The sequence below is a fragment of the Yersinia sp. 2541 StPb PI genome (assembly GCF_052217145.1).
In the GTDB taxonomy this organism is placed as follows: Bacteria; Pseudomonadota; Gammaproteobacteria; order Enterobacterales; family Enterobacteriaceae; genus Yersinia; species Yersinia enterocolitica_E.
The window spans coordinates 3459174-3516844 of the sequence record NZ_JAZGQB010000001.1; the positions used below are offsets into that span (position 1 = coordinate 3459174).

A 57671-nucleotide genomic window follows, 5' to 3' on the forward strand; every position below is an offset into this window, starting at 1 on the left:
CGCTGCCACACAGGCCTGCCAACACCAGCACCGACAGCCACTGACCGATAATCAACCGCCGCAGTGCACGGTGTCCTGCACCTAATGTTTTCAGTACCGCAACTAAATCATAGCGGCTACGGCAATAGTGGCCCATCGCCACCGCAACGGCAGCAATCGAAAGTAGTAACGTCAATAGCGCCGATAACAGCAAGAACTGCTGCGCCCGTTGCAGCGATTTCCCCAGCGCGCCACCTGATTCTTGTAAACCATACAACCGCTGCTCTGGTTTCAATTGTGGCGTAAGCCAGTCACTAAATTGGGTGACGCCATCAGGCTGGCCGGCGAACATATAACGATAGGTCAGACGGCTACCCGGCTGAATCGCGCCGGTCTTTTCCACGTCAGCCAGATTGATCAAAATACGCGGCGCGGTTTGGAATGGATTAAAGCCAGAATCAGGCTCCTGAATCACTTCACCGACAATTTTCAGTGAAGTATCACCGACATCCAGCATATCGCCGACCTTAACCCCAAGCAGCGACAACAGCCTTGGTGCCACCAACACCGTACCCGGTTCCAGCACCGCGCCAACAGGCAACGTATCTAATTTGCCATACAACGGATAGGCTAAATCTGTGGCTTTTACATCAGCCAGTTGTGGGCGATCGCCCGCGAAAGTCATGGTCATAAACGATAACTGGCGACTGACGGTCAACCCTTGCCGTTTAGCTTCCAGCAACCACGTTTCAGGAACCGGATGCGCCGCGCTCAGCACCCGATCGCCGGCTAAAAAATCGCGGCTTTGCTGACTCAGCCCTTTTTCCATCCGGTCACTGATGGTACCCAGCGCCAGCACACAAGCCACCGCCAGTGTTAATGCCAGCCAGACAATTAACAGTGAGGGTGAGCGCCACTCACGCCAAAACCAGCGCCAAATCATGCTTCCTCCCACAATTTGCCGTCCCGCAGCCGCAAGCGGCGCTGACAACGCCCCGCCAGTTGTACATCATGGGTAACCAGAATCAGTGTGGTGTCATAATCCCGATTCAATGAAAACAGCAGATCAGCAATTCTGTCACCGGTATGGCGGTCAAGATTACCGGTCGGTTCATCGGCAAATAACACTTTAGGCCGCCCACTGAAGGCTCGGGCCAGTGCTACCCGCTGCTGCTCACCGCCAGAAAGCTGAGCGGGCAGATGATGTAGCCGTTTGCCCAATCCGAGTTGCTCTAATAACTCCACCGCATGGGCCTTACTATTGCGTTCGCTCTCTCCACGCAACAATGCAGGAAGCTGAACGTTCTCTAACGTATTGAGTGTGGGTACCAACATAAATGACTGAAACACGAAGCCGACGTTTTTTGCACGTAATTGCGCGCGCCCTTCTTCATCCATGGCGGTCAAAGACTGGCCGAGTAAACTCACCTCACCACTGCTGCCATCATCAAGCCCTGCCAGTATCCCCAGCAAAGTTGACTTACCGGAACCCGACTCACCAATCAGCGCAATTGTCTGGGCGGGTTTGACAACCAGCTCAACTCCGGTAAGGATGGAGAGCTGTTGCTCACCCTGGCCGACGTATTTATTAAGATGATGAACTTCAAGAACGTTTTCCGCTGGCATCTTCCCTTCCTTTTACTGTTGGGATTATTCAGTTTGCGTGCCGCCGCAACCGATACACTGTTAATTCTTGGCGATAGCTTAAGCGCCGGTTACCGCCTGCCGATTGCCGAAGCATGGCCTTCACGGCTGGATAAAACATGGCAGGGAACACCGTCACTGCCGAAGGTAGTCAATGCCAGTATCAGTGGTGACACCGCCGCTCAAGGTTTGGCCCGCCTACCGTCCCTACTCAAACAACACCAGCCGCGCTGGGTGCTGATAGAACTGGGAGCAAATGACGGTCTGCGTGGTTTTCCAACACAAGATACTCAACGGGATCTGACACAAATTATCAATCAGATATTGGAAGCAAAAGCACAACCTTTATTGATGCAAATCCGCATTCCGCCTAACTATGGTCGCCGTTATACTGATGCTTTCACCGCGATGTATCCACAACTGGCACAGCAATTTAACATTCCATTGGTCCCTTTCTTTATGGAAGCTGTTGCTGTGAAACCGCAGTGGATGCAGGATGATGGCTTACACCCTAACGCCGCGGCCCAACCCTTCATCGCGGATTGGATGGCGCAACAACTTAAACCATTAGTGACCAATAAGCAGTAATAACACTTGTTCAAACAAATAGAATCACTCACCAGGTAAAGTTATGCAAAAAACTGTATTAATTACCGGTTGTTCCAGCGGTATCGGGCTGGTTGCGGCACAGGATTTGAAAAACAGGGGCTATCGCGTACTGGCCGCCTGCCGTAAACCTGATGATGTGGCAAAGATGACGCAATTGGGTCTGGAAGGTATTGAACTGGATTTGGATGACAGTGCCAGTGTGGAACGTGCTGCTGCGCAGGTTATCGAACTGACTGGCGGGCGCCTATACGGCCTGTTTAACAATGGTGGTTTCGGCCTGTATGGCCCATTGCACACCATTTCACGCCAGCAGTTGGAAAAGCAGTTTTCCACCAATCTATTCGGCACCCACCAGCTCACGCAATTGCTGTTGCCAGCAATGTTGCCTCACGGCGAAGGGCGTATAATTCAAACCAGTTCGGTGATGGGGTTGGTTTCTACCGCGGGTCGCGGCGCTTATGCGGCCAGCAAATATGCGTTGGAAGCGTGGTCTGATGCACTACGTATGGAACTGCACGACAGTGGTGTACATGTTTGTCTGATTGAACCCGGCCCTATCAGTACCCATTTTACACAAAACGTCAATCAGGCCGAGGCCGATAAACCGGTCAATAATCCCGGTATCGCAAAGCGATTTACCCTGCCCCCGCAGGCTATATTACCGAAATTACGCCATGCACTGGAAAGCCCGCGCCCACAATTGCGCTATCCTGTCACATTAGTGGCCCATGCATTGACCCTATTGCGCCGCATCCTACCGGGGCGAATGTTAGATAAAGTCCTGCGCGGTAATGCCTAACTGACTATCCAAAAATAGTTGGGGTTGAAGCAACATAATCTGCCCCCATCTAGTGTTAAAACGGATGAGAGAAATAATTCATGCTAGCACCTACTACGATTGATATTACTGAAGCAAACCTACACCAGGCCTTAGAACAATCCATGGCCGTGCCGGTACTGTTCTACTTTTGGTCCGAACGCAGCCAGCATTGTCTGCAACTGACGCCAGTGCTGGATAAACTGGCCGCAGAGTATGCCGGTCAATTCATTCTGGCTCGTGTCGACTGCGATGCAGAGCAGATGGTGGCGTCACAGTTTGGTTTACGCTCAATTCCGGCGGTTTATCTGTTTAAAGACGGTCAACCGGTGGATGGCTTCCAAGGACCACAGCCGGAAGAGGTTATCCGCGAGCTATTACAACGGGTATTGCCGAAACCTGAAGAATTGAAAGTTGCCGAAGCCGCACAATTGTTAAGCGAAGGCAAAGTGCAAGAAGCACTGCCACTGCTGAAAGATGCCTGGGCGCTGAGTGGGCAAAACAGTGAAATTGGCCTGCAACTGGCTGAAGTGCAAATTCAGTTGAACCGCAGTGAAGATGCTGAAACGGTGCTGGCAACCATTCCACTGCAAGACCGTGATACCCGTTATCAAGGGCTGATTGCTCAGATTGAGTTGCTCAAACAAGCTGCCGACACGCCAGAGATCCAACAGTTACAACAGCAATTGACTGAGCAGCCTGATAACGTCGAACTCGCGGTGCAATTGGCGCTACAACTGCATCAGGTTGGCCGCAATGACGAGGCTTTAGAGCTGTTGCTGAGCCATTTGAAGAAAGATCTGGCTGCCGCGAACGGTACTGCACGTAAGACATTAATGGATATTTTAGCTGCACTAGGCACCGGCGATGCACTGGCCGCCAAATATCGTCGTCAACTTTACTCATTACTGTACTGACAGCGAAAGTTAATCGCCATAACCTTTTTGGCGATCCCTTATTTGCTACTGCGCGGGGGCATCCCGCGCGGTTTTATTCTGCCCCAGCCAAGTTTTTTCTCATTTACACGCTTTTACCTGCCTTTAGTTAGGCATTTAACCACCGGTCACGTAATATTAAGAAACAAATATCATTGCTGACAGGAAGTTAAATATGTTTACGGTCATCCCTGTTCTTATCGTTGTAGCACTGATTGTGGTGTTTTCCTCAATCAAAATTGTTCCACAAGGTTTTCAGTGGACTGTCGAGCGTTTTGGTCGTTATACCAAAACCCTGATGCCAGGCTTGAACATCGTTGTGCCATTTATGGATCGTGTTGGTCGCAAAATCAATATGATGGAACAAGTCTTGGATATCCCATCCCAGGAGATCATTTCCCGCGATAACGCCAACGTAGCAATTGATGCAGTCTGCTTTATCCAGGTTATTGACCCAGTAAAAGCAGCTTATGAAGTCAGCAATTTGGAATCGGCCATCATCAATTTGACCATGACCAACTTCCGTACTGTTTTAGGTTCTATGGAGCTGGATGAAATGTTGTCCCAACGTGACAACATCAACGGCCGCCTGTTGCATATTGTTGATGAAGCCACCAACCCGTGGGGCATTAAAGTGACTCGTATTGAAGTCCGTGATGTGCGCCCACCGGCTGAATTGATTTCTGCGATGAATGCTCAGATGAAAGCGGAACGTACTAAACGTGCTGATATTCTGGAAGCCGAAGGGGTTCGTCAGGCCGCAATTTTGCGTGCTGAAGGTGAGAAGCAATCACAGATTCTGAAAGCTGAAGGTGAACGTCAATCCGCATTCTTGCAAGCAGAAGCCCGTGAGCGTGGTGCTGAAGCTGAAGCTCAAGCTACCAGAATGGTTTCTGAGGCTATTGCTGCCGGTGACATTCAAGCCATTAACTACTTTGTGGCACAGAAATATACCGACGCACTGCAACACATCGGCTCCGCCAATAACAGCAAAGTCATTATGATGCCGCTAGAAGCCAGCAGCCTGATGGGTGCTATCGGTGGGATTGCAGAACTGATTGGCGAGAGTAAAAACAGCCGAGGTAAATAACCATGCTGGAGGAAATTGCCGCGAATCCAAGTTGGTTTTGGCTATCCCTCGGCGGGCTGCTTCTGGCCGCCGAGATGCTAGGTGCCAGTGGTTATATGCTGTGGAGCGGCGTTGCCGCCGTAGTCGTGGGCGCGTTAGTCTGGCTATTTCCCTTTAGCTGGGAGATGCAAGGCGTGCTATTTTCCGTCCTGACGGTGGTTGCTGCATTCCTGTGGTGGTATTGGCTGAGTAAACGCATCAAACCACAACCTGCCATGCTGAATCAACGTACCCATCAGCTATTGGGTACGCGGGCCACATTGACCGAACCGACTATTGATGGTTTTGGTCGCATGCGGGTTGGTGACAGTAGCTGGCGTATTTATTGCGCGACCGAACTGGGTGTTGGTACCGAAGTTGAAGTGATATTCGTGGAAGGCAATACCTTGCATGTCCGCGCCATCCCTCAGTAATACCTATATTATCGTCAGTAGCATATTGACCGGCAGGCCGTCAGTTGAGCGGCCTGTCAGTTAACTAACAACTGCCCCCCCACAACCATCTGTTTGTTAACAACTTTCTCCTTATCATCGCCAGCCTGCTTAGCTGCCGAATGACAACATCCCGACAAATTATTGATAATCGGGCAATCTGCGCCATCATCCCCTGGGCACTCATCTGCCAACGCTAACAAGCGCAAGCGCATCTGGTTAAGATCATCAATATGTTGCTCGATTTCCGCAACCTTTAGTAGCGTCGCCGCTTTCACATCCGCGCTGTGGCGGGCCGGGTTATGAAATAATGCCAGTAACTCGCGACATTCATCCAGTGTAAAGCCAACCTGCCGTGCCTGACGTAGCAGTGTTAACTCTTCAATGTGTTTGGCACTGTAGCTGCGATAGCCGTTATCAGTGCGGATAGGCGGTGTCAGCAGTTTTTTTTCTTCGTAGAAACGTATGGCTTTGCTAGTTAAACCGGTTTTTTTTGCCACATCGCTTATGTTCATACTTCCCCCTTGACCTTCCCCTTGCTGGAAGGTTTAACCTCCATAATTAGTGAAAATAACGATGTCAGTCAAGCGGAATAAAACCTGTACAGCTTAAGGTTATGGATAAATCCATTATCAGCGACAATAAGCGATGTGACTGGGATTACCGACTAAACTTATCCCGACGAAATGAACGGATAAGTGGTTACTCGATAAGGAGTTAATTATGTTGCAAACCACAGTGCTGGCCTTGCATGGTCTTTCCTGTATGAATTGTGCCAAGCGAGTGAAAACCGCCTTAGAAAGTCGTGAAGATATTCATCATGCTGAAGTCGACGTTAACTATGCCAAAGTGACCGGTGAAGCCGATATCAACACGCTGATTGATACTGTCAAGCAAGCCGGTTATCAGGCAGAAGCAGCCCAAACACCCGATACACAATTACAGCTCTCAGGCTTAAGTTGCGGTCATTGTACTGAAGCTACACGCAAAGCGCTGGAAGCCGTTCCCGGTGTGATTGCGGCCGTGGTAAGTGTGGATAGCGCGAAAGTGTATGGCAAAGCTGATCCGCAGGTGCTGATTAATGCCGTGGAACAGGCGGGTTATCACGCCGCACTGCCAGGTGCCCTATCCCCAAAAACTGAGCCGCTGACTCACTCAGCCCCATCTCAGCCGGAATATCAGGCAGCGGCCTCTTCAACTATTCCGGCAGTAACACCTGAGATTAATAAAACAGAGACCGCTAACCCAACCACAGCGGTAGATATCGATAGCGTCCAGTTATTACTAACCGGAATGAGCTGTGCCAGTTGCGTATCCAAAGTACAACATGCTCTGGAAGGGGTTGATGGGGTTGAGGTTGCGCGCGTCAATTTGGCGGAGCGTAGCGCGTTAGTCACCGGTAACCCAAGCAATGAAGCCTTAATCGCAGCCGTCAAAAATGCCGGTTATGGTGCAGAAATTATTGAAGACGAAGGCGAGCGCCGCGCACGTCAGCAACAGATGTCCCAAGCCAGTATGAAGCGCTTCCAATGGCAAGCAGCGCTGGGCCTGCTGTTGGGTATCCCACTGATGGGATGGGGGTTATTCGGCGGCAGTATGACGCTAACGCCAGAAACCCAGACGCCGTGGCTTATTGTCGGGGTGATTACTCTGCTGGTGATGATATTTGCGGGTGGCCATTTCTATCGCAACGCCTGGGTCAGCCTGAAAAATGGCAGTGCCACTATGGATACCTTAGTGGCACTAGGTACCGGAGCGGCGTGGCTCTATTCCATTACGGTGAATATCTGGCCGGATGTTTTCCCGATGGAGGCGCGCCACCTCTATTATGAAGCCAGCGCCATGATAATCGGTTTGATTAACCTTGGTCATGCGATGGAACAACGCGCCAGACAGCGCTCATCTAATGCGTTGGAGCGACTGCTGGACCTGGCACCACCGACAGCACGGCGGGTATCTGACGACGGCGAGCAAGTGATCCCTCTGGCTGAGGTCCAATTGGGCATGACCTTGCGTCTGACTACCGGTGACCGAGTACCGGTTGATGGTGAAATTGTGCAGGGCGAAGTGTGGATGGACGAAGCCATGCTGACCGGCGAACCTATCCCACAACAAAAATCAGCAGGTGATGTGGTACATGCAGGTACCCAAGTACAGGATGGGTCGGTACTGTTCCGCGCCAATGCCATTGGTAGCCAAACTACACTGGCTCGCATCATCAAACTGGTTCGTCAGGCGCAAAGCAGTAAACCAGAAATCGGCAAATTGGCGGACCGAATCTCGGCGGTATTTGTGCCAACCGTGGTGGCAATTGCTGTTATCGCCGGGCTGATTTGGTATTTCCTCGGTCCACAGCCTCAGTTGGTGTACACCCTGGTGGTTGCTACCACAGTGCTCATTATCGCTTGTCCCTGCGCGCTTGGACTGGCGACGCCGATGTCTATCATCTCTGGCGTCGGGCGGGCGGCCGAGTTTGGTGTTTTGGTACGTGATGCCGATGCATTGCAGCAAGCCAGTAATCTCGATACGTTGGTGTTCGACAAAACCGGCACACTAACGGAAGGTCACCCGCAAGTGGTGGCAATTCATACCTTTAACGGTGTCAGCGAACAACAAGCGCTGGGATGGGCCGCAGCACTAGAAACCGGTTCTAATCACCCATTGGCTCGCGCTATTTTGCAACGTGCCGAAGGGCTGACGCTGGCTACCGTCAGTCAGTTCCGCACCTTACGTGGCTTGGGTGTCAGTGGTGAAGTTGACGGCATTCCTTTGTTGCTAGGGAACAACCGCCTGCTGGAGGAACAGAGCATTGATACCCGTGAGTTGCAATCACTCATGCAGCAGCAAGCTGAAAGTGGTGCTACCCCGGTTATCCTCAGCGCGATGGGTAAACCCGCGGCACTGCTGTCGATCCGCGACCCACTGCGCAGCGACAGTGTCAGCGCTCTGCAACGGTTGCATCAACTGGGATACAGTCTGGTGATGTTAACCGGTGATAACCCAATTACCGCCAATGCCATTGCCAAAGAAGCCGGTATTGATCAGGTGATCGCGGGTGTATTGCCGGAGGGTAAAGCTGAGGCTATCAAGCAACTGCAAGCCGCCGGACATAAAGTGGCGATGATTGGTGATGGTATCAATGATGCCCCTGCACTGGCACAAGCGGATGTTGGGATTGCCATGGGTGGTGGTAGTGATATCGCGATTGAAACTGCGGCTATCACGCTAATGCGCCACAGTCTGCATGGGGTTGCGGATGCCGTGGAGCTTGCCAAAGCAACATTGCGTAATATGAAGCAAAACCTATTGGGTGCGTTTTTCTACAACGCACTGGGTATTCCGATTGCTGCGGGAATTCTGTTCCCGTTCACCGGAACATTACTTAGCCCGGTGGTGGCAGGGGCGGCCATGGCGCTGTCATCCATTACCGTAGTCAGCAACGCTAACCGTTTACTGCGTTTTAAACCTAAGCAGTAAGCGCTCCTGATATCCCCAAAGTCATTGGCGTTGCAGGTAGGCTCAGGGATGGGCCGAGTAACAAGAGCAGCTAACCCCCTGCGGCTTCAAGTACAAAGGGTATAGCCTAATGGCGCACAACACTTTCATGTGCGCCATTTAGCGTTTAGCATGTTAAGAAATGCTAAAAAGGGAACCACATGGATATGGGCCAATTATTACGCCACATCGTACGATTTCTCGGTATCCTAACACCGGCGACCTACCCCTATCCGGCGTTGGATATCACCTTACCCCGTGAACGCCACTTCCATATGGTCGGCAGTATTCATATGGGAACCGAGAACATGTTCCCCCTCCCCCACGAATTACTGAATAAATTGAATCAGGCTGATGCACTTATTGTCGAAGCTGATATCACCGACACCTCCTCACCTTTTGGTACCGATACCCTCAGCGAAGCATTAATCGATAGATTACCTGAGGAGCAATATCAGCAACTGTTACAGCGCTGCGAAGAGCTGAGCACTGATCCGCACTCGATGGCCTTTCTACCGGCATGGCAGGTCGCCTTAATGCTTCAGGCTCGCCAGGCTCAACGTCTGGGATTGCGTGGGGAATACGGCATCGATTATCAATTATTGAAAGCGGCAGCAGCACAAGAAAAAAGTGTTATAGAGTTGGAAGGAACACAAATGCAACTCGATTTACTGGAGACATTACCTGATAACGGCATGTCTTTACTGCTTGATACTCTGACCCATTGGCACACCAACGCACGCCTGCTGCAAACCATGATTGGCTGGTGGCTGGAACATCCCCCCACCAATGACCTAACCACACTGGCGCCAACTTTTAGCCAAAATCTATACGATGTGCTGATGATTCAACGGAATAAACGCTGGCAGCAGCAACTAGAACATCTGCCAGCCGGGCGTTATGTGGTCGCGGTCGGTGCACTGCATCTGTATGGCGAGGGTAATCTTCCTGATTTGTTGCAACTCAGCGAGCAGTAATCACCAATAAAAGTAAAAAAATGGCCGATATCGCTATCGGCCAGTCAAAGAGGAATTTTCATTATTTTAGTTATTAAGCGCCCACACCCCTTGCGGATAATATGAGCTGCAGGTACAGGGTAGCAACCTGACGATTAGATTAGCAACTTACATTCATCATAACTCCGGCAATCCATCATGATGCCATTGATTTTATTAGGTTAATTTTTAACTCTATCGCAATGATTGGGTGTAGGATAATCCACTGGAATAAATTTTCATTTTTAATTGGACGTTTATTATGACACCTGCAGTCGTTTTGCTGGAAAAACAAAAAGTTCCGTTCACATTACATCCTTATCACCATGACGCAGCAGAAACCAACTTTGGCGATGAAGCCGTTAAAAAGTTGGGGCTTAATGCTGATCAGGTTTATAAAACCTTGCTGGTCGCCTTGAATGGTGATGCCAAAAATTTGGCGGTTGCCGTTACCCCTGTCGCCACCCAGCTTGATCTGAAAAAAGTTGCGCGTGCTTTGGGTGCCAAAAAGGCGGAGATGGCTGACCCACAATTGGCGCAGCGCACCACCGGTTATTTAGTCGGTGGTATCAGTCCATTAGGGCAGAAAAAGCGCTTACCGACGGTTATCGATAGCTTGGCACAGGCGTATGCCACTATATTCGTTTCTGGCGGAAAGCGGGGGTTAGATATTGAATTGGCTGCAACAGATTTATGCCAGTTGCTACAAGGCAGCTTTGCCGATATTGCTAAGCGCGATTAATTAATTTATTGCATTACAAACCCGCACCGCGCTGCCTATATCTCATGCAATTCACCAGAAGCCTCCACTGCCAAATGGAGGCTTCTGGCTTCACGCCTTACTTATAAACAATCTCGCCTTTCGGCTGATACTGACTGGCATCCAGCGGAGAGTGCTTTTCAATATACTGTTTTAACACTTCAGCATCGATAAAACCGGTGTTCACATAGCCCGGTAAGGTATCGATTTTCGGGTAGCCATCGCCGCCTAATGCATTAAAATTCAGGGTGGCCAGACGATACATTTTATTCGGGTCTAATGGCTTACCCTGTATTTTTACGTTACTGACGCCATTACCATCAGCGACCAAGCTGACATTGGCAAATTGTGCATAAGCACCTGAATCGACTTTTTTATTCGCCACCACAGCCAGATACTTCTCGACCTCGCTGCCTTTCATATCGGCGTAAACCAATGTATTACCAAATGGCTGGACCTTAAGCACATCTTTATACGTGATATCACCGGCATCGATAGAATCACGCACCCCACCACCACTCATCACCGCGAAGTCTGCACCCGCTCGTTCCATTTGCGCAGCCAATAACATCCGCGCCAGGTTGGTTTGTTCGAAACGAACCTTGCTACGATCACCTTCTAGCTTGCCATTGACACTGCCAACTTTAATATCCAACTGCGCCTTACCTTGCTCTTCAAAAGGCGTAAGTAGCTTCAGCATCGATGGATCTTGCGCAATCTCCTGGGTATAAAAGACCCGCTCACTGGTACCATCAGCCTTCTCAACTTTTTTCTTTAAATTGATTGGAATTAACTGATAACTCACCAGTTTCAACTCACCATTGCGGAATTTAAAATCAGCACGACCAACATATTTACCCCACTCATGAGCTTGAACAATCCAGGTTCCGTTCTGACGATCAGGCGCACAAGGTGTACCGGGAACATAATCAGCCTGCTTATGGTTCTCACTGGCCATACAAACCGGATCTTGCGAGTGACCACCCACTATCATATCTAAATAGCCTGCGGGGAGGCTGCGAGCCATCTCTACATCACCTGGAGCATTCGAACCATGCTTGCCATCATCGTAATGCCCCATATGGGTAGCGGCGATGATAATGTCAGGCTTATCGGTCTTTCGCAGTTGATCGACGACTTGTTTTGCTTCAACGGCCGGGACATGGAATTCAATATCGGTGAAATACTCGGGATTCCCGATCTTGGCAGTATCATCAGTCGTTAAACCAATTACCGCAATTTTCACCCCTTGCTTATCAAACAAGGCATAAGGCTTAAATAAGCGTTGTTGCGTACTTTTCTGGTAGATATTGGCCGATAACAACGGGAAAGTTGCCCACTTCTCTTGTTGTCGCAGCACACTCAATGGATTATCAAATTCGTGATTGCCGATGGCCATCGCGTCGTAACCGACCAGGTTCATACCACGAAAATCAGGCTCCGCATCTTGCAAATCAGACTCAGGCACGCCGGTGTTGATGTCCCCACCTGACAGCAGTAGTAGACTTCCGCCCTCGGCTGCAACTTGTTTGCGAATACTATCAACGACAGTTTTCTGTGCCGCTAAACCATATTCGCCGTGATCGTTTTGCCAGAAATGCCCATGGTGATCATTAGTGTGCAATATAGTGATATCGTAAGTTTTATCTTTTTCCCAGGCAGCAGCCCATCCCGGTGCAAACGCCAGCGACACAGCCAAGGCACATGCTGTGGTCGGTAATGAAAAACGCATGGCAAATCTCCATGTAGTCGTTAAAAACCGGCCTGATAAATCCCGGTTTAATGAGTGAAAAGAGTGTAATGCATATCAATAGCACGATAAATCAACACCATACCGTGACGCCGTAGGCATTGTAATGTGATGATGTATGCATGAATTTCATAACTTTGGAATATATATCAAATTATGTCAGATGTAGTAAAAATCATTCGATCTGCATAATATGTATTCGTTACCAACATATTATTAACAGTGAAATTATTAGGCGAATACTCACTATGACCGATCGTTCTGAGACTGGATTCCAGCCCTCCGTTAATGCCGCTGTAAAACGCACATCCTTCTCTATTCTGGGGGCTATCAGCGTATCTCATCTACTCAACGATATGATCCAATCGTTGATTCTAGCGATTTATCCTTTATTACAAGCCGAGTTTTCACTGAGTTTTACTCAGATAGGGCTAATCACGCTCACTTACCAGCTTACTGCATCACTACTGCAACCCCTGATAGGGCTGTATACCGATAAGCACCCCCAACCTTACTCTTTGCCTATTGGTATGGGTTTTACCTTATCAGGCATATTGCTGCTGGCGGTGGCAACCACTTTCCCTGTGGTTTTATTGGCAGCAGCGCTGGTTGGCACCGGCTCATCGGTATTCCATCCTGAGTCATCACGGGTCGCGCGCATGGCATCCGGTGGTCGCCATGGCCTGGCTCAGTCAGTTTTTCAAGTCGGGGGCAACTTCGGTAGCGCTCTCGGCCCACTATTAGCTGCAATTCTTATCGCTCCTTATGGTAAAGGCAATGTCGGCTGGTTCTCTCTCGCAGCCTTACTGGCCATTGTGGTGCTATTGCAAGTCAGTAAGTGGTATCAGCAACAGCAAAGAGCAACACATGGCAAAGTGATAAAAACCTCATCGGCAAAATTACTGCCTAAAAAGACGGTTATTAAGACGTTAGTTATTTTAATGGTGCTGATATTCTCTAAATACTTCTACTTGACCAGCATTAGCAGCTATTACACCTTTTATTTGATGCATAAGTTCGGTGTTTCAGTACAAAACGCCCAAATACATTTATTTGTGTTCTTATTCGCAGTCGCCGCTGGCACCATAATTGGCGGTCCTCTTGGTGATCGGATAGGGCGAAAATATGTTATTTGGGGGTCAATACTGGGTGTAGCGCCATTTACCCTTATTTTACCCTATGCTTCGTTGTATTGGATGGGGGTTTTAACCGTAATCATTGGCGTCATCCTCGCATCAGCCTTCTCTGCAATACTGGTGTATGCTCAGGAGTTGATCCCAGGGAAAGTGGGGATGGTATCCGGTCTATTCTTCGGTTTTGCTTTCGGTATGGGTGGGTTAGGTGCGGCTGTACTAGGGTATGTTGCTGATTTAACCAGTATTGAGCTGGTTTACCAAATATGTGCATTCCTGCCATTACTGGGGATATTTACTGCCTTATTGCCCAATATAGAAGATAAGTAATAGTAATAACCTTATAATCCCGACTGAGACTAGCACTTCAGTCGGGAGAGCCCCCTGTGTAATCGTGACAAAAACAGCAAGTCCCCCACAAATAACCACTTCAAACAATTTCCATGCCAAACTAGACTTTTATCGATAAAAAATGAATTTTTATCGCGCATTGATCGCATAAATACAATAAACTGATGTTATTGCTGTGAAATGCTTGCTGCTCCACATATCCCAATACTCATCCAAAAGGCGGCAAGCGCGTGATAAATCTGTTGGGAGTGGATTTAAACGCTCCTTGCAGCGGCCTCGCAGAGATGGGCCAAGTAATAAACGTAGCCAACACACCTGCAATTTGAAAGATGGCGGGTATAACGAGAAGGAGTCTGGATGCACCACTCAACACCCTTAATCACCACGATCGTCGGAGGCCTTGTTCTCGCCTTCCTCTTGGGTTCCCTGGCCCACCGCCTACGCATCTCACCACTGGTGGGATACCTTGCCGCAGGGGTGCTTGCCGGGCCATTCACGCCGGGTTTTGTTGCTGATACTTCATTAGCTCCCGAACTGGCTGAAATCGGTGTTATTTTGTTGATGTTTGGTGTCGGACTTCACTTCTCGCTTAAAGACCTCCTCGCAGTAAAAGCAATCGCCATCCCCGGAGCCGTGACACAAATAGCCGTTGCTACTCTGCTAGGTATGGGCTTGTCTCATTTATTAGGCTGGGATTTAGTCACCGGCTTGGTCTTTGGGTTATGTCTGTCAACCGCCAGTACCGTGGTATTACTGCGCGCACTGGAAGAACGGCAACTGATTGATAGTCAGCGAGGGCAGATTGCTATCGGCTGGTTGATTGTTGAAGATTTGGCAATGGTACTGACATTAGTGTTATTACCCGCATTTGCCGGAGTCATGGGCAACGAAACCACGAGCCTGAGCCAACTGTTTACAGAGCTAGCGATTACTATTGGTAAAGTGATCGCTTTCATAACCTTAATGATTGTCGTCGGTCGTCGGCTGGTGCCCTGGATACTGGCTAAAACAGCCAGTACTGGCTCGCGAGAACTCTTTACTCTAGCAGTCTTAGTCTTGGCGCTTGGGATAGCCTACGGCGCTGTAGGGTTGTTTGACGTATCATTTGCTCTCGGCGCATTCTTCGCAGGAATGGTATTAAACGAATCTGAGCTGAGCCACCGTGCCGCACAAGATACCTTGCCGCTGCGTGATGCCTTTGCCGTGCTGTTCTTTGTTTCAGTCGGCATGTTATTCGATCCGATGATTTTGCTACGAGAACCATTAGCAGTGTTAGCGTCATTGACCATCATTATCTTCGGTAAATCGGTGGCAGCTTTCATTCTGGTGCGGCTGTTTGGCCACTCAAAACGCACAGCACTCACTATTTCCGTTAGCCTGGCCCAAATTGGGGAGTTCGCCTTTATTCTGGCGGGGCTGGGTATTTCTCTTGGTTTAATGTCTGAACATGGCCGTAATCTGGTACTGGCGGGAGCGATTCTGTCTATTATGCTCAACCCGTTACTTTTCACCTTGCTAGATCGCTATTTAGCCAAAAATGAGACGATGGAAGATCTTATTCTGGAAGAGGCGGTAGAAGAGGAAAAACAGATACCTGTAGATTTATGCAATCATGCATTATTGGTGGGATATGGCCGGGTTGGCAGCTTATTAGGGGCAAAACTTCATGCGGAAGGCATCCCGCTGGTCGTCGTAGAAAATTCGCGCCCGCGAGTGGAAGCACTCCGTGAACAAGGTATTAATGCGGTATTAGGTAATGCTGCAAGCGCAGATATTATGTCACTGGCGCGTCTGGATTGCGCCCGTTGGTTATTGCTGACCATACCAAATGGCTACGAAGCCGGTGAAATAGTCGCATCAGCCAGAATTAAGCGGCCAGACCTTGAGATAATCGCCCGCGCCCATTATGACGATGAAGTGGTTTATATCTCAGACCGTGGCGCTAACCAGGTTGTTATGGGGGAGCGCGAAATCGCCAACAGCATGCTTAATATGCTGAAAATAGAAACGCTGACTGAAGAAGATAAAATGCCAGTTTGCCCAATTTAAAATTATATCTGTGTTTATAATTGAAGTTCTATACCCTAAATAATTCGAGTTGCGGGAAGGCAGCAACTAAGCAAATCCCCAGAAGCTTACACGAGTAAGTGACTGGGGTGACAAATCTGCCGGGAGCAGATTTGAACGCTGCTTGCAGCGGCCTCGCCTTGCGAGGCCCAAGGATGGGCTGAGTAATGAGAGCAGCCAACACACCTGCAACTTAAAGTATGACGGGTATCTTACCGCTCCCAGTAAGACTCTTCTAAACTATCTTCCCGTTCAGGCAAGCCACGTGTTAAACGCGGCGAATGCTGGTTTAATACCTGATAACTGACCCGATTGGCGTATTTACACACTTGTGCCAGGGAGGAGTAGCTAAGGTAACTACGCACATGTTTGCTAGAGTTCGGAACATTATTACGATGATAGCCATTCGCCGCAATATCATGCAACACAGCGGATAATGCACCATCCCCTGCCCCGTTGGTATTCATTATTTTCTCAGGCCCGCCCATATAAGGGGCAATGTGAGAATAGATACGTAATGGATGATCACAATGCGCTTGGCGCATTGCCCGGCTAAATTCATACAAGTTAAATTCTGCGATAGCGCCAGGTAATAATGGATGCTGTGTTTGGCGCTTATTAGCCTCTTCGGTATATCCTGCCATATAAAGCCCATTCGGGCCGGCAGTACAAAGCACTAAATCCACCCAATTCAATGCCATGTTAGAAGCCATCAACGGATCATTCAGGCCTGTCAGTTCATAAGCCTCATCTTCATTCATCGCTAATATAGAAACATGCTCGTTGAGAAAATCACGCCACCACTGCGGATTATCTGCAATAACATATTTAGTCCCCAGGGTCATCACGACCGGAACATCATGCTTCTTCGCATAGCTGATGGCTTGCATTGTGGCAGCAGGCATCGGCTCATCCGGCTTACAACGCACCAGATAAGCAGTCAGCACCAGAGCAGAAGCACCTGCAATCACATCTTCAGGAATACTTTCAGGACGTAGCTGATTCATTTGCCCGGGACTGATAGCAAAAGTCCGCTCACCATTATCACTAATCAAAGTAAAGCAGCGGCCAATAGCACCATCAACTGCCTGCAAATAATTCAGGTCAGTGCGACTTGAGGTATTACACAGATAGCGATAGGCATAACTACCGATCTTAATATTGCTACACATGGTGCCCAACAGGATGGAACGATCATCAGCAAGGACAGAATAGTTGTGTAAGGTATTACCAATGGTACCGCCAGCAAACTCATGAGTAATCAACCCATTAGCAGTTAGTTCCTGATAAAGGTTTTCAGCGATATCATCTTCAATCACTAAAGAGTGCCCTTGGCTCAGACCATAACGGGCAATAAAGCTCTCATCAACCTTGGCTTCAATATCAACCAACGTCTGGTCAATGCCAACGATATAAGAGGTACTCACTTCATTTTCAGTCTGCGCCGGTTGCAATAAAGGGTCACGGGCATTCACCGGAAAGTAGTGCTTAGATTTGCGTTTACCAGGAAATTTCATTGTTTTGAGTTACAAATTGAAATGGGAAGATAAGGAATTTTAGCATATGTAAGCATGAATTTAGCGGGCATAACCATTAGGATTTGATTGTTGCCAGTTCCATGCATCCTTTATCATTTCCGTTAGGTTCCTCTTAGCTTTCCAATCTAATTCTTTGAGCGCGAGTTCAGTACTTGCCCAGCACTCCGCGATATCACCAGCCCGACGCGCCGTTATTTCATAGGGGATTTTTTTGCCCGAAATGCGTTCAAATTCACTCACCATCTGAAGTACTGAATATCCTACACCTGACCCCAGGTTATAAACTTTGTACCCAGCAGTCAGCCGATTAAGTGCACAAACATGCCCATCAGCAAGATCCATAACATGAATATAATCACGTACGCCTGACCCATCGTTAGTCGGATAGTCATTACCATATACGGCTAATTTTGGCAGTTTACCAACCGCAACTTGAGTAATAAACGGCAACAGATTGTTTGGCTTTCCATTTGGATCCTCGCCAATCAAACCTGAAGGATGGGCGCCAACAGGATTAAAATAACGCAATGCTCTTATCGCAAACTCGGGGTGAGCAAAAGAGAAATCCTTCAATATCTGTTCAACCATGACTTTCGATGAACCATATGGATTGGTCGTGCCTCCAATACGCGCATCCTCGGTCAGTGGGATAAACTCAGGATCACCGTATACTGTGGCTGATGAACTGAATATCAGCTTCGTTACACCTGCAATTAACATTTCTTCAAGTAGGGTGATAGAACCTGTAACGTTATTTTGATAATATTCTATAGGTTTAATCACTGACTCACCTACCGACTTTAGGCCAGCAAAGTGAATAACAGAATCAATACTGTGCTCTAAGAATATTTTTCTTAGGCAACTTTTGTCTAATACATCACCTTGGTAAAATGTAGCCGAGCAGCCAGCAATTTCGGAAACACGTAATAATGACTCAGCAGAAGCGTTAGATAAATTGTCTAATACAACAATATCTTCCCCTTGCTCCAATAATACTAATACCGTATGCGAGCCAATATAACCTGCACCACCAGTAACTAAAACAGTCATAATCTACCTTTAAAATGTAATGATTTAGAGTTTCATATTACGGCCCAAATATTATCTCTCTGCTCTTATCTTTAACATTCTTTATATCGAATTTACTCTTTTGCATCTGTGCAGATTTGTAAAAGAAGTCATAATTTGAAAATATGGTATTGAGAGCACTTTCTAGGTTTTCTGTCGTGTTATTTATCAGAATACCATTTTGGTCGACTATTTCAGCACAACCCCCCACATTACTTATGATGATAGGTAGACTAGCACTGACCGCCTCAATCGCAGCCATTGGCAAACCTTCACTTTCAGATGTTAGCACAAACACATCATAGTCATTAAACCTGTTAAATCCTTTAATTTCCCCATAGAAATGAATGTTTTTATAACTGCTATATTCTTTCTCAAGTTCTTTATAATACTCACCATCTCCAACCATATCGAGATTAAAATGAGGATTAACGGCAGCAACTTTCAACATCAAGTCAGGTCGTTTAGGATAAGCAAGTCGACATACATAAATTATTTTATTTTTACACGGTCGATCAGAACGTTCAATCAATGGTGTTATAGCATTAAGCTGGACCGTAATCTTTTCAGGTTTAATACCAATAATATTAACCGCCTTATCAGCATCACTTTGAGACACACACCAAATCACATCAGTAATATTTGAAAGCAGTTTTTCAACATAACAAAATATAAACTTTAACACATTGCCATTGTATATACATGACCAGCCATGTGAAACATACACGCCGCGAAAACGTAAAAATAAACGAGCCAGACGACTGTAAAGACCTGCATTAGCTGAACTTGAAACCACTACATCAATTTTATTATCCTTGAGCACCTTATATAAACAATAAATAGCTTTAATACTGGCCATTTTTCTAATCTCAGGGATGATAATAATTTTATCGCAAACTATAGTTTCTGTTAACCAGCCTGATTCAGAGGTTATCAATATTATATTACAATCATCCTTAAGCAATTTGACTTGTTCTAAAACCCAACCTTGCGCACCACCAATTATTGATTTAGTGATTACGAATGCAATGTTTTTCATATTGTTTCCATAAACTATAAAATACCAATCTATTTATAAACAACCCTAACCCATCAATTAATATTAATAGACATATTTTTTTCGTGATGGCTATTTTGCCAAGCCAAATCACAAATACCATCTGTTGGTTGAAAACCAACAGGAGCCTCTAATAATAAAGAGCGAATATATTCATAATCAAAGTCATTACAAGCACTTTCAATTGTACTGAGTAATACATTTAGTTTATCCCATTCAAGCATCACCTCAGTAGCAGTCATAATTCGGGGATGATAGGTATTTTGTACCGACTCTCCAATCAATAGCTCTTCGTATAATTTTTCACCTGGGCGCAAACCTGAAATATCTATCGCAATATCACCATCAGGGTTTTCATCACTCTTAACTGAAAGCCCAGAAAGGTTGACCATACGCTTAGCCAAGTCGATAATCTTAACAGGATCTCCCATATCTAATACAAACACATCGCCTCCTTGCCCCATTGCCCCAGCTTGAATAACCAGTTGTGCCGCTTCGGGGATAGTCATAAAGTAGCGGATAATATCTTTATGGGTGAGCGTGATTGGCCCCCCTTCAGCGATTTGTTTCTTAAATAGCGGAACAACAGAACCTGAGGAACCTAGAACATTGCCAAAACGTACCATGCAGAATTTTGTATGACATTGCTCATTAGATAATGCCTGCAATACAAGTTCAGCCATTCTCTTGGTGGCCCCCATGGTATTGGTTGGCCGCACCGCTTTATCAGTCGATATCAAAACAAACTTTTCGACTCCCGACTTAATGGCTGCCTTTGCACAAAATAGAGTGCCAAATATGTTATTTCTCACACCTTCAATAACATTATTCTCAACCAGTGGAACATGCTTATAAGCGGCAGCATGGTAGACAGTATTCACTTGAAAGTTAGTCATTACTTGCACTAGTCTACTTTCATTTTGAACTGAACCGAGTAATGCGACAAATTCCGAATCAATTTTATGGTTCCTGCATATTGCCGCTATATCATTTTCAATAGAATAAAGAGAGAATTCAGAGACATCAAAAAGAACCAATAATTGTGGTTTTTCAATAATTATTTGGCGACACAATTCAGAGCCAATTGAACCGCCAGCACCGGTTACCATAACGACCTTGCCAGTGATATTTTTGGCTAATAACTTTTCATCAGGTACAACTGGATCACGCCCCAATAATTCCTCAATTGAGACTTTCTTTAAACTGCTGATTTGTGCTCGGCCTTCAACTAAGTCCGACATACCAGGGATAGATAAGACTTCACAAGAAAGATTTTCTAGCTTACCAACCACAGCTTTACGCTGGCTTTGGCTAACACTTGGCATTGCAAGTAAGACTTTTTTAATACCGTAACGACCTATCAAATACTCAAGTTTCTCTGAAGGATAAACAGTAAATCCATGAATAACTGCTTTGTGTAACTTAGGATTATCATCAACAAACGCAATAGGAAAATATTCGCTAGCTTGCATTAAAGCAGGCAACAATTGCCGACCAGAAGCACCTGCGCCATAAATAACAACAGGAATTTGTCCTCTAACACCATAGTTCAGTAACATGCGGAAGAACAACCGAGAACCACAAATAAGGACTAACGAGAATACAAAGAACATGACTGATACTGTTCTTGGCAAGTAGACACCTAAGAAGTAGGAACCAAAAACAAGTAAACCCGTAGAAAGTATTACACCGACGAACACGGTAGTGACAATTTTCGCACTGACATAGCGAAGTACAGTACGGTACAACCCGAGTCGGATAAAGACTAAAAGCGTTGGCGGTATAATTACGGCCAATGCAGCCCATTGTTCAGTGCTGCTAAATGGACTATCAACATCCAGGCGAACCCAAAAAGCGCCCCAATATGCTAACCCGATGAGAGTAGCATCTAATAACAACATAATAATTCTTTTAACAGTTCTTGGTAAAGATAATAGAAATACGAGAAACATATAATACCTAATCCCAAGCCAGAAAGCGCAATTCAAACCAATGACTATTTAAGAAAATTTAGTCAGAATTAAAATAAAACGTAACTGACTTAATTGTTTTTCACACCCGCATCAAGCTTATAATCCAAATATATAATTGGAGCATAGGCAATAATCAAAGCAACCATTGGATTAATGGTATTTAGTCCGACGAGCAATGCAATAGGGAATAACCAAACAATATTTATAACGATAGCAGATAATGTAACTGGTAAATGTCTTTTAAATCTTCTGGATGCAATCTGGTAACCATGACTTCGATGAGCTTCATAAACTTTAAAACCACCCAAAATTCTACGAATGAGAGTCCATGTTGCATCGACAATAAATAGACCCAACAGGATCAACCAACAGAAGAAAAATTTTGATTCTATCCAACCGGCACTTATCGCTAGAGAGCCTATGATTAATCCCAGAAAACCACTACCTGCGTCTCCCATAAATATCTTTGCAGGAGGGAAATTCCATAATAAAAACCCTAAGACAGTCACCGCCAGCAACCAAAGAACCAGATAGTTATCTAAGCCAACTTTATCACCACTAATTATATAGATCACGATCGCACCGAGACTGACCATTACGGCTTGAGCACTCGCCAAACCATCAATACCATCCATGAAATTATAGAGATTAAGCATCCATACCAAAAATAGCAGGCCCAAAATGTTACCGACAATACCCAAATAGATTATTGTCCCAAAAATAGTTAATGGCGGGAAACCGCCTAGACAAAACAATAAAAATGCTGCTGAAGAAAAATGTGCCATGAGACGCCAACGAGCAGCAATATGCCCGTGGTCATCCCAAAATCCGACTATAGCAATTACCCCACCAGAGACAATTAACCCGACTGTCGTAAGAGTCGTTAAATAACCTTGAAAATAAAAAATCGCTAAGCCGATTAAAAAACTTATAACAATAGCAACACCACCACCTCTTGGCGTTGGAATTACATGTGAACTACGTGAGTTAGGAGTATCAATAATATTATTTTTAAAGGCGTAAATTCGTAATAAATACGTTAGTACAAATGACACAATCAGAAAAAAAAGTAGTAATAACATTACAGTTGGCATATACCCCCCCAGAAAAACCGCATAGACGTGATAATTAAAACAATAAACACTGATATTTTTTAGTTTCCTTACAAAAAAATAAATTAAACTCTTATTTTCTGCAAGAAGTATATATAGATATCCAGTGGTCAACTATTTTATCAATAGAATTTGTTTTTACGATACGCGCTCTAACTTTTTCGCCTAACGATACTTTATCGTCATCAGATAAATTTATCATTTTATATATAGCATTAGACAAAGCGTCAGGATCTTTAACTGGGACAACAGCGCCACATTCACCTAAAGCCTCCTTAATACCACCAGAGTCTGTAGCAACAATTAACTTTTTACATGCCATCGCTTCAGTAATAACCAGCGGAAACCCTTCCCATTCGGAAGACAACACGAAAATATCGGTAGCACACATTAGTTGCTGGATGTCATCCCTGCGTCCAAGAAAGGTAACGTACTGCTCAATAGCAAGTTCACTGGCCATGTTTTTAAGATAACTATCAAGATGACCCGTTCCCACAATGAATAGTCGTGGAATACTTTTATAGCTATAATTTTTGAGAAGTAAAGAGTATGCATTCAGTAAGTTTGGATAATCTTTTGCTTCCATTAACCTTCCAACACTCAATAGCATTGGTGTCTCATCTGATATAGCTAACTCAGCTCTTTTCGTCTGTCTATCACTTACCGAAAAATCAAATTGAGAGGTATCAATTCCATTTGTTACCACAATCATTCTATTGGCAGTAGAAGCCCGTTTGCTAACAAAAGAATCAACAGCATCCTGGCTAACATTAGTGGATAGCGAAGCGAGACGGTCAGTATATCTATACGCTAACATTCTCAGCGTACTACCTTCATTAGTATTATGCGCAGTACATATTAAAACTGGAATTTTGGTGAATAGTCGAAGTATCCGGGAGAATATGTTGGCATGAAACATATGACTATGAATGACATCAGGTTTAAATTTCTTTATTATTTGTCTAGCTTTGAAGAATCCATTACATAGATTAAAAATGCTCTTATCTAAATTTAACTCTCTCAGGTGGATACCCTGTTCAGGCCTTACTACCGTCTCACCTGTCAGCGATATGATCATGACATTATGTCCAGCCGAAAGCATCTTATTCGCGAGCAAGAGCGTCTGTTTTTCAGCCCCCCCCATACCTAACCCTGTAATAATGTATAATAAATTCACTGGTATCTTCTTATCCAATTGGAGTTAAATTCTAAACTCTATTTTCACTCATTAACATTTCGATCAGGTTTTTCCATTTATTTCCGATCGTAGACTCTATTCTATACTGTTCTGCATTCTCTAATGATTTAATTGACATGGTTTCTCTTAATTCTTCATTATTAATCAGTATAAGAAGTTGTTTTACGAATTTATCACTATCATCAAAGGGTATAATAAATCCATCCTCATAGTCAGTGATGAGTTCTGAAGGGCCAGTATCGCAATCATAAGCTATTATCGGTAGTCCACTTGCTTTAGCTTCAAGCAAAACCATAGGGAATCCTTCGAACCGAGAAGTCATTACATAGATATTAGACTGATTATATAACTCTCTCACATAAGGAGTGGTGGGTAGTAACTCTATATTCTTAAGATTTAATCTCTTTATTTTATCTAATAAAAATTGCTTATTCTCACCATCACCTGCGATTATAAGTTTCCAGTCACGATTTTCCTCTTGTACTTTAGCCCAAATATCGATTAAGAGATCAAAACCCTTCTGGTAAGTAAATCGTCCTAGAGCCAAAACATTTTTTGAGTTTTTTTTAATTAGTTTATCTTTTACATCAAAGGGTAATGGATTAGGTATCGATATTATTCTTTCTGGATATTTATTTTCTTCTAGCCAATACTGGCGATCTTTTTCTGTTAACGTGACTACTGCGTCAGCATATTTGGCTGCTACTTTCCTGGCTAGTTTTCGTGACTTTATATTTAGATCATTTTTATAATTAAAATGTTCCCACGAGATATGTTTTTTTTTGGTTCCTAATAAAGCTGTAGTACTAAATAATGCTAACATTGTATCAACATCAATCAAAACATCGATTGATTCATCTATTAAGATACGGCGTAATCTAAAAACGACAGACAAATAAGCAAGTGAGAAGCGTTTTTTTTTATCAAAAAGTGATACGATTTTTATTCTTTCATCTGCATGAAAAAAAGGCGAAGCATTACCACTTAAACTGATAATAATAACCCGATAGCCATCTTTAACCAGATAGTTAGCAAGAGCTAAACTGACTCTCTCAGTACCACCGGTGAGACTAATATCGCCACCAAAGAAAGCAATTACTTTCATGAAATCCCTTGTTGTGACTTAATTTTACGAATTATTACACCAGGCAGTGTAACAATTTTAAGTAAGAGTGAATTTTTTTCTTCAATTACATACTTCTCATCCAACATAGCGATAGCCTGATTAATACGTATGATAGTTTTTATAAAATCCAATGGCCTATATAACCATACAACCTTTGGAGTATTACCCAGTAATGCCTTACGCGAGATATAATGGCCTATTGCATGCTTTTTTATTGAGGACTGACTGAGCCGGTTCGTTTTCTCATCATCAAAAAAGATGCGAACTGGAATTGAACTATAAAAAAATGAATACTCTTTAGATATCGTACTATAAAACCAAATTTCAGGAATAAAATTAATTCCTGGCTTAACTGGATAATAATATTTTTGTAAGTACTCTGTTTTAAACAAATCAATTCTCTCACCACGGATACCTGAACGAAACTCATCTAACCATGAGCTTTTCTTATCTTCATTGGATAAGTAATAATTATTAGGTTTCATTGTTTCTGAGCTAACAGACAAAGCTCTTATACCAATAATGTCTTTATCATCCAGTACTTTTGTTATTGAAAGTAATTTGCTTATTGAACCACTAATAAGAGCATCATCGGAATCCAACCCGATAAAATACTCACCACTCGCATTCTCTACCGCCTTATTCCAAGCAGCTTGCTTCCCACTATTATCTTGATAGATATACCTTATTTTTATTCTATTTTCATTTTGAAAATTATTTACAACATCCATTGTGTTATCTATCGAACCATCATCAATTATTAACCACTCAATATCATTTCTATTTTGCTCTAATATGGAAAGATAGCAGCGCTTTAGCACTTTAGCTCTATTAAAAGTAGGAGTAAATATAGTAACAGTAACCATACTATTTTTTCACCTCATTTTTAACAGCCGAAACCAATCGATAAAACATTATATCGCTAAATATATAATATAAAATAGACTTTATGTTACCTGAAGAAATAATTGGCCTTAATGATATTATTTCGAAAGATTTCCTATAACTCCTCAGTGCTGTTTTTTTATCAATATGGTATATTCTGGCACATTTAGATATATGAGATACAAATACACTTGCGATAATCGCAGTCCAATATCTACTATGATATTTTATATACTGATCTTTAAATCTTAACAGCCCGACCTCGCTATCATCAAGATCTGAAACATTCAGGTTTTTAGTAATACTATCTGGATTTTGTCTATATTTAACAATGTAATCCTTACTTTCATAGATGGATTCACATTTACTAATTAAAATAGGAAAAATCAATTGATCTTCAAATCTACGTCCAACATCAAAAATTATATTGTCAAAGATATTTTTATTAAAAACACACCGCCAGAGATAAAACATTTCACTATTGGCTATACCAATCTTAACTGATTCTAGATTACTTTTAGTGAATTCATTCTTATTTATTAAATCGAATTTATTTTCTTTACCTTCAGTTAATTCAATGTAGTTAAATAATATACAATCAGGTGCATTTTTTATAATTATTTTTTTGATACTAGAATATATTTTATCGCACCAGATATCATCAGCATCGACAAAGACTATATAATCTCCTGTGGCGATCTCTACACCTTTATTTCGCACTACGGATACACCTGAATTATCTTGTGACAAATATTTAAAGTCATATATTTTACTATATTTACTGATTATATCAGCAGAGTTATCAGTTGAACCATCATTGATAATGATAACTTCAAGCATGTTATCCCATTGTGAAAATACAGAAATTAGGCATGACTCAAGATACTTACCAGCATTATAGACAGGTATAATCAACGAAAGTATTTTTTTATTATCCATGTTTGTTTCTCGAAAGTATTTCAAATAAGAGATTTTTTCTCTTAAGAATCATAATCAAACATATAAATGATAAAGCCTCAATAGTAATAATTGAAATAATACCGCCCCAAGCTCCATATTTAGAGGCAAGATATGCACAAAGAGGGATATGAATTACTGCCGAAATCATTGGTAAAATCGTATAAGATTTCTTATACCCATGAGGTAATAAAATGTAGTTAGCTAGTACAGTCGATTGTATAACCAGAATATAAACAGGAGAAAATAAAATTAAAAGTGTTGATACCTCCGAATATTCAGAGCCAAACATTATTTTAGTAATCAATTTAGAGAAAACTATGACACAAATTGTTATAGCAATGCACAAGCCACCCTGCCAATAGAAAATCTTTCTGATTAAAGAGTAGGCCTCTTCTTTTTTATTAACCAATAACGAATTTATTCTGGGGTAAAATGCATTTCCTAGAACTAAAAATACACCTAAAATAGCCCCTTTAACTCTATCAGCTGCCGTAAATATACTGACTTCATAAACATTACTGAATATACCAATTATAATTGTTGTACTCATGGTATAAAGACTAATAGATAATGTTGCAAAAAATATCGGGAAAGAATCTTTTAATGTATGCGCTATCTTTAGACTAGAGAAGTTAACTACTCTTACAAGTTTTTTCCGATATATATATATTATTGCTATGATACCAGCCAATAAATTCATTGACGATTGAATTATTACTGCATATTTTATATCCGCATCACTGTGAACAAAAATAAAAAATAAAGGTAGCATTGATAGCTTTGCTACTATCATTAAATTTGTCACAACAGATAGTTTTTCTATGCCTTGGAAAAACCACGCAGGCATTAACGTGGTACCAATTAACATTAATACAGTATAAATCAACTCACTTTGGATAACAGCATGCGTACTTGTAATCGTAAGTAAAATAATTATAAGAATTGAAATGACGCATAATATTGATTTGGAATAAAGTGTTTCAAAAAAAACTTTAGATATATATTCTGGATTATCTTGATGTTCAGCAATTTTCTTCGAGGCCGATAAATTAAATCCAAAATCTATTAAAATAACAAAATACTGTGCTAAAGAAAGAGTAAGGCTATAGATACCGAAACCTTCCACGCCCAAAACTCGAGTTAAATATGGCAATGTAAGGAGTGGAATAATATAGTTGCTGCCTTGTAATAGAAGTAAAGAAAATATATTTCTTCGTAAAACTGACATTTTCATTTCCAGTTATTGGATTAGACTATATTGTTCATGATTGCTAAAGATACTCAATTATTTTTATCTCTCATAATACAGAGTATATCTCTCAAAAATATATAAATTCAAATCGTGAAAAATAAAATCACGCTACCGCCCTTGGCTTAACAGCTACCAATGCACTACTCTAAAACTTCAGTCTTTTGCTCAACTTAAAAATCAAATAAAAACAAACAGTTAAGTCACATACTTACATACCTGTTGTTTATAAAAGCCTAATTCTCATACATCTAAACAGGCATTACAAGAGAAAGGAGTAGGTAAATATGTAATCACATATCATTAATATACCAATCGATACATAAAAATTACGAATTAAGAGATAGTTGAGCAATTTCTTGTTTTATCAACTGTTCTAAAAGGTCTATATGCCCCTCATCGTCGTTCAACGCAGGAATATATTCAAATTTCTCGCCACCGGCGTGCATGAAAATCTCCCGGTTCTGCTCCTTGATCTCCTCCAGTGTTTCAAGACAATCAGCAGAGAAACCAGGGCAGATCAGCTGAATATGCTTAATACCTTGGGCGGGGAGACTTTTTAATGTCTCGTCGGTATAAGGCGTCAACCAAGGTTCACGACCAAAGCGAGACTGATATGTCATCATGATATTTTCGGCTGGCAACACCAATTTGCCACGTAACGCGCGGCTAGTATCTTCACAACGTTGTGGATAATCATCCCCCAGTTGAGCATAGCGCTTAGGAATACCATGGAAGGAAAGTATTAGTCTGTCAGGTTTGCCATGCTGCGCAAAAGCACGTTCAACACTTTGCTGTAATGCCGAAATATAGGTGGGATGTTCGGCATAATCACGGATAAAAGAAACCGATGGTAACCGACGATATCCTTTCAGAATACGGGCAACAGCGTCCCACACAGCGGCACTGGTCGAACAGGAATATTGCGGATAAAGCGGCAAAACCACCAGCTTAGTCACACCTTGGGCTAATAACTTATCGATAGCATCTGGCAGATTTGGTGAGCCATAACTCATACCTAACTCAACCGGGATCTCTGGCATACGTGCCGCCAATGCTTTCCGTTGCCGCCGACTATAGACCAATAACGGTGACCCTTCGTCCATCCAGACTGATTGGTATAATTTAGCCACGCGGGGAGATCGAATAGGCAAAATGACACCGCGTAACAGAGGCCACCACAGCCACGGGGAAGTATCAACCACCCGGCGGTCACTCAGGAACTCAGTCAGATAGCGTTTTACTGCTTGCGGTGTTGGGGCGTCCGGTGTCCCCAAGTTGACCATTAATACGCCGAGCTTACTTTGCATGATGCAAAATCCTTGTGGGGGATATTACGCTTATTATTCGAGCTTACGAATAAGTCTTCAACGAGATCCGTAAAACGAGAAAGGCGACCTTAGGCCGCCTTAGCTATCTTACCATCCAGAATTAACCGAGAATAGTCGCCAGTTCTGCACTGACTTCTGCTACTTTACGGGTTCCGTCCAGCTTAAAATATTGCGTATTGCCTGCATCCGCTTCTTTACGATAGTAAGAAACGAGTGGTGCAGTTTGTTGATGATATTCGATCAGACGTTTGCGAACAGTGGCTTCCTGATCGTCTTTACGAATAGTAAGTTCATCACCTGTCACATCATCTTTATCTTCAACTTTAGGTGGGTTGAATTTAATGTGGTAAACACGGCCTGAAGCAGCATGTACTCGACGCCCGACGATGCGTTCAACAATCAACTCGTCTGGTACAGCAAACTCCAGCACATAATCAACCTTGATACCGGCTTCTTTCATGGCATCAGCCTGAGGAATAGTACGTGGGAACCCGTCTAACAGGAAACCATCACGGCAATCGTCCTGGGTGATACGCTCTTTAACCAATGCGATAACCAGCTCATCAGTAACCAGTTTGCCGGCATCCATTATTTCTTTCGCTTTCAGACCTAACTCAGAACCTGCTTTTACAGCGGCGCGCAACATATCACCAGTAGAGATTTGCGGAATACCGTATTTCTCCATGATGAATTGAGCCTGAGTACCCTTACCAGCGCCCGGAGCGCCCAGCAGAATGATACGCATTGCGTAAATCCCCTTGCTATGTAGTTTTTCTATGTGTTTTTACTTAGAGCCTATCCCATTAGGGCTATTTTATTTGCCATTTTGAACCAAGGCAGTGCTCAGAATCCTCACGTACGATGTGTACGCTCCGGCTCTTCCGCGCTGTCCATGTTCAAACTGGCTGCAACAATGACGCCAACGGGGATAAGCTCTTAAAAAAATCGAAATTGCGGAAAACAAGCAACCATACCATTTTCAGGGGGGTTGGCTCAAGGCGCGCGAGGCCGGTTAGCAGGAGAGAATCAATGACATCCAGGAGAAATAAAAAAACAACCCATTGAAAATAAATAAAAAAACGCCTCAGATAACACATCTATCTGAGGCGCTCTATTACTCAATTAAGCCGTTAATAACTGATTCATTCTGCGGATAAACTGGTTAGGATCATCTAATGTTCCCCGTTCAGCTAACAGCGATTGATCCAGTAATAACTCTACCCATTCAGCAAACTGAGCATCGTCAGTCACATCAGCAGCGCGTTTAACCAAGCTATGTTCAGGATTTAATTCAAAGATATACTTCACTTCTGGTGCCTGTTGGCCCGCAGCAGCAAACAATTTCGCCATCTGCGTACTCATTTCATCGGCATCAGTCGTCACTATCGCTGGCGTATCCGTCAAACGATGCGTCAGGCGGACATCTTTCACGCGTTCGCCCAGCAGGGTTTTAACCCGCTCAACGAATGGCTCCAGCGCTTTATCGGCCTCTTGCTGATCTGGACGCTCTTCATCTGCCAGCTTATTCAGTGAGTCATCTGCTTTGCTGACTGACTGGAAAACTTTACCGTCAAACTCGGTCAGGTAGCTCATCATCCATTCATCAATGCGATCAGATAACAGCAATACTTCAATGCCTTTTTTGCGGAACAGTTCCAGATGAGGGCTGTTCTTCGCCGCAGCATAGCTGTCAGCAGTGATGTAATAAATCTTCTCCTGCCCTTCAGTCATACGGCTGACATAATCTTCCAAAGACACTGTCTGCGCTGAGCTGTCGGTATGGGTTGAAGCAAAGCGTAGTAACTTGGCAATAGTTTCTTTATTGCTACCGTCTTCCGCTGGGCCTTCCTTAAGCGCCATACCGAACTGCTGCCAGAACTGCTGATATTTCTCAGCATCATCTTTAGCCAGTTTTTCCAGCATTTGCAGCACACGTTTAGTCAGCGCACTACGTAGATTCTGAGTAATGCGGCTGTCTTGCAGAATCTCACGCGAGACGTTCAGCGGTAGATCATTAGAATCTATTAAACCACGAACAAAACGCAGGTAATTCGGCATGAACTGCTCAGCATCATCCATAATGAACACGCGCTGCACGTAAAGTTTCAAACCATGCTTATGGTCGCGATTCCACATATCCCACGGGGCCTGAGCTGGGATATACAGCAAGCTGGTATACTCCTGCTTACCTTCGACGCGGTTATGGCTCCAACTCATCGGGTCGGTGAAATCATGCGCGATATGTTTATAGAATGCTTTATATTCGTCGTCAGTAATCTCTGCTTTGCCGCGCGTCCATAATGCCTGAGCTTTATTGATTTTCTCCCAGGTGACCGTGCCGTCTTCTTCATTTTTGCTTTGAATTTCAACTGGCAAAGCAATATGGTCTGAATATTTACTGATGACTGAGCGCAAGCGCCAATCATCCAAATACTCGTCTTCACCTTCACGCAGATGCAGGGTTATCTCTGTACCACGCTCTTCTTTGGTGATATCCGCGATGGTGTAGTCACCCTCGCCTGCCGATTCCCAGAATACGCCAGCATCAGCAGGCGCACCGGCTGCACGGGTACGGACGGTGACTTTATCTGCCACAATAAATGCGGAGTAGAAACCGACACCAAACTGGCCGATTAATTGGCTATCTTTGGCTTGATCTGAACCAATAGACTCAAGGAATGCTTTGGTCCCTGACTTCGCGATGGTACCAAGATTATCAATAACTTCGTCACGGCTCATACCGATGCCGTTATCACTTAGAGTCAAAGTACGCTTTTCTTTATCAAAAGATAAACGCACTCTCAGCTCACCGTCGCCCTCAAATAATTCAGGATTAGACAGCGCGCGGAAACGCAGTTTGTCTGCCGCATCAGAGGCATTAGAGATCAACTCGCGCAAGAAAATTTCTTTATTGGAATAAAGCGAGTGAATCATCAAATGGAGGAGTTGTTTTACTTCAGACTGGAATCCACGGGTTTCTTGACCTTTCATACTCATTAATTACCTCAATCCAAATTACCGACAGGTACATAAAATCGAACAATGAGTATCAGATGGGGCCAATAGGTGAAAGTTTCAAGTATGAGGATAGAAAAAAATAGAGAATCGAGGGCGATTGACTTATTATCCCTAACGAATTTATTCGTAAGATAATCAATAACAAGACTGTCGCCCACAATAAATAATGGGATCAATACTTAATAGGATTACGCCCAGCCAGTGAGTGCGATAATGTCGTACCATCAACCATTTCCAGTTCGCCGCCTACTGGTACGCCATGAGCGATACGGCTGGCTAATACGCCATACTGACCACACATCTGGCCGATATAGTTGGCAGTGGCATCCCCTTCTACGGTCGGATTAGTTGCCAAAATGACTTCAGTGATAGTTTCAGTTTCAAGCCGTTTTTCCAGCAAATCCAAACCAATATCGCCAGGGCCAATGCCATCCATGGGAGATAAATGCCCCATCAACACAAAGTAACGCCCACCAAACTGGCCGGTTTGTTCAATAGCATGGATATCTGCCGGGCTTTCGACCACACAGAGTTGGCCATTCTGCTGCCGGCGTGGGTTGGAGCAGATAGTGCAACGGTCTTGCTCGGTAAATGTACGGCAATCAGCACAGTGACCGATTTCGGACATCGCACGGGTCAATGACTGCGCCAGCCGCATTCCACCACTACGATCACGCTGTAGCAGTTGGAATGCCATACGTTGCGCTGATTTCGGGCCAACGCCCGGCAGGCAGCGCAACGCCTCCATTAATGACTCAAGGAGTGGACTGGTTTGCATCAGAACGGCATCTTAAAGCCTGGTGGTAATTGCATACCACTGGAGACCGAAGCCATTTTCTCTTTTTGCGTTTCATCGATACGACGCGCTGCATCGTTCAATGCCGCAGCAATCAAATCTTCCAGCATTTCTTTATCTTCTTCAACCAATAGGCTTGGGTCAATTTCAACCCGGCGGCAGTTATGCGCCCCATTGATGGTTACTTTTACCAAGCCCGCGCCAGATTCACCGGTAACTTCCAATTTGGCGACTTCTTCCTGCATCTGCTGCATTTTTTCCTGCATCTGCTGGGCTTGTTTCATTAAATTGCCAATACCGCCTTTACCAAACATAGTCATCTCTCATAGCAAGGGGCCGCGTCAGTACACCATGCACTTACCGCAGCGGTTAAACCGGCCGGATACTCTCTTCATCCAATTCTGCATCGAAGAAACGACGCAGTGTCTGAATATTATTATCCGCAATAATCGACTGGCGTGCTTGTGCCAGCTTTTCTTCATAAATGGCCTGCCGCCATTCCAGCGGAGTACGCTCCGCCGGGTTGTCATCTTCGATAACGCTAAGTGTGACAGCATTACCGTGTAATTCACTCAATGCATCAGCCAGCGCCTTTTGTGCCGAGGGCGAATTTAAATGCCGCTGGCTAGAACGCAGGTGAAGGCAAATATTACCCGGTTCTATTTCTTCTTTAAATGCATTCAACGCAAGCTGCTGTACCAATTTCGGAACATGTAGCTTATCTATCTCTGCCGCCCAAGGATCCCGCACCATGGCGTCTTCAGCCAATTTGGCAGAAAGCTCCGGTGTTTTTTCATGCTCTAACGCAGTGCGCAACGCCTTAGGCGTGGTAACTGGCTCAGCTACGACCTCAGACTGATTCTGCGCGGTCCAGCGATAAGCTTCTTTCTTCGCCGGTTTCTTTTCTTCGGTTGATTTAGCGGCCAGACGCTGCTGGCTGCGCTCAGTCACCGAAGCTAGACGCTCCAGTGCCGAGGTTGCCGGCCGCGCTTTTCCTGGCGCTGCCGGCTCATTCTTTTTTGGTGTGGTTGTCCCGGATTGTCGCAACAACTGGGTCCGTGCCTGAAGGAGCTGCGCAGTAGAATCTGGGAGCTGAGTACTCACTTCAGCGGCAAGCCCTAGCGGTGGTGCATCTTGCGGTGGCCCTGAGTGAGTAGATGCGGGCTGTTGCGTATTTGGGGAGTGCTGCGGTGCATTGTTACCCCCAATCGCTGCTGGCGCACTGACAGATACACTCTGCGGTTCGGCAATTATCGCTTTAGGATGAAAAGCTAACGCTCGCAATAAGGTCATTTCAACCCCCATGCGGCGATCCGGCGCATAAGCCAGCTCTTTGCGGCCCACTAACAGAATTTGATAATATAACTGAATATCAGCAGGTGGCAATGTGCGGGCCAGTTCGCGTAACCGAGGCTCAACCGTCGCATAGTGATTATCCAACATTGATGGCAGCAGTTGCACCATCGCAATGCGGTGCAGCAAACTTAGGGTTTCGACCAATAAGTTTTCCCAATCGACACCACGTGATGCCGCTTGTTCTACCTGAGCCATCACCCGCGCACCATCGGCACTGACCAGCGCCTCGATAATCGCCAAGGGTTGCTCGTCATCCAGCGTTCCCAGCATTTGACTGACTGTAGCTGTCGTCACATGCCCATCGCCCATCGCAACGGCCTGATCTGTCAGACTAAGCGCATCTCGCATACTGCCATCGGCCGCCCGTGCCAATAATTGCAATGCACGCGCATCACTACTGATTTGCTCTGCCAATAATATTTTTTCAAGCTGCCCACGGATAACCTCAACATCAATCACTTTGAGATGGAATTGCAAACAGCGGGAAAGGATGGTCACCGGCAGTTTCTGAGGGTCCGTAGTCGCCAGCAAGAATTTCACATGGGCTGGCGGCTCTTCAAGTGTTTTTAGTAGCGCATTGAAACTGTGGCGCGACAGCATATGCACTTCATCAATTAAGTACACTTTGAAGCGGCCACGGGCTGGAGCATATTGAACGTTATCCAGCAGTTCTCGGGTATCTTCTACCTTCGTGCGCGAGGCGGCATCTATCTCGATCAGGTCAACAAAACGGCCTTGCTCGATCTCCAGGCAGTTAGCACAGGTACCGCAAGGCGTCGCTGTAATGCCGGTTTCGCAGTTAAGACCTTTGGCTAATAGCCGTGCAATCGACGTCTTGCCAACGCCACGGGTGCCGGAGAATAGATAGGCGTGATGAATTCGCCCTAATGAAAGGCCATTAGCCAGCGCCGTCAGGACATGCTCCTGACCAACGACGTCTGCGAACGTTTGGGGGCGCCACTTACGGGCAAGGACCTGATAGCTCATTAATACTTCATCATTGATTTATAAAGAATAATTTAATCACCAGTAAAAAAACCACTATTTAACCTACATATATTAAGTGGTTTGTTTTTGAACACATTAACCCGAATAGCTACAGGTTGAATCTTAGTGTACCAGTACGCCCATCGTCATTCCCACAAATTTACTTTGTGGAAGTAGAGTTGTCGATTCTTTGTACCCTGCGATGCCGTAATAAACCCGTTCTTATTTCCTTTCGGACTCTCCCCCATGTTGAAAGAATCGATATTGCCAGCAATGAATTTTACAACGGTGGCCTGTTCATTTTTATTCCACAATCTGGATGTTATGCTGGCAATCTATTCCGAAATACCGGCCTTAGTACGATCGGAAATTTGCTCTGACAGGTAACGGAGATTAGCAGAGTGTAAGGTGCTTCCCTGACTGCTGGATTTTGCATGGTATTCAATCGGTGCCGATGCCTAGGCTATCAAGAAGTTATAGTTAATAATCAGCGGCACCCAGTTTGGGTCAATTAACAATGGACGGATTTATGACAAGTAAAAAAAGAGGGATGGGCTATATTGCTATCGTCGTTGATGATTACGATAAAGCGATTGAATTTTATACCGAAAAGTTAGGTTTTTTTCTGCGAGAAGATGAGGCACAACCAGGGAAACGTTGGGTGTCGGTTTCGCCGACAGAAGACAGTGAGTGTCGTTTATTGCTAGCTCGGGCATCCAATGACCATCAAACTGCGTTTATTGGTAATCAATGTGGTGGTCGAGTATTCCTTTTTCTTGAGACAGATAACTTCTGGCGTGATTATGAGTTGATGAAATCAAAAGGAGTGACATTCTGCGAAGAACCTCGCAAAGAGGAATATGGCATGGTGGTTGTATTCGAAGATATTTACGGTAATCGCTGGGATCTTTACCAAAAATAGTGAGTATAATTAGTGCGTTAGGAAAATAATAATGATAAGAATCATCTCGGTGAGAAGTCACCCTGAGTATAAAGATCAATCTATCCGCTATTTTCAGAATAAGTGGGCCACGGAAGAGACTAAAATGCTTTATCAGGATTGCATCAGTCTTTGTATTGCAGCTAAAAATCCTTTACCTCAATGGTATTTGATGGAAATGAATAATGAAATTATTGGTTGCGCTGGATTAATCACCAATGATTTTATTAGCCGTATGGATCTGTACCCTTGGTTATGTGCGCTTTATATTGAAGAGCAACACCGAGGGTATGCTTATGGTGAATTACTGATCAAGCATATTGCTAAAGAAACCAAACAATTAGGTTTTGATACACTACATTTATGTACTGACCATATCGGGTTCTACGAAAAGTATGGTTTTACTTTTACTGGATTGGGTTATCACCCATGGGGCGAGTCTTCACGTATTTATTCGCTGCCACTCTAATAAGTGAATGGCAGTTTGCATTGATAATATTTTCCCAACATTCATCGAATAATCTGACAGTCACCGTTGATGACCACCAGATTATTATGCCTACCATCTTTCAGTCCAGAGTGCTGTTGGCAGCTTTCATTCACCCAAATAAGCTACCTGGGTAAGTTTATCGGGATGTATTCACTTGCAGCCTACCTGCAACTCCACATTCTTTGGGGATAAAATCAATGCCCGCTGAACGAGACCAAACTATAGCAAGTGATCCCTTGCTGAGTCAGGCGCGCTTCGCCACCCAATTCAGGCAAATCAATCACAAATGCAGCGTCAGTCACGACGCCACCCAGCCGACGGATGAGCTTAACCGTTGCCTCGATTGTGCCGCCGGTAGCCAGCAAATCGTCAATCACTAAGACATTATCGCCCGGTTTAATGCTATCGGTGTGGATCTCAAGTTTGTCCGTGCCATACTCCAACTCATAGCTTTCGCTGATAGTTTCCCGCGGCAATTTACCGGGTTTACGCACTGGAACAAAACCGACACCCAGCGACAGGGCGACCGGAGCACCAAACAGAAAGCCGCGAGCTTCAGTACCCACTACTTTAGTCACGCCTTTACCCAGATAGCGCTCTACCAGCAATTCGATGCTAGCGGCATAGGCTAATGGATCTTCTAGCAAGCTGGTCACATCACGAAACAGTATTCCCGCTTTTGGATAATCGGGGATGGTTTTGATACTGTCTTTAATATATTGAAGCTGTTGTGCTGTATTAGGTGCAGTAGCGGTCATAATTTGTGCCTGATAAAACTGCTGTACATACTTAAGCGCGGCCAGTCGATGTTAAATGGCATCGGCTGAGTAACTTAGTCTCACTATCGATAATACTCCGATAGTTAAAGTCACTGCATCCTTAACATTAAGGATGCAACGAGGGATTACCCCGCGCACGAAAACGCTCAAATCTATGCAAACTGGCACTAAAATGCAACTAGTGTGAATTGCTCAGCGCCGTTTTTGTTGCGATAGGTCAATAACTGGCATTCGCCACATAAAGGTCAACAGTAGGATTAACATAATAAGTAATATGCCTCTCACCCACCAGATTTTCACCAACCAAAGTGAAACAGCAAATGTAAGTATGGTAACCAGTATTGCCTTCCATTTAGTGCCCACAGGCAATGCTCGATGTTGTTGCCAGGTACGTATATAGCTACCAAACCATGAACGGTAGAGCAACCAGTGATGAAATCGCGGGGAGGATCGTGCAAAACACCAAGCGGCCAACAGCAAAAACGGTGTGGTGGGTAACAGAGGAAGCACGACACCTAACGTTGCCAATATCACCGCCAGCCAACCCAAGGTTATCAAAAACCAACGAGACATAAGCTCCCTTTATCATCACTTTAATGAAGCGTTATCATTAACCCATGCGTTGAACATCATCAATAGATATTCTTGCCATTATTTGCACAAGACATCGGTATCTATTTTATTTACCCTCCTCCAAGCTTGTATCTGCCGCCATTCGAAGGCAAGCTGGCGGGAAATGCCAAGGAGAAGCGCCATGAGTACGGAAAAATTATTGCAGGTGCTTGAAAGCCAAATTGAAGCGCTGTCAGCGCAAGTTGGCCCTCAGGCAAACACCCCCTCTCAGCAAGCCCGTTTTGATCTAAACCTGTTTGGTAATCATGGCAACCGTTTCCGCGATTATCTTCAGGAAATACGTAAAAATATGGCCCAACTAAAGCAGGTGGTTGCTGATAATCGCACACAACAGGTTGCTTTTCTCGCTGAAAAACTGGTTGCCCAGATTTCTGCATTGCAAAGAGAATTGGCTACACAAAAATTAAGAAAATCCAATCCTGAACCTCGGGATAATAAATTGGACCCTTACCATAAGCTGGCTGAACATCAAGATTATGAACGGCGAATATTGGCCATGATTCAGGATAGAGAGAGCCAACTTGGTAAGCAAAGTTTGTTATCTGAGCAGCAGAAAATACAGAAAGAGCTAGCGGCACTCGAGGGGCGCCTAATGCGCTGCCGGCAGGCGTTGATAAGAATAGAACGCAGTATTGAGAAAAAAGAGAACGGTTTTTGAATATTTGTCACATTTTTTGAATCATTGAGATTCCGACAGCAAATAGTTCTCTATAATGTTTATGCCCGCCCTCTTTCAAATGCAGATGTTGACGGCTTGCGTTCACCCGAATTACTGACTGGTGTCAGTTAATCGGGATTACCTCGCTTACCGCTTTCCAGCATGTTGAAATCTAGTGGGTATATAGGTTGAATCAGGTCAGGTGGAACCCTGGTACGATATTCACACCCGACTTCCCGATTAACTGCAAATCAAATGTTGGTCAGATTATGTCAGTTGAAAAAGCTCCACCAGAACTGCAACTGGCAGTAGATCTTATCTATCTGCTGGAATGCAATGAGATAGCGCCCGAGACAGCACTGGCGGCGTTAGCGATCGTGCAACTTGATTATCAGCGTAAGCTCCGCCGTCAAAACTCAGATTGAAGATATCACTTCTGCTATTTAGCCAAGGCGATACACTAACGTGTCGCCTTAGTGATGCAGGTATATGACCCGACCTGTAGAGACTCCATCAGTAATGGCGCACTACTGCCTATACAGCCTAATGCCTTAAGCAAGCGGCTTATTGATATCCGGTAAGTCAGGCTTAGTATCTCCCAATTCCGATTGCTCAGCCGGTAAGCCTTGTTTATCAAGCGGGCGACTGACTTCCTGAACCTCGGTACCATCTGGTTTGTGCAGATACACTTCCAACTGGTTAAAGGCGATATTAATGTCATTATCACGACATAACTTATCAATAGCCCTGTTCAATTCATCCACCGTATAGCTGCGATCTCTCAATTCACGAACATACAGGCGTAACTCATGATCAAGAGTGCTGGAACCGAAGTTTAGGAAGAAGACTTGTGGTTCAGGATCAACCATAACTCGTGGGTTCTCATGGGCGGCTTGTAACAGTACATCTTTTACTTTCGCCAGATCAGAACCATAGGCGACACCCACTTTAATGATGATGCGCGTAATGGTATCTGACAGTGACCAGTTGATCAGGCGCTCGGTAACAAATGCTTTGTTCGGAATAATGACTTCTTTACGGTCAAAATCGGTAATTGTCGTCGCACGGATGCGTATCTTGCTGACATTCCCCGAAAAAGTACCAATGGTAATGGTATCGCCGATACGAACGGGCCGCTCAAACAGAATAATCAAACCGGATACAAAGTTGGCAAAGATTTCCTGCAAGCCAAACCCCAAACCAACAGACAGTGCCGCCACTAACCATTGCAATTTATCCCACGAAACACCGAGCGAACTTAACGCGGTTATCCCACCGACCGCCGTGATGAGATAAGTCAGAATGGTGGTGATGGCATAAGAAGTGCCTTGGCGCAGTTGCAGGCGCGACAATACCACAACCTCAAGTAAGCCCGGCAAGTTACGAGTCAGAACATAGGCCACCACCAATGCCATCAAAGCCACCAGCATATTCCCCAAGGTCACAGCCTGCGCGACGCTAGCACCAGCGACTGTTGAGGTGTAATGCCACAAAGAGATACTATCCAGATAGGAAATAACCGTTATCAGGTCCGCCCAAATCCAATAGAAACAAGTGGCAAAAATCAGGAAGAGCGCCATCGTTGTCAGGCGTAATGACTGTTGGTTAATTTGGTCCAAGGCTAATGGCGGCTCTTCAACCGGCTCACCACCTTCAGCCCCCTCTTTCACCAAACTTTGCCGCCGGGCAATTGCCCTACGATAGGCCAAACGCCGCGCGGCAACCCCTAAACCTCGAATTGCCGTCAGGTAAACGATATTCCACAGGAACAATAAGTACAGGCTATCAATCCAGCGACCAGCCAGTTGCAGTGTCGTATAAAAATATCCTGCCATCATTAAGCCAATCAATATGATGGGGGTTACAGCAACCGCAGTCACAATCACCAACCGCACCGCATGGGAATCTTTTTCACGCCAACTATCGCGGCAGAATGGATAGACAAACAGGGCCAGCAGTGCCAATGCAATAACAATAACAATTTGCCCGATGACATCATCGACCAATCGAAGTGGACTTTTCTCTCCCAATTCCGACCAGAATATCACCGGCAACAATGCCCCCCCTAATCGCACCATTTGGCGGCGATAATGCGCGCATCGGTCAGCCGCAATCATAAAGTGTCGCTCGGTAATTCCCCCTGGCGAGAGCATACGATAGGTCAGATCAAATATTAGCCAGAACAGCGCCAAACGTTGGAATAAGCTCCAGAGGAAGTCACTAAGATTAAAGTCTGAACGCAGACACCAATAGCCAAAACCTAGGATAATTAAGGCCCCAGGCAAGACTTTCAGTAAAGTGAGCATAATGGCATTTGGCGTATGCATTTGGCTGTCGTGCTTGAGTTGCCCGACGTCAGCCGCCAGTCTATCCAAATGTTTATTAATGATGTTATAGCGTGATCGGATCACCCCCACCACAATCAACATGGGTAGCAAGAACACCACTGATTTGATCAACCCCGCTAACACATCACCCGGTGACAGGGTAAAGTGAAAATTGCTCAGTTCAGATTTAAGTGCGCCCGGTAAGGCTTTTAGCCAAGACCAGTCCATCGGTTTATTGCTACTGACCCAAAAAATCTGCTGTGTCAGAGTATGTTGCAGTGATTCATTGACGCTGAGCAACTGCTGTTGGTTAATTTGCAGATTGATAGCCAATGTCAGTTGGTTACCCAACTGTTTATTCAACTGATCCAGTAGCTCACGGCGGATATCAACAATTTGCCCCAGCGCGTCTTCTACATCAGGACTGATCTTCTCTTTACTGTCATTCATCAGGGTTTGGATATAGTCATCCCCCTGGAATAGCTGGTCACGTTGCTGATTTATTTCAAATTGCTCCAAGCGCAAGTCAGCAATACGTGGTCCCATATTGGTTATCAAACCAGCAGCCGGTAAATTGAGCTGCTGTTGATACAAGATACGCGAAAGCAACAAGCTACCGCGTAATACGGTAATTTGTTCTTTTAAGTTACGTTCCGATTGCAGCGCGCGGTCCAGCCAGTTTTTAACTCTAATATTCTGTTGTACCAGGGTGTTGCCTTCTTTCGTGGCATTAATCAGGCGCTGACTTAATTCTTTGTTAATCGTCAGTTCTCGGCTAACTAACGGATCATTTTGAATATCAGTTGCATCATTAGGTGCTTGCGCTTCTTTGGCTGTTTTTTCTGATAGGATTAATCGTTTGCCGCTGACCACCTCTTGCAGTAGCTGTACGTAGCGCTCCAGTTGGTTTATGTGAGCGGTAGTGTAATCCCGTTGTTTTTGCAGTAAATCCTGTAAGGTGGTGTTAGCTTCCAGATTTTTACGTTGCAAATCCAGCTGCGCATTTAACATCACCTGCTCAGTCAATAACTCTTGCTGCTGGGTTGGACGCAGAACCTCTTGATTTGGCGCTAATCCATTGAGTTGATTGCGAATCTGCATTAAACGCATTGATGCGTTATACATCGCACTCTGCACCCGTTCGGGCTGAGTTTGCAGGGCAATTAACTGGCTATTATAAGCGGAGAGGTCTTCCTGAGCTGATTGTAAATCATCCAGCGTTTCATTTAGACGTGATTCCAATTGGCGCAGCGAATAATTCGCCAATGACTCCCGAGTCAGCGTGTCAGCGGTACTATTCTTAAGCGCATCCAGCCCCTCTGTCGCCTGCCGTAATTTTGCGGGAGCTTGTGCCAGTTGTTGTTTAAGTTGACTGGCCTCTTGCTTGGTACGCTCAATGGTATCAAGGTATTCCAACGTTTTAGTTAGATCCTGCTGTGATAGCTTTTCCGCTGGCGACAATATTTTTTGTTTTGATAGTGTATCCAGTTGGCTTAATACCTCAGTGCGGGTCGGCACATCAATATTGATTCCAGATGCAAAAGTCGATGGCAAAGATATAAAGGCAATTATAAGCAGGGTAAGCATTGTCTGAAGGCGTAATAAAAATGCCCCCACTGACGTCATGACTGGCATGGATAAGGGTAAAGAATATTGATTATGGGATCTGCTGCTCATATTTGAACTTCATTTCAACAGAGAGGCTGAAATCCTATCACGTTCAGTCTCGAGTAATAATAAGAAAAATCTTTCAGAACGTGAATAGCTGTAATAATGCGGGCTGTTACGCAGTTGTTGTTGAATAGGATGTAACAACCAGCAATATCGGTTGATTCGGGGAAGAGCAGTAATCCCATTATTACTTAGAATGTGAGAACTTTATCAGCGGCTAACGTCCATTGAGCCAACTCAACCAAAGTACCGATTTCTGCACCATCAACCAGCGTTAACCCAGTCACACCACGGGCATCGGCGCAAGTTTTGCATAATTTAACCGGAACATTCTGTGCTGTAAGAATCTCTAGCATCTGCTGTAAATTGTAACCTTCACGTGGTTGTTGCCCGTTAAGGCCAGCAATGACGGCATCAGACATTAAAAAAAGGCGTAAATCGAGATCGGCTTGTTGTTCTTTTAACGCAATAGATAAACGCAGAGCATTAAATAATGACTCATGGCCATAGGCGGCCCCATTCGCAATCACAACCAGTGAACTACTCATATAAACCTCCAGTTAATCCGATGCTTTGCTATTTAGCCCTTTTCGCAACGAAAGACTTTGGCCTAGCATCTCCAGATAGGCATCAATTAATACCGGTGCCTCTTGTTTTATATCAAAACTTTCTGGCATAAAGAGCCAGTTTTCCATCAAACCTGTAATATAAGCTTTCATGATAATCGCAGCTCGACGAGTATCAAGGTTGACGGGCAATTGATTTGCATCAATACAGTCTTGCAAAACCGATTCAATTCGCTCATAACTAGCTAAATCAAGAACTTTACGCGCGTCATGGACTGAGGTCATCTCACCGATAAACTCACATTTATGGAATACAATCTCCATTAGTGCACGGCGTCGGCAATCCTCACGCGTAGAAACAAGAACATAGATGAGTATTTCACGCAGGATGCGGAGTGGATTATCGGGATATTTTGCCTGATACTCTAATTCGAGCTGATCAATTTTAGACTCTGATAACTCCCAAACTTCGTTAAACAGGTCTACCTTATTCTTGAAGTGCCAATAAATTGCGCCTCGGGTTACGCCTGCGGCGGCGGCAATATCAGTAAGTGAAGTGCCGGAAACGCCATGCGCAGAAAACTCCCGCACTGCGGCATCAAGAATTTGTTGCCGGGTCTCTTCGGCTTGCTGTTTGGTTTTTCGTGCCATAGCGTTGTTTTTTCGAGGGGGTGCGATTTACATACATTCACGAATGTATGTACCATAGCACGCACATATAATTTACGCAGCAATGGGTTTTAAAGCTTGTGATCCATTGAATTAAATTAAAAATCGGACACTTGAGGTTTATCTATGAGCAAAAACAGAGGGGTAATGCCTCTGGCTGCAATTCTGGTACTTTCAGGCAGCTTAGTACTTATAGGATGTAATGATAAAGATGCGGCGCAAGCCCATGCTCAACAGGCACCTGAAGTTGGTATTGTGACATTGAAAGCAGCACCACTGAATATCACAACCGAACTACCGGGCCGCACGTCCGCATTCCGTGTTGCAGAAGTTCGCCCACAAGTTAGCGGGATCATTCTTAAACGTAACTATGTTGAAGGCAGTGATGTCACCGCAGGAACATCACTTTATCAAATTGATCCAGCCACATATCAGGCCGCTTATGACAGCGCCAAAGGTGATTTAGCGAAAGCACAAGCTGCCGCTGAAATTGCCCGCCTGACAGTGAATCGCTACAAACCATTACTGGGTACCAATTACATCAGTAAGCAAGAGTATGACCAGGCTATGTCTGACTCAATGCAAGCTAATGCGAGTGTTCTGGCAGCAAAAGCGGCGGTAGAAACAGCGCGTATTAACCTGGCATATACTCAGGTTACGTCGCCAATCAGTGGGCGTACCGGTAAATCTTCAGTTACTGAAGGTGCATTGGTGACCAGTGGTCAGGCAACGGCAATGACCACAGTTCAGCAACTTGACCCGATGTATGTCGATGTGACTCAATCAAGCGATGAATTCTTGCGCCTGAAAAAAGAGCTGGCTGATGGCACGCTCAAGCAAGAAAACGGTAAGGCCAAGGTTCGCTTGTTACTGGAAAACGGCTCTGAATACGCAGAAACCGGTACTCTGGAATTCTCTGGTGTCACCGTCGATGAAACGACCGGTTCAATTACTATCCGTGCCATCTTCCCTAACCCGAACGAGGCGCTGCTGCCTGGCATGTTTGTTCGTGCCCGTTTGGATGAAGGTGTCAGACCTGATGCACTGTTGGTGCCTCAACAAGGTGTGACGCGTAACCCACGTGGCGAAGCTACTGCTATGGTTGTCGGCGCAGATGACAAAGTTGAAATGCGCACGCTGGTTGCTAATCAGGCCATTGGTAATAAATGGTTGGTTACTGAAGGATTGAAAGCAGGTGATCGTCTTATTGTTTCCGGCTTGCAGAAAATCAGACCGGGCGTGCAGGTAAAAGTGCAGGAAGTTACTGACCCGGCGCAAAAAGCAGCTCCGGCTGATACAGCGAAGAAGTCTTAAAAGGAGCCGGTAATTCATGGCTAAGTTCTTTATAGATCGCCCTATTTTCGCTTGGGTTCTCGCCATCATTCTGATGTTGGCTGGTGCACTTGCGATAATGAAATTACCCGTTGCGCAATATCCAACCATTGCGCCACCGGCAATTACAATCTCCGCCAACTATCCTGGCGCCGATGCGACTACTGTTCAGAATACAGTTACGCAGGTTATCGAACAGAACATGAACGGTATCGATAACCTGCTGTATATGTCTTCCAGCAGTGATTCCTCCGGTAACGTTCAGTTGACGTTGACCTTTAACTCAGGCACTGACCCAGATATCGCTCAGGTTCAGGTCCAGAACAAACTGCAATTAGCGATGCCATTATTGCCGCAAGAAGTGCAGCAGCAGGGCGTGAGCGTTGAAAAGTCCAGTAGTAGCTTCCTCATGGTTGCCGGCTTTATTTCTGAAGACGGCACCATGAAACAAGAAGATATCGCGGACTATGTGGGTTCTAACGTTAAAGATCCAATTAGCCGTACCGCCGGTGTGGGTGACGTTCAGTTATTTGGTTCCCAATACGCAATGCGTATCTGGATGGATCCGCATAAACTGAATAATTTCAAACTGACACCGGTTGATGTTATTAATGCCATTAAAGTACAGAACAATCAGGTCGCAGCAGGCCAGTTAGGGGGGACTCCACCCGTACCTGGTCAAGAGCTGAACTCATCAATCATTGCGCAGACCCGTTTAACCAACGCAGAAGAATTCAGCCAGATCTTGCTGAAAGTGAATACTGATGGTTCGCAGGTTCGCCTGAAAGATGTGGCTATCGTTCAACTGGGTGCTGAAAGCTATAACATCATCGCCCGTTATAATGGTAAACCTGCGGCAGGTATCGGTATTAAACTGGCAACCGGTGCTAACGCCCTGGACACCTCTGCTGCAGTAAAAGCTGAACTGGCGAAATTACAACCCTTCTTCCCGAATGGGTTGAAAGTGGTTTATCCGTACGACACCACCCCATTCGTTAAAATCTCTATTAACGAAGTGGTTAAAACACTGGTTGAAGCTATCATTTTGGTGTTCTTGGTAATGTATCTGTTCTTGCAGAACTTCCGGGCAACATTGATTCCAACGATTGCAGTACCGGTCGTATTGCTGGGTACTTTCGCTATTCTCTCCGCCTTTGGCTATTCGATAAACACCCTAACGATGTTCGGGATGGTGTTGGCGATAGGTCTATTGGTAGATGACGCCATCGTGGTGGTAGAGAACGTCGAACGTGTGATGCAGGAAGAAGGGCTACCGCCGAAAGAAGCCACCAAAAAGTCTATGGAGCAAATCCAGGGCGCATTGGTGGGGATCGCGATGGTACTGTCGGCAGTATTTATCCCGATGGCCTTCTTTGGCGGCGCAACCGGGGCGATTTATCGTCAGTTCTCTATCACCATTGTTTCAGCCATGGTGCTCTCGGTTCTGGTGGCATTGATTCTGACACCCGCACTGTGCGCGACAATGCTGAAACCTATAACCAAAGGTGAACATGGGCCGAGTACCGGCTTCTTCGGTTGGTTTAACCGCATGTTCGAGAAAAGCACCCATCACTACACTGACAGCGTTGCCAACATTTTGCGCAGCACTGGCCGTTATCTGCTGATCTATCTGCTGATAGTGATTGGTATGGGCGTGTTGTTCCTACGCTTGCCGACATCATTCTTACCAGAAGAAGATCAGGGTGTATTCCTGACCATGGTGCAAATGCCTGCGGGTGCGACGCAAGAACGTACTCAGAAAGTGCTAAATCAGGTTACTGACTATTATCTCGACAAAGAAAAAGACGTGGTTAACTCTGTATTTACCGTTAACGGCTTCGGTTTCAGTGGTCAGGGTCAGAACACGGGTCTGGCATTCGTCAGTCTGAAAAACTGGGATGAGCGTCCGGGAGAACAGAACAAAGTTCCAGCAATTGTCGGCCGCGCATCTGCTGCCTTCTCGCAAATCAAAGACGGTTTGGTCTTCGCCTTTAACTTGCCAGCGATTGTGGAGTTGGGTACTGCTACCGGCTTTGACTTCCAGTTAATTGATCAGGGTAACGTCGGCCATCAGAAATTAACTGAAGCGCGTAACCAACTGCTCGGTATGGCGGCGCAACACTCAGATATGCTGGTCGGTATGCGGCCGAACGGACTGGAAGATACACCTCAGTTCAAAGTGGAAGTTGATCAGGAAAAAGCACAGGCTCTTGGTGTTTCGATTTCCGATATCAATACCACGCTCGGTTCAGCGATGGGCGGCAGTTACGTAAACGACTTTATCGACCGTGGTCGTGTGAAGAAAGTTTATGTACAAGCTGATGCGCCTTTCCGTATGTTACCGGGTGATATCGATAAGTGGTATGTCCGTAACAACACCGGTCAGATGGTATCGTTTAATACTTTCTCCACCGCGAAATGGGAATACGGCTCACCTCGACTTGAACGTTATAACGGTCTGCCATCCATGGAAATTCTGGGTCAGGCAGCGCCGGGTAAAAGTACCGGTGAGGCAATGGACCTGATGCAGGATCTGGCGTCTAAATTGCCAAGCGGCATCGGTTATGACTGGACCGGCATGTCTTATCAAGAACGTCTGTCAGGTAACCAGGCTCCCGCGTTGTATGCCATCTCACTGATTGTGGTGTTCTTATGTCTGGCTGCGCTGTATGAAAGCTGGTCGATTCCATTCTCAGTTATGTTGGTGGTACCGCTGGGTGTTGTGGGCGCGTTACTGGCGGCCTCTCTGCGTGGGCTCAATAACGACGTTTACTTCCAGGTAGGCTTATTGACCACTATCGGACTATCGGCCAAGAACGCCATCTTGATTGTTGAGTTTGCTAAAGACTTAATGGACAAAGAAGGGAAAGGTTTGGTGGAATCAACCTTGGAAGCAGTACGTATGCGTCTGCGACCAATTCTGATGACGTCATTAGCCTTTATCCTAGGGGTTCTGCCACTGGTTATCAGTAGTGGCGCAGGTTCTGGTGCACAGAATGCGGTAGGTACAGGTGTTATGGGTGGGATGGTAACCGCAACTGTACTGGCTATCTTCTTTGTTCCGGTCTTCTTCGTGGTGGTTCGCCGTCGCTTTAGTCGAAAAAACGAAGATGTAGAACACTCGCATGCGGTTGACCATAAGGCCAAGTAAACCTTACGTCACCACAATTGATGAAATACATCATTAAGAAAACCCGCAGACTTAGGTTTGCGGGTTTTTTATTTTCTGTACTTGAAACTCAAAAGTGAATAGCGCATAATTATTGTTATAGTATAACATAACAATTGGAGTTTTTATGAAACCCGGCATCCACCCTAACTACCGGACAGTGGTTTTTCACGACACCAGCGCAGATACCTATTTCACCGTGGGTTCCACCATTGCCACAGCACGCACCATTGAGCGCGATGGGCAGACCTATCCTTATGTCACGCTGGATATCTCCTCAGCCTCACATCCGTACTACACCGGTAAACAAAAAGAGTTCTCCAAAGAAGGCAGTACTGCGCGCTTCAATCAACGTTTTGGTCGCTTCTTGACTAAAAAAACCAGCTAATCCTGAGAGTTAATCATGCAAGTATTGAGTTCATTACGTTCAGCTAAAAACCGTCATCCCGATTGTAAAATCGTTCGTCGCCGTGGTCGGGTATACGTTATTTGTAAAAGTAATCCACGTTTTAAAGCAGTTCAGGGAGGGACTCATAAGAAGCGTTGATTTTGATTTGGTTTTTAGCCCATCAGTTGATGGTATTGATAAGCCCCGTTGCTGCCCAACGGGGCTTTTTCATGTTAAAGAAGAGAGTTATCAACCAAGGTCAAGTACTCAGCCTCTGACCAAAATCAAAGACTGAGCACTAGCCACTTTGTTTATTGGTTTATAGTTACTTCATACTGTTCACAATGGTATCTACATTGTGTTTAAAAGCTTCAGCATAGGTTGCTGCCGGGCCACCGGTTGCGGATAAGGCTTCAGGGTAAAGCTCACCACCAGCTTTAGCACCACTGGCTGCGGCAATCTGTTTTACTAAACGCGGATCAGTCTGATTTTCAATAAAATACGTTTTTATTTTCTCTTGTTTGATCTGTTTAATTAGCGCGGCTACATCGCTGGCACTGGCTTCAGCCTCAGTGGAGAATCCGACGGGCGATAAGAAGTTAACCCCATACTCTTGGCTAAAATAGCCGAAAGCATCATGGCTGGTCAGGACCTTACGCTTATCTATCGGGATCGTGGCAAACTGAGCTTTCGCATAAGCATCCAGTTTTTCCAATTGCTGAATGTATTCTCCACCACGTTTACGGAAATAATCAGCATCCTCAGGATCGGCGACAATCAATGCATTCATTACGTTGTTGGCATACTTGATACCATTCGCCATGCTGTTCCATGCGTGGGGGTCCGTCACCCTCTTTCCCTCTTCATCCATTTTACGCGTATCGATCCCGGTTGAGGCGACAACGACCTGCCCTTTATAGCCAGAAGCACTGATCAAACGCTCCAACCACCCTTCAAGCCCTAGCCCGCTGATAAACACCACATCAGCGTTAGATAACTGTTTACTATTTTTCGGCATCGGTTCAAAACTATGGGGATCCCCATCCGGGCCGACCAATGTCACCACATTGACATGCTCGCCCCCCACCTGCTGGACGATATCGCCTAAAATAGAAAAACTGGCTACAGCTTCAACAGTTTTTGCCATCGCCAATGGGCTAGACAGTAGGGCAGCTACCGCCAAACTAATAGGTAAACGCTTCATTTAACTCTCCTTTAACGACCGGTACTTCTTAACGGCGCGCGGTTGCTAAAACACCACCACGCGTTCCAAATAAAATAGATACAAAGAAAATCAGGCTGGCGCTAAGGACTATTGCCGGCCCGGCAGGTAACGAGGCGTAATAAGACCACAACAAGCCGACAAAACTGGCAACCATGCCGATGGCCATGGCAATACCTAATGTATGAGGAAGATTTTTGGCCCAAAAACGGGCACTGGCAGCAGGCAACATCATTAATCCTACCGACATCAGGGTGCCAAGAATCTGAAACCCGGCGACCAGATTGATAACCACCAGCGATAAAAACAGAGCGTGGACCACCATCAGCCAGCGCCCCATACTGACCCGTAGAAAGACAGGGTCGAATGACTCAATCACCAGTGCGCGATAAATCGCCGCTAAAGCCAACATCGAGACCGTCGTGATAACGCCGACCATGGTCATGGCACTGACATCAACAGCCAAAATAGAACCAAATAACACATGGAGCAGATCCATGCTCGAGCCACGTAGAGAGACCAGCGTGACCCCCAATGCCAGCGAGCCCAGATAGAAACCGGCAAAGCTGGCATCTTCTCTTAATAGTGTTCGTCGGCTGACCCAACCGGACAACATAGCAACCGCTAATCCGGCAATAAACCCACCCACGCCCATTGCCACCAGTGACATTCCTGAAATGAGGTAACCGATAGCCGCTCCCGGCAATACCGCGTGAGATAGAGCATCCCCCACCAGGCTCATTCGCCGTAATAACAAGAAAACCCCTAAAGGAGCTGAACTGAGTGACAAAGCCAGACAGGCGACTAATGCCCGCCGCATAAAGCCAAAATCTACAAAAGGATCAGCAAATAAATGGAACAATGTCATCAGTTGATAACCCTTTGCTGTTCGGGTTGAGGAGCCAGAGAAGAGAGTGCGCAAGATGAGCTGTGGCAGTGATGCCATTGCGCCAGAACCTGCTCAGATGAGTCCCAACAGTTACCAAGAGGTGTCAACCACAAGGCGCGGGGGAAATGTTCAGCGACCATCGACATATCGTGTAAGACAGCAATAATCGTCCGCCCCTCATCGTGTAACCGATGAATAACATCGAGTAACAGCCGCACGGTCTGGCTATCAATACCGGTAAAAGGCTCATCCAGTAATATCAGTTGTGCTTGTTGCACTAAAAGACGGGCAAACAGCACCCGCTGTAACTGCCCGCCGGAAAGCTCAGCGACGGGTTGGCGCGCCATTTCCGGCATACCGACCGTGTCTAATGCCTTTTTGATTCGTTGCCGTGATTGATGATTAATGCCCCCTAGTAGCCCACTTTGGGGCCAGCATCCCATCGCCACGACATCCTGAACGACAATGGGGAACTGTTTATCTAACTCAGCTTGCTGTGGGAGATAGGCTATTTGAGGGCGATCTTCTCCGGTAAAAGTTATTTCCCCCATCACTGCGGGTTGTAAATCTGCCAATGTTTTAAGTAGGGTTGATTTACCCGCTCCATTTGCCCCAATAATGGCCGTGAGAGACCCGGCAGCAAAACCACCATTAATTGGCGGGGTAAGTGCATGCCGATCATATCCAATCTCAATATTTCTCAACTTTATCATGGCAATATATTCGCCCAATAAATAGCTCCCCACAGCAGCAAGCAAAGTAAGGCGACGCCAGAGATGCGCTGTAATGACGAAAGTGAGAACAATGTCCAGTAGGAAGGCTGGTTTAACCAGGTAAGGAAAGCGTGTTTATTCATAGTAGAACAGAGCATGTGTTTTCATGTGATACATTATAACATCACATAGAATTATTAAATTCAAGAAAACATCATGATTGACGAGTTTTAAAAGTAACAAGTTTTAGCACGCTAGCCCCACCGCCCTCAGTAAACGGAAGCAAACTTGCCGCTAATGGCAAACTAGACAGCGCAAACATGCTTAGTAACAGTAAATTAAACAATTTTTACTGTTACTCCACTGGTGAGGTCAGGCAGGGTTTTGGTATTCTAACCTCAACATTGTTCGGTAATGCTCGCAAAACGATAAATTACACAATAGAAAACAGGTAATATCCCCCCCCTGCTCTTGACCAAACCCGCTGAGCATTCTAGGTTAATAGAGAGTAGTTAAATTAATCGTGAGTAATAACCCTAAATATGAAGAATCCTATTTAGACTGCGTTATTTTATAGGAAGAGCGTGTTATTGAAAGCAAGTGCATCAAATAACATCACAACATGTAGCTGATAGTATTAGTTGAAAAAATCTCATTAAATTTGATTTTTTTGATTCAAATCATGCTCGTAGTTGCTGAAAAACAAATGCCAAAGCATTTTTTGTTACAATAGCGATACAGGAATGAATTAATCTTGCCATCATGAGCGGACAATTAATGAACAATGAAATAGCCGGGGACTTCACCTCAGGGTGTTACGCGATTTCATTACTCAAGAGTGTTATCAGCAATAATATCCGTGAAATTGAAGGAAGTTTGGTTTCCGGCTTAATGTATTATTCGGAAAATGCCAGGTACACGGCGGGTTCATTAGAAATTCTTGATATTTCTCACGTAGAAGATAACTGCTATTCAATGACTTACTGTTATCAATGGCATATCTTTAACCCCTGTTTGGATATCAATACTGAAGAAACCTTAACCGGTGCTGTAACATTTATTGTACATCCAGAAAGAATCACTTTTGATATAATTAACAATGACAGGCCCTCAACCGCTGACGAATTGTAAGATTAAGTAATAAAGTTGCGCGGTGAGCGAAGAAATGATTTATATTCATATCAAGACAAGTTTATTTACGTTAACGATAAGCTTCTACATTTATATGATTATCTATCTACTCACATTGTGTTATCAACACCGAATTAAGACTTTACGGAGGGGATGATATGGATGAGTACTCGCCTAAACGGCATGACATTGCCCAGTTGAAGTTTCTATGTGAAAACTTGTATGATGAAGGCATTGCTACCCTTGGCGACAGCCATCATGGGTGGGTAAATGACCCAACATCTGCCGTAAATCTGCAACTCAATGATTTGATCGAGCATATAGCTTCATTTGTGATGAGTTTTAAAATAAAATACCCGGATGACGGCGACCTTTCAGAGTTAGTGGAAGAATATTTAGACGATACATATACTTTGTTTAGTAGTTACGGAATCAATGATCCTGAATTGCGGCGCTGGCAAAAAACCAAAGAGCGTTTATTCAGACTTTTCTCAGGAGAATACATCTGTACCCTGATGAAAACTTAAGGGATAGTTTCCCTATATTAATTTGTATATCGAGAAGAAAAACCACCATGACAAAAACTGACTACCTGATGCGTTTAAGAAAATGTACGACTATTGATACATTGGAACGTGTAATTGAAAAGAATAAGTATGAGCTTTCCGATGATGAGTTGGAATTATTTTACTCAGCGGCAGACCATCGCCTGGCTGAACTCACAATGAATAAGCTTTATGATAAAATCCCACCCACGGTTTGGCAACATGTGAAATAGTCTGCTTAACGCTGGTTAAGACACACAACGTTGAGCCGATAGTCGTTATCGGCTTCAATGAATCAGGCAATTCGTTCGTGTTTTAATTTGAGATAAATGTCTTGATAGGCCCACGGTATTGAAGGTTAACTTGAATCCCGCGTTATTGCATATCAGGATTTAGGTAAATCCAGTGAGTTATCAGCAGAGTGGAAGGGCATTTAAGTCAAAGTGCTTTGTCCGCTTCATTTATTAAAATTCACTCTTAGCGCTAATAATTTCAAAATATTATTAATCCTTTGCTAAATCTTAAATGTAAATAGACACCTAAACCAATAAATAAATGAGAAAAATCTTATTTCCCCCTTCATTAATACGTCTAACTGAAAATATCTGACCAATAGCATAAGAAAACGTAAAGAAGAGGTTCAACAAGAAGGGTTGACACTTTAGGTAAGCACACTAGGAAGATAACATCAGAAATGGTGGAGGTCATTCAAGTTAACACAATGATATTAAAAGGTTTTTTAATACACTAAAATCAGGTGACACAATTAAAATACCTCAGCCAAAGAAGAACTCATATCCGTTCTTCAACAAATACAAAAATAAGCTAGCACTCATTGCCATGGCAGTGCAGGAGCCTACCTTGACCTACAAGAACCCCAACACGGGTAAGCCATTTAGCAAGGATGAGTTTGTACAATTTGCCGACGATTATCTTGGTGCAGATATTATTTTTTGGAGCACAACGTCTCCCTGGCTGACGAAGAAATAGGTATCCATCGCTAAGGAAATAAAGCCCCGCAGCGAGATCATGCCAGATATAATCACGGCAGCAGTCGGGCAAAAAATGGATCCAAGCTCCTATCATCAACAGTTTGCCCTAAGCAGCTATTTGCAACAGTGCCAAAATAAAAGAGATGATAAGATATATATAATATTCAACGCTATCTTGTTCTCAGATACGAGAGGAAAATACTGATGTCAAAGACAATCAAAACAACATTTTTGGCTGCCTGTATGGTCAGCCTCCTACCCTCACTATCTTATGCTCAATCGCCAAATAAATTACCAATGACTATCTTCGAAGATGTCCGGGTCTTTGACGGCACAACCTTAACGTCCAAAATGAATGTGGTTGTTGAAGGCAATAAAATCACTCAAATTTCTGCTCAACCGATTAATCCAGCAACTGATGCCGTGCATATCGCTGGCAATGGTCAAACATTGATGCCGGGCCTTATCGATGCCCACTGGCATACTTTTATGGCTCGTCCTTCCATGGCATTAGCTTCAACCGCCCCGTTAAGTTTTATCACATTGCTGGCCGGTGCTGAAGCAGAGTCAACACTTCTACGCGGTTTTACCAGCGTTCGAGATTTGGGTGGACCCGCGTTTGGCTTAAAACTCGCAATTGATAATGGCGTAATCAAAGGGCCACGCATCTGGCCATCAGGAGCAATGATTTCACAAACGGGTGGTCATGGTGATTTTCGGATGCTTTCAGAAATACCGGCTACCCCTGATCAATTAAGTTACCCAGAACGAATTGGCATGTCTGCGATAGCTGATTCAGCCGATGAAATTCGAAAGCGCACCAGAGAGCAATTGTTGCAAGGAGCTAGCCAAATCAAGTTGACAGGAGGCGGTGGCGTATCTTCTCCCTATGGCCCATTAGATACAGTTCAACTTAGCGTCGATGAAATTCACGCCGCAGTCGAGGCCGCGGCTAATTGGGGTACTTATGTGACAGTCCATGCTTATACCCCTGAAGCCATTAGCAATGCTATCAAAGCTGGAGCAAAAGTAATTGAGCATGGTCAATTGGCAGATGATGCAACTGCAAAATTAATGGCAGATACAGGTACATGGTGGAGTCTGCAGCCTTTTTTGGCGGACGAGAATGCAAATCAACTGCCCGATCCCGCGGGACAAGCCAGAGCAGCGCAGATTTTTGCCGGGACTGATAACGCTTATCGCTTAGCTAAAAAATACGGGGTGAAAGTTGCGTTCGGAACAGATGTTTTATTTGATGGAAATTTGGCAGCCCGACAAGGCTCACAGCTTTCTACAATGACACGGTGGTATACGCCCGCCGAAGTGCTCAGAATGGCAACATCTGATAATGCAAAATTGTTAGCACTATCAGATCGACGCAATCCATATCCAGGAAAACTTGGTGTTGTCGAAGTCGGAGCCTTAGCTGATTTATTGCTGGTTAACGGCGATCCACTCGCTGATATCGGACTGCTGGCAGATCCTGAAAAAAACCTGACTATCATCATGAAAGACGGACAGATAATAAAAAACAAACTAGTTTCAAAGTAAAAAGGGTTGAATAGGATTCAGATTATCGATACGGAAGCACCAAAAACACTATGCACCGGCATAATATCATTGTGATAAAGCTGATTCGAATTTCACGACGTTTTCTAGGTGTCAGGTAGACTCTACGGTAGTACCAGATTCCATGACGGGAAAGTATAAGATGTGACATTGATTAGCGCCCTAGGTGATACACAAAAGTTGTATCACTGCCGTTTCAATGCACGAAACAAGTGTTTAATATGATGGATATCATGCACTTATCAGAAATGGTGGAGGCCCTGCCAGCTACATCCCGGCACACACCTCGCCTGCTACGGCTGCTTCCTTCCGGATCTGACCGAGTTCACAAGTTAGTGTTGCGGGAGAACCAACAGGACCTCCATTGACGTTAACGGCTCCTTGTACTCTGGAGCGGTGGGCATTATCGACCATGACCCACCAAATAGCAAGACAACCCGCACTAACCGGTGGTTTCTTGCCCACTTCCCCTCAGGTTTGGGTTAAATCTCTTTTCTGCTGGCACCAAAAGCATTGATGATGTTATTTATTTATCTCGTTCTATTTATATCGCTCTATTTATTTCTATAACGTCGCACTATCCGCCCATGCAGATAAAAAAGAGAATGCTGTGACATCATCAAAAACAGAGAGCCAAAATCAGTGGGAATCTGCAATATCAGATTTGCCCACAGAATCGGGTGACCTACCGTTTGTCGACAGTTTCCGCCAGCGGGTCTTCCAAGTGGTGGCCGCTATCCCCTATGGACAGGTGACTACTTATGGCGATATCGCGCGGCTGATTGGCTCCCCCAGAGCTGCACGCCAAGTCGGTGGAGTTCTCAAACGCTTGCCGGAAGGCTCTGCCTTACCCTGGTATCGGGTGATTAATCGTCATGGCGAAATATCATTAATTGGTGATGATTATCTTAGACAAAAAAAGGCATTACTGGCTGAAGGCATTGATATCGATACTTCGGGTCGAATTGATTTACGCCGCTATCGCTGGCAATACCGCTAATAAAAACGCCACAGAATAGTGGCTATCCTGTGGCGCTATTGCCAAATTAATTGGCGCTTCTGAAAAACCGGTTCATGGCGGGTTAAACATTACTGGATGGTCGCACTGCCTGTTATGGTAGGCGCGCCCTGTATTGTTGCCGGTCCCCCTGGGGTTGTTTCTATAGCAACAGAGGTTGCAGGGACCAATAACAGATTAGCCTGGGTACCCGCGCCACGGTTGATCACTTCTTGAATGGT

The 57671-nt window shown here is 44.9% G+C and carries 53 protein-coding genes, 1 other RNA gene, 1 pseudogene and 1 other annotated feature (2 of these 56 cut by a window edge); of the genes and pseudogenes, 24 read left to right on the plus strand and 31 right to left on the minus strand.

Features of this window, described 5'->3' with window-relative positions; translation table 11 throughout:
* Together ybbP and ybbA are read right to left on the minus strand one after the other, a co-directional pair.
* Positions 1–922, minus strand: partial view of a putative ABC transporter permease subunit YbbP gene (ybbP, locus tag V1953_RS15630; RefSeq protein WP_442851108.1) — the beginning only. 1511 nt of this gene lie to the left of the window's left edge; only the first 922 of its 2433 coding nucleotides appear in the window; it begins with the start codon at positions 920–922; the stop codon falls past the left edge of the window.
* On the minus strand, positions 919–1605 hold the full coding sequence (ybbA, locus tag V1953_RS15635) for a putative ABC transporter ATP-binding protein YbbA (RefSeq protein WP_372558232.1): 687 nt from the start codon (positions 1603–1605) through the stop codon (positions 919–921). The genes ybbP and ybbA overlap by 4 nt, the downstream gene beginning before the upstream one ends.
* On the opposite strand from ybbA, the gene tesA reads away from it, so the two are divergent.
* From tesA to V1953_RS15660, 5 genes are all read left to right on the plus strand, one after another.
* Positions 1576–2211, plus strand: coding sequence for a multifunctional acyl-CoA thioesterase I/protease I/lysophospholipase L1 (tesA, locus tag V1953_RS15640; RefSeq protein WP_193784833.1), 636 nt, complete (start codon positions 1576–1578; stop codon positions 2209–2211). The two genes, ybbA and tesA, sit on opposite strands and share 30 nt — an antisense overlap.
* Positions 2212–2254: 43 nt before the next feature.
* Positions 2255–3031 carry an SDR family oxidoreductase gene (locus V1953_RS15645; RefSeq protein WP_372558231.1) on the plus strand — a complete coding sequence of 259 codons (777 nt, stop codon included), beginning with the start codon at positions 2255–2257 and terminating at the stop codon, positions 3029–3031.
* 80 nt (positions 3032–3111) lie between these two features.
* Positions 3112–3966 (plus strand): co-chaperone YbbN, encoded by an 855-nt coding sequence (locus tag V1953_RS15650; RefSeq protein ID WP_442851109.1) that lies wholly within the window; start codon positions 3112–3114, stop codon positions 3964–3966.
* A 193-nt stretch (positions 3967–4159) separates the two neighbouring features.
* Positions 4160–5074 carry an SPFH domain-containing protein gene (locus V1953_RS15655; protein ID WP_004704953.1) on the plus strand — a complete coding sequence of 305 codons (915 nt, stop codon included), beginning with the start codon at positions 4160–4162 and terminating at the stop codon, positions 5072–5074.
* A 2-nt stretch (positions 5075–5076) separates the two neighbouring features.
* The gene (locus tag V1953_RS15660; RefSeq protein ID WP_083159921.1) at positions 5077–5526 is read left to right on the plus strand and encodes an NfeD family protein; all 450 of its coding nucleotides are present in this window, start codon (positions 5077–5079) and stop codon (positions 5524–5526) included.
* Between the two features lie 56 nt (positions 5527–5582).
* Here the strand turns inward: V1953_RS15660 and cueR are convergent, their stop codons facing one another.
* Positions 5583–6059, minus strand: coding sequence for a Cu(I)-responsive transcriptional regulator (gene cueR / locus V1953_RS15665; RefSeq protein ID WP_442851110.1), 477 nt, complete (start codon positions 6057–6059; stop codon positions 5583–5585).
* Positions 6060–6267: 208 nt separating this feature from the next.
* On the opposite strand from cueR, the gene copA reads away from it, so the two are divergent.
* The 3 genes from copA to ybaK all read left to right on the plus strand — a co-directional run bounded on the left by copA (position 6268) and on the right by ybaK (position 10776).
* Positions 6268–9021: a copper-exporting P-type ATPase CopA gene (copA, locus tag V1953_RS15670; RefSeq protein WP_420072934.1), complete on the plus strand. Its 2754-nt coding sequence runs from the start codon at positions 6268–6270 to the stop codon at positions 9019–9021.
* A gap of 185 nt (positions 9022–9206) precedes the next feature.
* Complete coding sequence (locus V1953_RS15675; RefSeq protein ID WP_442851335.1) at positions 9207–10016, plus strand: TraB/GumN family protein; 810 nt, start codon at positions 9207–9209, stop codon at positions 10014–10016.
* A gap of 280 nt (positions 10017–10296) precedes the next feature.
* Entirely contained in the window at positions 10297–10776 is a 480-nt protein-coding gene (gene ybaK / locus V1953_RS15680) for a Cys-tRNA(Pro)/Cys-tRNA(Cys) deacylase YbaK (RefSeq protein ID WP_083159927.1), read from the plus strand.
* 97 nt (positions 10777–10873) lie between these two features.
* On the opposite strand, the gene ushA is transcribed toward ybaK, so the two are convergent.
* Positions 10874–12526, minus strand: coding sequence for a bifunctional UDP-sugar hydrolase/5'-nucleotidase UshA (gene ushA, locus V1953_RS15685; protein WP_083159929.1), 1653 nt, complete (start codon positions 12524–12526; stop codon positions 10874–10876).
* A gap of 266 nt (positions 12527–12792) precedes the next feature.
* Between ushA and V1953_RS15690 the strand changes: the two genes are divergently transcribed.
* Both V1953_RS15690 and ybaL read left to right on the plus strand, forming a co-directional pair.
* The gene (locus tag V1953_RS15690; RefSeq protein ID WP_083159931.1) at positions 12793–14007 is read left to right on the plus strand and encodes an MFS transporter; all 1215 of its coding nucleotides are present in this window, start codon (positions 12793–12795) and stop codon (positions 14005–14007) included.
* A 378-nt stretch (positions 14008–14385) separates the two neighbouring features.
* Positions 14386–16077, plus strand: a complete 1692-nt coding sequence (gene ybaL / locus V1953_RS15695) for a YbaL family putative K(+) efflux transporter (RefSeq protein ID WP_083159933.1) — start codon at positions 14386–14388, stop codon at positions 16075–16077.
* Positions 16078–16307: 230 nt separating this feature from the next.
* Here ybaL and V1953_RS15700 read toward each other — a convergent pair whose 3' ends face one another.
* The 16 genes from V1953_RS15700 to dnaX all read right to left on the minus strand — a co-directional run bounded on the left by V1953_RS15700 (position 16308) and on the right by dnaX (position 35749).
* On the minus strand, positions 16308–17612 hold the full coding sequence (locus V1953_RS15700) for an inosine/guanosine kinase (protein ID WP_083159935.1): 1305 nt from the start codon (positions 17610–17612) through the stop codon (positions 16308–16310).
* A 60-nt stretch (positions 17613–17672) separates the two neighbouring features.
* Entirely contained in the window at positions 17673–18683 is a 1011-nt protein-coding gene (gene galE / locus V1953_RS15705; RefSeq protein WP_083159937.1) for a UDP-glucose 4-epimerase GalE, read from the minus strand.
* Between the two features lie 37 nt (positions 18684–18720).
* The gene (locus tag V1953_RS15710; protein WP_442851111.1) at positions 18721–19740 is read right to left on the minus strand and encodes a glycosyltransferase; all 1020 of its coding nucleotides are present in this window, start codon (positions 19738–19740) and stop codon (positions 18721–18723) included.
* A gap of 53 nt (positions 19741–19793) precedes the next feature.
* Positions 19794–21659 (minus strand): polysaccharide biosynthesis protein, encoded by a 1866-nt coding sequence (locus tag V1953_RS15715; RefSeq protein WP_442848067.1) that lies wholly within the window; start codon positions 21657–21659, stop codon positions 19794–19796.
* A gap of 140 nt (positions 21660–21799) precedes the next feature.
* On the minus strand, positions 21800–22825 hold the full coding sequence (locus V1953_RS15720; RefSeq protein ID WP_442821163.1) for an MraY family glycosyltransferase: 1026 nt from the start codon (positions 22823–22825) through the stop codon (positions 21800–21802).
* 91 nt (positions 22826–22916) lie between these two features.
* On the minus strand, positions 22917–24020 hold the full coding sequence (locus tag V1953_RS15725) for a glycosyltransferase (RefSeq protein WP_442851112.1): 1104 nt from the start codon (positions 24018–24020) through the stop codon (positions 22917–22919).
* Between the two features lie 31 nt (positions 24021–24051).
* Positions 24052–25146 (minus strand): glycosyltransferase family 4 protein, encoded by a 1095-nt coding sequence (locus V1953_RS15730; RefSeq protein WP_442851113.1) that lies wholly within the window; start codon positions 25144–25146, stop codon positions 24052–24054.
* A complete protein-coding gene (locus V1953_RS15735; protein ID WP_442851114.1) occupies positions 25143–26033 on the minus strand; it encodes a glycosyltransferase family A protein in 891 nt (296 codons plus the stop codon). Before V1953_RS15735 ends, V1953_RS15730 begins: the two co-directional genes overlap by 4 nt.
* 1 nt (position 26034) lies before the next feature.
* A complete protein-coding gene (locus V1953_RS15740; protein ID WP_372568776.1) occupies positions 26035–26991 on the minus strand; it encodes a glycosyltransferase in 957 nt (318 codons plus the stop codon).
* The gene (locus V1953_RS15745; protein WP_372568775.1) at positions 26984–28240 is read right to left on the minus strand and encodes a flippase; all 1257 of its coding nucleotides are present in this window, start codon (positions 28238–28240) and stop codon (positions 26984–26986) included. The genes V1953_RS15740 and V1953_RS15745 overlap by 8 nt, the downstream gene beginning before the upstream one ends.
* A 350-nt stretch (positions 28241–28590) precedes the next feature.
* Positions 28591–29574 carry a ferrochelatase gene (gene hemH / locus V1953_RS15750; RefSeq protein WP_083159955.1) on the minus strand — a complete coding sequence of 328 codons (984 nt, stop codon included), beginning with the start codon at positions 29572–29574 and terminating at the stop codon, positions 28591–28593.
* Positions 29575–29692: 118 nt separating this feature from the next.
* A complete protein-coding gene (adk, locus tag V1953_RS15755; protein WP_083159957.1) occupies positions 29693–30337 on the minus strand; it encodes an adenylate kinase in 645 nt (214 codons plus the stop codon).
* 377 nt (positions 30338–30714) lie between these two features.
* The gene (gene htpG / locus V1953_RS15760) at positions 30715–32583 is read right to left on the minus strand and encodes a molecular chaperone HtpG (RefSeq protein WP_372559842.1); all 1869 of its coding nucleotides are present in this window, start codon (positions 32581–32583) and stop codon (positions 30715–30717) included.
* A 199-nt stretch (positions 32584–32782) separates the two neighbouring features.
* A complete protein-coding gene (gene recR, locus V1953_RS15765; protein ID WP_083159961.1) occupies positions 32783–33388 on the minus strand; it encodes a recombination mediator RecR in 606 nt (201 codons plus the stop codon).
* Positions 33388–33720, minus strand: a complete 333-nt coding sequence (locus V1953_RS15770) for a YbaB/EbfC family nucleoid-associated protein (RefSeq protein ID WP_019081276.1) — start codon at positions 33718–33720, stop codon at positions 33388–33390. Before V1953_RS15770 ends, recR begins: the two co-directional genes overlap by 1 nt.
* A 55-nt stretch (positions 33721–33775) precedes the next feature.
* Positions 33776–35749 (minus strand): DNA polymerase III subunit gamma/tau, encoded by a 1974-nt coding sequence (dnaX, locus tag V1953_RS15775; RefSeq protein WP_442851115.1) that lies wholly within the window; start codon positions 35747–35749, stop codon positions 33776–33778.
* Positions 34382–34445, minus strand: a sequence feature (DnaX frameshifting element). (Overlaps the previous gene by 64 nt.)
* 529 nt (positions 35750–36278) lie before the next feature.
* Here dnaX and V1953_RS15780 point away from each other — a divergent pair.
* Both V1953_RS15780 and V1953_RS15785 read left to right on the plus strand, forming a co-directional pair.
* Positions 36279–36671 carry a VOC family protein gene (locus tag V1953_RS15780; protein ID WP_372558216.1) on the plus strand — a complete coding sequence of 131 codons (393 nt, stop codon included), beginning with the start codon at positions 36279–36281 and terminating at the stop codon, positions 36669–36671.
* A 31-nt stretch (positions 36672–36702) separates the two neighbouring features.
* Positions 36703–37158, plus strand: a complete 456-nt coding sequence (locus V1953_RS15785; protein WP_372568774.1) for a GNAT family N-acetyltransferase — start codon at positions 36703–36705, stop codon at positions 37156–37158.
* 215 nt (positions 37159–37373) lie between these two features.
* Here the strand turns inward: V1953_RS15785 and apt are convergent, their stop codons facing one another.
* Together apt and V1953_RS15795 are read right to left on the minus strand one after the other, a co-directional pair.
* Complete coding sequence (apt, locus tag V1953_RS15790) at positions 37374–37937, minus strand: adenine phosphoribosyltransferase (RefSeq protein ID WP_083159969.1); 564 nt, start codon at positions 37935–37937, stop codon at positions 37374–37376.
* A gap of 213 nt (positions 37938–38150) precedes the next feature.
* A complete protein-coding gene (locus V1953_RS15795; RefSeq protein ID WP_083159971.1) occupies positions 38151–38531 on the minus strand; it encodes a DUF454 family protein in 381 nt (126 codons plus the stop codon).
* Between the two features lie 181 nt (positions 38532–38712).
* On the opposite strand from V1953_RS15795, the gene priC reads away from it, so the two are divergent.
* Positions 38713–39249 (plus strand): primosomal replication protein PriC, encoded by a 537-nt coding sequence (priC, locus tag V1953_RS15800; RefSeq protein ID WP_420073245.1) that lies wholly within the window; start codon positions 38713–38715, stop codon positions 39247–39249.
* 269 nt (positions 39250–39518) lie between these two features.
* Positions 39519–39674: a pleiotropic regulatory protein RsmS gene (gene rsmS, locus V1953_RS15805; RefSeq protein ID WP_050086075.1), complete on the plus strand. Its 156-nt coding sequence runs from the start codon at positions 39519–39521 to the stop codon at positions 39672–39674.
* Positions 39675–39800: 126 nt separating this feature from the next.
* On the opposite strand, the gene mscK is transcribed toward rsmS, so the two are convergent.
* The 3 genes from mscK to acrR form a co-directional block, all read right to left on the minus strand.
* Positions 39801–43253: a mechanosensitive channel MscK gene (gene mscK / locus V1953_RS15810; RefSeq protein WP_193784714.1), complete on the minus strand. Its 3453-nt coding sequence runs from the start codon at positions 43251–43253 to the stop codon at positions 39801–39803.
* A 185-nt stretch (positions 43254–43438) separates the two neighbouring features.
* Positions 43439–43795, minus strand: a complete 357-nt coding sequence (locus tag V1953_RS15815; protein ID WP_083159977.1) for a DsrE/DsrF/TusD sulfur relay family protein — start codon at positions 43793–43795, stop codon at positions 43439–43441.
* 12 nt (positions 43796–43807) lie between these two features.
* Positions 43808–44464, minus strand: coding sequence for a multidrug efflux transporter transcriptional repressor AcrR (acrR, locus tag V1953_RS15820; RefSeq protein WP_442851116.1), 657 nt, complete (start codon positions 44462–44464; stop codon positions 43808–43810).
* A gap of 144 nt (positions 44465–44608) precedes the next feature.
* On the opposite strand from acrR, the gene acrA reads away from it, so the two are divergent.
* From acrA to ykgO, 4 genes are all read left to right on the plus strand, one after another.
* Positions 44609–45796 (plus strand): efflux RND transporter adaptor subunit AcrA, encoded by a 1188-nt coding sequence (gene acrA / locus V1953_RS15825; RefSeq protein ID WP_083159981.1) that lies wholly within the window; start codon positions 44609–44611, stop codon positions 45794–45796.
* Between the two features lie 16 nt (positions 45797–45812).
* Positions 45813–48965, plus strand: a complete 3153-nt coding sequence (gene acrB / locus V1953_RS15830) for an efflux RND transporter permease AcrB (RefSeq protein WP_102970455.1) — start codon at positions 45813–45815, stop codon at positions 48963–48965.
* A gap of 145 nt (positions 48966–49110) precedes the next feature.
* Positions 49111–49371: a type B 50S ribosomal protein L31 gene (locus V1953_RS15835; RefSeq protein WP_083159983.1), complete on the plus strand. Its 261-nt coding sequence runs from the start codon at positions 49111–49113 to the stop codon at positions 49369–49371.
* Between the two features lie 15 nt (positions 49372–49386).
* The gene (gene ykgO / locus V1953_RS15840; protein WP_002208618.1) at positions 49387–49530 is read left to right on the plus strand and encodes a type B 50S ribosomal protein L36; all 144 of its coding nucleotides are present in this window, start codon (positions 49387–49389) and stop codon (positions 49528–49530) included.
* Positions 49531–49696: 166 nt separating this feature from the next.
* Here ykgO and V1953_RS15845 read toward each other — a convergent pair whose 3' ends face one another.
* From V1953_RS15845 to V1953_RS15860, 4 genes are read right to left on the minus strand one after another with little or no spacing between them, the layout of a single operon-like run.
* A complete protein-coding gene (locus V1953_RS15845; RefSeq protein WP_083159985.1) occupies positions 49697–50575 on the minus strand; it encodes a metal ABC transporter substrate-binding protein in 879 nt (292 codons plus the stop codon).
* 28 nt (positions 50576–50603) lie between these two features.
* The gene (locus tag V1953_RS15850) at positions 50604–51461 is read right to left on the minus strand and encodes a metal ABC transporter permease (protein ID WP_083159987.1); all 858 of its coding nucleotides are present in this window, start codon (positions 51459–51461) and stop codon (positions 50604–50606) included.
* Positions 51461–52195, minus strand: coding sequence for a metal ABC transporter ATP-binding protein (locus V1953_RS15855; protein ID WP_083159989.1), 735 nt, complete (start codon positions 52193–52195; stop codon positions 51461–51463). Before V1953_RS15855 ends, V1953_RS15850 begins: the two co-directional genes overlap by 1 nt.
* Entirely contained in the window at positions 52192–52353 is a 162-nt protein-coding gene (locus V1953_RS15860; protein ID WP_442821167.1) for a hypothetical protein, read from the minus strand. Before V1953_RS15860 ends, V1953_RS15855 begins: the two co-directional genes overlap by 4 nt.
* 619 nt (positions 52354–52972) lie before the next feature.
* Between V1953_RS15860 and V1953_RS15865 the strand changes: the two genes are divergently transcribed.
* The 5 genes and pseudogenes from V1953_RS15865 (at position 52973) to V1953_RS15885 (ending at position 56414) form a co-directional block, all read left to right on the plus strand.
* Positions 52973–53326, plus strand: a complete 354-nt coding sequence (locus tag V1953_RS15865; RefSeq protein WP_083159991.1) for a hypothetical protein — start codon at positions 52973–52975, stop codon at positions 53324–53326.
* A gap of 158 nt (positions 53327–53484) precedes the next feature.
* On the plus strand, positions 53485–53853 hold the full coding sequence (gene tomB, locus V1953_RS15870) for an Hha toxicity modulator TomB (RefSeq protein WP_083159993.1): 369 nt from the start codon (positions 53485–53487) through the stop codon (positions 53851–53853).
* A gap of 47 nt (positions 53854–53900) precedes the next feature.
* On the plus strand, positions 53901–54104 hold the full coding sequence (gene ymoA / locus V1953_RS15875) for an expression modulating protein YmoA (protein ID WP_002208622.1): 204 nt from the start codon (positions 53901–53903) through the stop codon (positions 54102–54104).
* Positions 54105–54657: 553 nt separating this feature from the next.
* Positions 54658–54861: pseudogene (locus tag V1953_RS15880) on the plus strand (hypothetical protein); the annotation flags it as partial.
* Positions 54862–55106: 245 nt separating this feature from the next.
* Entirely contained in the window at positions 55107–56414 is a 1308-nt protein-coding gene (locus V1953_RS15885) for an amidohydrolase family protein (RefSeq protein WP_442848353.1), read from the plus strand.
* Positions 56415–56690: 276 nt separating this feature from the next.
* Here V1953_RS15885 and ffs read toward each other — a convergent pair.
* An RNA gene (gene ffs, locus V1953_RS15890) (signal recognition particle sRNA small type) lies at positions 56691–56787 on the minus strand.
* Positions 56788–57087: 300 nt separating this feature from the next.
* Between ffs and V1953_RS15895 the strand changes: the two genes are divergently transcribed.
* Complete coding sequence (locus V1953_RS15895) at positions 57088–57432, plus strand: MGMT family protein (protein WP_227746600.1); 345 nt, start codon at positions 57088–57090, stop codon at positions 57430–57432.
* A gap of 89 nt (positions 57433–57521) precedes the next feature.
* Here the strand turns inward: V1953_RS15895 and V1953_RS15900 are convergent, their stop codons facing one another.
* A protein-coding gene (locus V1953_RS15900) for a YbaY family lipoprotein (protein ID WP_372568771.1) crosses the window boundary here: on the minus strand, positions 57522–57671 show its 3' portion. The gene runs 405 nt beyond the window's last position; 150 of the gene's 555 nt are visible here — the last part of the coding sequence; the start codon falls outside the window, past its right edge; its stop codon occupies positions 57522–57524.

Excerpts from the sequence above, each read along its gene's own strand:
- V1953_RS15845 (WP_083159985.1), bottom strand. The coding sequence starts at position 50,575 with ATGAAGCGTTTACCTATTAGTTTGGCGGTAGCTGCCCTACTGTCTAGC.
- V1953_RS15745 (WP_372568775.1), bottom strand. The coding sequence starts at position 28,240 with ATGTCAGTTTTACGAAGAAATATATTTTCTTTACTTCTATTACAAGGC.
- dnaX (WP_442851115.1), bottom strand. The coding sequence starts at position 35,749 with ATGAGCTATCAGGTCCTTGCCCGTAAGTGGCGCCCCCAAACGTTCGCA.
- acrR (WP_442851116.1), bottom strand. The coding sequence starts at position 44,464 with ATGGCACGAAAAACCAAACAGCAAGCCGAAGAGACCCGGCAACAAATT.
- tomB (WP_083159993.1), top strand. The coding sequence starts at position 53,485 with ATGGATGAGTACTCGCCTAAACGGCATGACATTGCCCAGTTGAAGTTT.
- V1953_RS15865 (WP_083159991.1), top strand. The coding sequence starts at position 52,973 with ATGAACAATGAAATAGCCGGGGACTTCACCTCAGGGTGTTACGCGATT.
- V1953_RS15780 (WP_372558216.1), top strand. The coding sequence starts at position 36,279 with ATGACAAGTAAAAAAAGAGGGATGGGCTATATTGCTATCGTCGTTGAT.
- V1953_RS15715 (WP_442848067.1), bottom strand. The coding sequence starts at position 21,659 with ATGTTGTTATTAGATGCTACTCTCATCGGGTTAGCATATTGGGGCGCT.
- ushA (WP_083159929.1), bottom strand. The coding sequence starts at position 12,526 with ATGCGTTTTTCATTACCGACCACAGCATGTGCCTTGGCTGTGTCGCTG.
- V1953_RS15795 (WP_083159971.1), bottom strand. The coding sequence starts at position 38,531 with ATGTCTCGTTGGTTTTTGATAACCTTGGGTTGGCTGGCGGTGATATTG.
- htpG (WP_372559842.1), bottom strand. The coding sequence starts at position 32,583 with ATGAAAGGTCAAGAAACCCGTGGATTCCAGTCTGAAGTAAAACAACTC.
- V1953_RS15860 (WP_442821167.1), bottom strand. The coding sequence starts at position 52,353 with ATGCTCTGTTCTACTATGAATAAACACGCTTTCCTTACCTGGTTAAAC.
- V1953_RS15815 (WP_083159977.1), bottom strand. The coding sequence starts at position 43,795 with ATGAGTAGTTCACTGGTTGTGATTGCGAATGGGGCCGCCTATGGCCAT.
- V1953_RS15835 (WP_083159983.1), top strand. The coding sequence starts at position 49,111 with ATGAAACCCGGCATCCACCCTAACTACCGGACAGTGGTTTTTCACGAC.
- recR (WP_083159961.1), bottom strand. The coding sequence starts at position 33,388 with ATGCAAACCAGTCCACTCCTTGAGTCATTAATGGAGGCGTTGCGCTGC.
- V1953_RS15770 (WP_019081276.1), bottom strand. The coding sequence starts at position 33,720 with ATGTTTGGTAAAGGCGGTATTGGCAATTTAATGAAACAAGCCCAGCAG.
- V1953_RS15885 (WP_442848353.1), top strand. The coding sequence starts at position 55,107 with ATGGTCAGCCTCCTACCCTCACTATCTTATGCTCAATCGCCAAATAAA.
- ykgO (WP_002208618.1), top strand. The coding sequence starts at position 49,387 with ATGCAAGTATTGAGTTCATTACGTTCAGCTAAAAACCGTCATCCCGAT.
- V1953_RS15785 (WP_372568774.1), top strand. The coding sequence starts at position 36,703 with ATGATAAGAATCATCTCGGTGAGAAGTCACCCTGAGTATAAAGATCAA.
- V1953_RS15655 (WP_004704953.1), top strand. The coding sequence starts at position 4,160 with ATGTTTACGGTCATCCCTGTTCTTATCGTTGTAGCACTGATTGTGGTG.
- V1953_RS15730 (WP_442851113.1), bottom strand. The coding sequence starts at position 25,146 with ATGAAAGTAATTGCTTTCTTTGGTGGCGATATTAGTCTCACCGGTGGT.
- ybbA (WP_372558232.1), bottom strand. The coding sequence starts at position 1,605 with ATGCCAGCGGAAAACGTTCTTGAAGTTCATCATCTTAATAAATACGTC.
- V1953_RS15700 (WP_083159935.1), bottom strand. The coding sequence starts at position 17,612 with ATGAAATTTCCTGGTAAACGCAAATCTAAGCACTACTTTCCGGTGAAT.
- ybaK (WP_083159927.1), top strand. The coding sequence starts at position 10,297 with ATGACACCTGCAGTCGTTTTGCTGGAAAAACAAAAAGTTCCGTTCACA.
- tesA (WP_193784833.1), top strand. The coding sequence starts at position 1,576 with ATGAACTTCAAGAACGTTTTCCGCTGGCATCTTCCCTTCCTTTTACTG.
- galE (WP_083159937.1), bottom strand. The coding sequence starts at position 18,683 with ATGACTGTTTTAGTTACTGGTGGTGCAGGTTATATTGGCTCGCATACG.
- acrB (WP_102970455.1), top strand. The coding sequence starts at position 45,813 with ATGGCTAAGTTCTTTATAGATCGCCCTATTTTCGCTTGGGTTCTCGCC.
- V1953_RS15740 (WP_372568776.1), bottom strand. The coding sequence starts at position 26,991 with ATGGATAATAAAAAAATACTTTCGTTGATTATACCTGTCTATAATGCT.
- ymoA (WP_002208622.1), top strand. The coding sequence starts at position 53,901 with ATGACAAAAACTGACTACCTGATGCGTTTAAGAAAATGTACGACTATT.
- V1953_RS15855 (WP_083159989.1), bottom strand. The coding sequence starts at position 52,195 with ATGATAAAGTTGAGAAATATTGAGATTGGATATGATCGGCATGCACTT.
- V1953_RS15720 (WP_442821163.1), bottom strand. The coding sequence starts at position 22,825 with ATGCCAACTGTAATGTTATTACTACTTTTTTTTCTGATTGTGTCATTT.
- apt (WP_083159969.1), bottom strand. The coding sequence starts at position 37,937 with ATGACCGCTACTGCACCTAATACAGCACAACAGCTTCAATATATTAAA.
- V1953_RS15650 (WP_442851109.1), top strand. The coding sequence starts at position 3,112 with ATGCTAGCACCTACTACGATTGATATTACTGAAGCAAACCTACACCAG.
- priC (WP_420073245.1), top strand. The coding sequence starts at position 38,713 with ATGAGTACGGAAAAATTATTGCAGGTGCTTGAAAGCCAAATTGAAGCG.
- V1953_RS15735 (WP_442851114.1), bottom strand. The coding sequence starts at position 26,033 with ATGGTTACTGTTACTATATTTACTCCTACTTTTAATAGAGCTAAAGTG.
- rsmS (WP_050086075.1), top strand. The coding sequence starts at position 39,519 with ATGTCAGTTGAAAAAGCTCCACCAGAACTGCAACTGGCAGTAGATCTT.
- V1953_RS15660 (WP_083159921.1), top strand. The coding sequence starts at position 5,077 with ATGCTGGAGGAAATTGCCGCGAATCCAAGTTGGTTTTGGCTATCCCTC.
- ybaL (WP_083159933.1), top strand. The coding sequence starts at position 14,386 with ATGCACCACTCAACACCCTTAATCACCACGATCGTCGGAGGCCTTGTT.
- V1953_RS15675 (WP_442851335.1), top strand. The coding sequence starts at position 9,207 with ATGGGCCAATTATTACGCCACATCGTACGATTTCTCGGTATCCTAACA.
- V1953_RS15850 (WP_083159987.1), bottom strand. The coding sequence starts at position 51,461 with ATGACATTGTTCCATTTATTTGCTGATCCTTTTGTAGATTTTGGCTTT.
- mscK (WP_193784714.1), bottom strand. The coding sequence starts at position 43,253 with ATGAGCAGCAGATCCCATAATCAATATTCTTTACCCTTATCCATGCCA.
- adk (WP_083159957.1), bottom strand. The coding sequence starts at position 30,337 with ATGCGTATCATTCTGCTGGGCGCTCCGGGCGCTGGTAAGGGTACTCAG.
- acrA (WP_083159981.1), top strand. The coding sequence starts at position 44,609 with ATGAGCAAAAACAGAGGGGTAATGCCTCTGGCTGCAATTCTGGTACTT.
- V1953_RS15710 (WP_442851111.1), bottom strand. The coding sequence starts at position 19,740 with ATGAAAAACATTGCATTCGTAATCACTAAATCAATAATTGGTGGTGCG.
- V1953_RS15690 (WP_083159931.1), top strand. The coding sequence starts at position 12,793 with ATGACCGATCGTTCTGAGACTGGATTCCAGCCCTCCGTTAATGCCGCT.
- cueR (WP_442851110.1), bottom strand. The coding sequence starts at position 6,059 with ATGAACATAAGCGATGTGGCAAAAAAAACCGGTTTAACTAGCAAAGCC.
- V1953_RS15645 (WP_372558231.1), top strand. The coding sequence starts at position 2,255 with ATGCAAAAAACTGTATTAATTACCGGTTGTTCCAGCGGTATCGGGCTG.
- copA (WP_420072934.1), top strand. The coding sequence starts at position 6,268 with ATGTTGCAAACCACAGTGCTGGCCTTGCATGGTCTTTCCTGTATGAAT.